Annotated in this window: 52 protein-coding genes (2 of these 52 only partly in view); 15 read left to right on the top strand and 37 right to left on the bottom strand. The window is 70.0% G+C overall.

Annotation, left to right across the window (positions count from 1 at the left end; genetic code table 11):
* The 3 genes in view from FNV62_RS29780 to FNV62_RS29770 are tightly spaced (at most 11 nt apart) and all read left to right on the top strand, a layout consistent with a single transcriptional unit that may run on beyond the window.
* On the top strand, positions 1–183 hold the 3' end of the coding sequence (locus tag FNV62_RS29780) for an ABC transporter permease (protein ID WP_143627703.1). The gene continues 675 nt to the left of window position 1, outside the view; only the last 183 of its 858 coding nucleotides appear in the window; its start codon lies beyond the left edge, outside the window; the stop codon is at positions 181–183.
* On the top strand, positions 167–973 hold the full coding sequence (locus tag FNV62_RS29775) for an ABC transporter ATP-binding protein (protein ID WP_143627701.1): 807 nt from the start codon (positions 167–169) through the stop codon (positions 971–973). The genes FNV62_RS29780 and FNV62_RS29775 overlap by 17 nt, the downstream gene beginning before the upstream one ends.
* Positions 974–984: 11 nt before the next feature.
* Positions 985–3744, top strand: a complete 2760-nt coding sequence (locus FNV62_RS29770) for a fumarate reductase/succinate dehydrogenase flavoprotein subunit (protein ID WP_143627699.1) — start codon at positions 985–987, stop codon at positions 3742–3744.
* A gap of 42 nt (positions 3745–3786) precedes the next feature.
* Here FNV62_RS29770 and recQ read toward each other — a convergent pair whose 3' ends face one another.
* The 15 genes from recQ to FNV62_RS29695 all read right to left on the bottom strand — a co-directional run bounded on the left by recQ (position 3787) and on the right by FNV62_RS29695 (position 21937).
* Positions 3787–5772, bottom strand: a complete 1986-nt coding sequence (recQ, locus tag FNV62_RS29765; RefSeq protein WP_097285791.1) for a DNA helicase RecQ — start codon at positions 5770–5772, stop codon at positions 3787–3789.
* 243 nt (positions 5773–6015) lie between these two features.
* On the bottom strand, positions 6016–7665 hold the full coding sequence (gene nuoN / locus FNV62_RS29760; protein ID WP_054232160.1) for an NADH-quinone oxidoreductase subunit NuoN: 1650 nt from the start codon (positions 7663–7665) through the stop codon (positions 6016–6018).
* Positions 7662–9233, bottom strand: coding sequence for an NADH-quinone oxidoreductase subunit M (locus FNV62_RS29755; RefSeq protein ID WP_060901534.1), 1572 nt, complete (start codon positions 9231–9233; stop codon positions 7662–7664). Before FNV62_RS29755 ends, nuoN begins: the two co-directional genes overlap by 4 nt.
* Positions 9234–9238: 5 nt before the next feature.
* Positions 9239–11152: an NADH-quinone oxidoreductase subunit L gene (gene nuoL, locus FNV62_RS29750; protein WP_097285790.1), complete on the bottom strand. Its 1914-nt coding sequence runs from the start codon at positions 11150–11152 to the stop codon at positions 9239–9241.
* A 14-nt stretch (positions 11153–11166) separates the two neighbouring features.
* On the bottom strand, positions 11167–11466 hold the full coding sequence (gene nuoK, locus FNV62_RS29745) for an NADH-quinone oxidoreductase subunit NuoK (protein ID WP_018568277.1): 300 nt from the start codon (positions 11464–11466) through the stop codon (positions 11167–11169).
* Positions 11463–12281: an NADH-quinone oxidoreductase subunit J gene (locus FNV62_RS29740; protein WP_097285789.1), complete on the bottom strand. Its 819-nt coding sequence runs from the start codon at positions 12279–12281 to the stop codon at positions 11463–11465. Before FNV62_RS29740 ends, nuoK begins: the two co-directional genes overlap by 4 nt.
* The gene (nuoI, locus tag FNV62_RS29735) at positions 12278–12880 is read right to left on the bottom strand and encodes an NADH-quinone oxidoreductase subunit NuoI (RefSeq protein ID WP_054232155.1); all 603 of its coding nucleotides are present in this window, start codon (positions 12878–12880) and stop codon (positions 12278–12280) included. Before nuoI ends, FNV62_RS29740 begins: the two co-directional genes overlap by 4 nt.
* Positions 12873–14249, bottom strand: coding sequence for an NADH-quinone oxidoreductase subunit NuoH (nuoH, locus tag FNV62_RS29730; RefSeq protein ID WP_097285788.1), 1377 nt, complete (start codon positions 14247–14249; stop codon positions 12873–12875). Before nuoH ends, nuoI begins: the two co-directional genes overlap by 8 nt.
* Positions 14246–16750 carry an NADH-quinone oxidoreductase subunit G gene (locus FNV62_RS29725; protein WP_143602560.1) on the bottom strand — a complete coding sequence of 835 codons (2505 nt, stop codon included), beginning with the start codon at positions 16748–16750 and terminating at the stop codon, positions 14246–14248. Before FNV62_RS29725 ends, nuoH begins: the two co-directional genes overlap by 4 nt.
* Positions 16747–18096 carry an NADH-quinone oxidoreductase subunit NuoF gene (gene nuoF / locus FNV62_RS29720; RefSeq protein ID WP_177324079.1) on the bottom strand — a complete coding sequence of 450 codons (1350 nt, stop codon included), beginning with the start codon at positions 18094–18096 and terminating at the stop codon, positions 16747–16749. The genes FNV62_RS29725 and nuoF overlap by 4 nt, the downstream gene beginning before the upstream one ends.
* Entirely contained in the window at positions 18093–18902 is an 810-nt protein-coding gene (gene nuoE, locus FNV62_RS29715; protein WP_143605552.1) for an NADH-quinone oxidoreductase subunit NuoE, read from the bottom strand. Before nuoE ends, nuoF begins: the two co-directional genes overlap by 4 nt.
* A gap of 29 nt (positions 18903–18931) precedes the next feature.
* Positions 18932–20275, bottom strand: coding sequence for an NADH-quinone oxidoreductase subunit D (locus FNV62_RS29710; RefSeq protein ID WP_054232151.1), 1344 nt, complete (start codon positions 20273–20275; stop codon positions 18932–18934).
* Positions 20272–21012 carry an NADH-quinone oxidoreductase subunit C gene (locus tag FNV62_RS29705; protein ID WP_143602559.1) on the bottom strand — a complete coding sequence of 247 codons (741 nt, stop codon included), beginning with the start codon at positions 21010–21012 and terminating at the stop codon, positions 20272–20274. Before FNV62_RS29705 ends, FNV62_RS29710 begins: the two co-directional genes overlap by 4 nt.
* The gene (locus FNV62_RS29700; RefSeq protein WP_003998928.1) at positions 21009–21563 is read right to left on the bottom strand and encodes a NuoB/complex I 20 kDa subunit family protein; all 555 of its coding nucleotides are present in this window, start codon (positions 21561–21563) and stop codon (positions 21009–21011) included. Before FNV62_RS29700 ends, FNV62_RS29705 begins: the two co-directional genes overlap by 4 nt.
* A 14-nt stretch (positions 21564–21577) precedes the next feature.
* On the bottom strand, positions 21578–21937 hold the full coding sequence (locus FNV62_RS29695; protein WP_007383963.1) for an NADH-quinone oxidoreductase subunit A: 360 nt from the start codon (positions 21935–21937) through the stop codon (positions 21578–21580).
* Between the two features lie 725 nt (positions 21938–22662).
* Here FNV62_RS29695 and FNV62_RS29690 point away from each other — a divergent pair.
* Positions 22663–23499 (top strand): C40 family peptidase, encoded by an 837-nt coding sequence (locus FNV62_RS29690; RefSeq protein WP_054232149.1) that lies wholly within the window; start codon positions 22663–22665, stop codon positions 23497–23499.
* A 140-nt stretch (positions 23500–23639) separates the two neighbouring features.
* On the opposite strand, the gene FNV62_RS29685 is transcribed toward FNV62_RS29690, so the two are convergent.
* A complete protein-coding gene (locus tag FNV62_RS29685; protein WP_054232148.1) occupies positions 23640–24935 on the bottom strand; it encodes a geranylgeranyl reductase family protein in 1296 nt (431 codons plus the stop codon).
* Positions 24936–25033: 98 nt separating this feature from the next.
* Between FNV62_RS29685 and FNV62_RS29680 the strand changes: the two genes are divergently transcribed.
* Together FNV62_RS29680 and FNV62_RS29675 are read left to right on the top strand one after the other, a co-directional pair.
* Positions 25034–25540 carry a GNAT family N-acetyltransferase gene (locus FNV62_RS29680; protein ID WP_060901543.1) on the top strand — a complete coding sequence of 169 codons (507 nt, stop codon included), beginning with the start codon at positions 25034–25036 and terminating at the stop codon, positions 25538–25540.
* 124 nt (positions 25541–25664) lie between these two features.
* Positions 25665–25997, top strand: a complete 333-nt coding sequence (locus FNV62_RS29675) for a PASTA domain-containing protein (RefSeq protein WP_054232190.1) — start codon at positions 25665–25667, stop codon at positions 25995–25997.
* Positions 25998–26117: 120 nt separating this feature from the next.
* On the opposite strand, the gene FNV62_RS29670 is transcribed toward FNV62_RS29675, so the two are convergent.
* From FNV62_RS29670 to FNV62_RS29655, 4 genes are all read right to left on the bottom strand, one after another.
* A complete protein-coding gene (locus tag FNV62_RS29670) occupies positions 26118–26813 on the bottom strand; it encodes a demethylmenaquinone methyltransferase (RefSeq protein WP_054232146.1) in 696 nt (231 codons plus the stop codon).
* A gap of 71 nt (positions 26814–26884) precedes the next feature.
* Positions 26885–28255, bottom strand: coding sequence for an acyltransferase family protein (locus FNV62_RS29665; RefSeq protein WP_143627697.1), 1371 nt, complete (start codon positions 28253–28255; stop codon positions 26885–26887).
* A gap of 1 nt (position 28256) precedes the next feature.
* Positions 28257–30662 (bottom strand): bifunctional polysaccharide deacetylase/glycosyltransferase family 2 protein, encoded by a 2406-nt coding sequence (locus FNV62_RS29660; RefSeq protein WP_143627695.1) that lies wholly within the window; start codon positions 30660–30662, stop codon positions 28257–28259.
* A gap of 19 nt (positions 30663–30681) precedes the next feature.
* Entirely contained in the window at positions 30682–31002 is a 321-nt protein-coding gene (locus FNV62_RS29655) for a hypothetical protein (RefSeq protein ID WP_308314074.1), read from the bottom strand.
* A gap of 391 nt (positions 31003–31393) precedes the next feature.
* Between FNV62_RS29655 and FNV62_RS29650 the strand changes: the two genes are divergently transcribed.
* Positions 31394–32446 (top strand): chitinase, encoded by a 1053-nt coding sequence (locus FNV62_RS29650; RefSeq protein ID WP_143627693.1) that lies wholly within the window; start codon positions 31394–31396, stop codon positions 32444–32446.
* An 84-nt stretch (positions 32447–32530) separates the two neighbouring features.
* Here FNV62_RS29650 and FNV62_RS29645 read toward each other — a convergent pair whose 3' ends face one another.
* The 5 genes from FNV62_RS29645 to FNV62_RS29625 form a co-directional block, all read right to left on the bottom strand.
* On the bottom strand, positions 32531–32977 hold the full coding sequence (locus tag FNV62_RS29645; RefSeq protein ID WP_143627691.1) for an imidazolonepropionase-like domain-containing protein: 447 nt from the start codon (positions 32975–32977) through the stop codon (positions 32531–32533).
* A 7-nt stretch (positions 32978–32984) separates the two neighbouring features.
* The gene (gene mqnC / locus FNV62_RS29640; protein ID WP_054232140.1) at positions 32985–34199 is read right to left on the bottom strand and encodes a cyclic dehypoxanthinyl futalosine synthase; all 1215 of its coding nucleotides are present in this window, start codon (positions 34197–34199) and stop codon (positions 32985–32987) included.
* Positions 34200–34271: 72 nt separating this feature from the next.
* On the bottom strand, positions 34272–35192 hold the full coding sequence (locus FNV62_RS29635; RefSeq protein WP_225900417.1) for a prepilin peptidase: 921 nt from the start codon (positions 35190–35192) through the stop codon (positions 34272–34274).
* 2 nt (positions 35193–35194) lie between these two features.
* The gene (locus FNV62_RS29630) at positions 35195–36958 is read right to left on the bottom strand and encodes a serine/threonine-protein kinase (protein ID WP_143627689.1); all 1764 of its coding nucleotides are present in this window, start codon (positions 36956–36958) and stop codon (positions 35195–35197) included.
* 108 nt (positions 36959–37066) lie between these two features.
* Positions 37067–37915: a menaquinone biosynthetic enzyme MqnA/MqnD family protein gene (locus FNV62_RS29625; RefSeq protein ID WP_054232137.1), complete on the bottom strand. Its 849-nt coding sequence runs from the start codon at positions 37913–37915 to the stop codon at positions 37067–37069.
* 343 nt (positions 37916–38258) lie between these two features.
* Between FNV62_RS29625 and FNV62_RS29620 the strand changes: the two genes are divergently transcribed.
* The gene (locus tag FNV62_RS29620; RefSeq protein WP_028805073.1) at positions 38259–38462 is read left to right on the top strand and encodes a cold-shock protein; all 204 of its coding nucleotides are present in this window, start codon (positions 38259–38261) and stop codon (positions 38460–38462) included.
* A 127-nt stretch (positions 38463–38589) separates the two neighbouring features.
* Here the strand turns inward: FNV62_RS29620 and FNV62_RS29615 are convergent, their stop codons facing one another.
* Together FNV62_RS29615 and FNV62_RS29610 are read right to left on the bottom strand one after the other, a co-directional pair.
* Complete coding sequence (locus tag FNV62_RS29615; protein ID WP_097285779.1) at positions 38590–40494, bottom strand: AMP-dependent synthetase/ligase; 1905 nt, start codon at positions 40492–40494, stop codon at positions 38590–38592.
* Between the two features lie 298 nt (positions 40495–40792).
* On the bottom strand, positions 40793–42106 hold the full coding sequence (locus FNV62_RS29610) for an acetyl-CoA C-acetyltransferase (protein ID WP_143652139.1): 1314 nt from the start codon (positions 42104–42106) through the stop codon (positions 40793–40795).
* Between the two features lie 86 nt (positions 42107–42192).
* On the opposite strand from FNV62_RS29610, the gene FNV62_RS29605 reads away from it, so the two are divergent.
* Both FNV62_RS29605 and FNV62_RS29600 read left to right on the top strand, forming a co-directional pair.
* A complete protein-coding gene (locus FNV62_RS29605) occupies positions 42193–43548 on the top strand; it encodes a 3-oxoacyl-ACP reductase (RefSeq protein ID WP_143627687.1) in 1356 nt (451 codons plus the stop codon).
* Between the two features lie 251 nt (positions 43549–43799).
* Complete coding sequence (locus FNV62_RS29600; RefSeq protein WP_143602554.1) at positions 43800–44657, top strand: MaoC family dehydratase; 858 nt, start codon at positions 43800–43802, stop codon at positions 44655–44657.
* 5 nt (positions 44658–44662) lie between these two features.
* On the opposite strand, the gene FNV62_RS29595 is transcribed toward FNV62_RS29600, so the two are convergent.
* The 8 genes from FNV62_RS29595 to FNV62_RS29560 all read right to left on the bottom strand — a co-directional run bounded on the left by FNV62_RS29595 (position 44663) and on the right by FNV62_RS29560 (position 51415).
* Positions 44663–45307 carry a TetR/AcrR family transcriptional regulator gene (locus FNV62_RS29595; RefSeq protein ID WP_054232133.1) on the bottom strand — a complete coding sequence of 215 codons (645 nt, stop codon included), beginning with the start codon at positions 45305–45307 and terminating at the stop codon, positions 44663–44665.
* A 42-nt stretch (positions 45308–45349) separates the two neighbouring features.
* Positions 45350–45655, bottom strand: a complete 306-nt coding sequence (locus FNV62_RS29590; RefSeq protein WP_054232132.1) for a DUF4229 domain-containing protein — start codon at positions 45653–45655, stop codon at positions 45350–45352.
* A gap of 94 nt (positions 45656–45749) precedes the next feature.
* The gene (locus FNV62_RS29585) at positions 45750–46289 is read right to left on the bottom strand and encodes a GNAT family N-acetyltransferase (RefSeq protein WP_143602553.1); all 540 of its coding nucleotides are present in this window, start codon (positions 46287–46289) and stop codon (positions 45750–45752) included.
* A gap of 182 nt (positions 46290–46471) precedes the next feature.
* Positions 46472–47635 (bottom strand): aminofutalosine synthase MqnE, encoded by a 1164-nt coding sequence (gene mqnE / locus FNV62_RS29580; protein ID WP_054232131.1) that lies wholly within the window; start codon positions 47633–47635, stop codon positions 46472–46474.
* Between the two features lie 85 nt (positions 47636–47720).
* The gene (locus FNV62_RS29575; protein WP_054232130.1) at positions 47721–48176 is read right to left on the bottom strand and encodes an Lrp/AsnC family transcriptional regulator; all 456 of its coding nucleotides are present in this window, start codon (positions 48174–48176) and stop codon (positions 47721–47723) included.
* Between the two features lie 123 nt (positions 48177–48299).
* Entirely contained in the window at positions 48300–48974 is a 675-nt protein-coding gene (locus FNV62_RS29570) for a UbiX family flavin prenyltransferase (protein ID WP_054232129.1), read from the bottom strand.
* Between the two features lie 31 nt (positions 48975–49005).
* Positions 49006–49911: a menaquinone biosynthesis prenyltransferase MqnP gene (gene mqnP, locus FNV62_RS29565; protein WP_054232128.1), complete on the bottom strand. Its 906-nt coding sequence runs from the start codon at positions 49909–49911 to the stop codon at positions 49006–49008.
* Between the two features lie 46 nt (positions 49912–49957).
* Positions 49958–51415, bottom strand: a complete 1458-nt coding sequence (locus tag FNV62_RS29560) for a menaquinone biosynthesis decarboxylase (protein WP_054232127.1) — start codon at positions 51413–51415, stop codon at positions 49958–49960.
* A 716-nt stretch (positions 51416–52131) separates the two neighbouring features.
* Here FNV62_RS29560 and FNV62_RS29555 point away from each other — a divergent pair.
* Positions 52132–52539 carry a PLD nuclease N-terminal domain-containing protein gene (locus FNV62_RS29555; RefSeq protein ID WP_143627684.1) on the top strand — a complete coding sequence of 136 codons (408 nt, stop codon included), beginning with the start codon at positions 52132–52134 and terminating at the stop codon, positions 52537–52539.
* A gap of 89 nt (positions 52540–52628) precedes the next feature.
* Positions 52629–54020: a purine-cytosine permease family protein gene (locus FNV62_RS29550; RefSeq protein WP_060896632.1), complete on the top strand. Its 1392-nt coding sequence runs from the start codon at positions 52629–52631 to the stop codon at positions 54018–54020.
* Between the two features lie 4 nt (positions 54021–54024).
* Here the strand turns inward: FNV62_RS29550 and FNV62_RS29545 are convergent, their stop codons facing one another.
* Both FNV62_RS29545 and FNV62_RS29540 read right to left on the bottom strand, forming a co-directional pair.
* Positions 54025–54627, bottom strand: coding sequence for a hypothetical protein (locus tag FNV62_RS29545; RefSeq protein ID WP_225900416.1), 603 nt, complete (start codon positions 54625–54627; stop codon positions 54025–54027).
* A 43-nt stretch (positions 54628–54670) separates the two neighbouring features.
* The gene (locus tag FNV62_RS29540; protein ID WP_143627680.1) at positions 54671–55006 is read right to left on the bottom strand and encodes an ArsR/SmtB family transcription factor; all 336 of its coding nucleotides are present in this window, start codon (positions 55004–55006) and stop codon (positions 54671–54673) included.
* A gap of 117 nt (positions 55007–55123) precedes the next feature.
* Here FNV62_RS29540 and FNV62_RS29535 point away from each other — a divergent pair, with 117 nt between their 5' ends.
* The 3 genes in view from FNV62_RS29535 to FNV62_RS29525 are tightly spaced (at most 49 nt apart) and all read left to right on the top strand, a layout consistent with a single transcriptional unit that may run on beyond the window.
* Entirely contained in the window at positions 55124–56137 is a 1014-nt protein-coding gene (locus FNV62_RS29535; RefSeq protein ID WP_143627678.1) for a quinone oxidoreductase family protein, read from the top strand.
* Positions 56138–56184: 47 nt separating this feature from the next.
* Entirely contained in the window at positions 56185–56850 is a 666-nt protein-coding gene (locus FNV62_RS29530; RefSeq protein ID WP_054232121.1) for a class I SAM-dependent DNA methyltransferase, read from the top strand.
* Between the two features lie 49 nt (positions 56851–56899).
* Positions 56900–56914: the beginning of a hypothetical protein gene (locus FNV62_RS29525; RefSeq protein ID WP_097285771.1), read on the top strand. 375 nt of this gene lie beyond the right edge of the window; 15 of the gene's 390 nt are visible here — the first part of the coding sequence; it begins with the start codon at positions 56900–56902; its stop codon lies off the right edge, out of view.

Here is a 56914-nt window from a genome sequence, read left to right as displayed (position 1 = left end):
ACGATCGGTGTGCTGGGCTGGGTCACCTCCACGGCCGTCGAGCGCGTGGGGCGATGGCTCACCCGGTGGCTGCCGCGCACCGAGTACGTCGCCGGGGCCCGCGTGCGCAGGGCCCCTGCCCCGGTCCCGTCCGTCCCGGAGCCCGTCCGCGAGGAGGGGGTGCGCGATGAACACCTCGTCTGAGACCGGGACGCCCGTCACCGTGCGCGGCACCCGGCTCTCCCTCACCCGTGCCTCGCTCGGCCGCCCCGGCGCCCCCGTCCTCGAAGGCGTCGTCCTGGACATCACCCCCGGCGAGATCCTCACCGTCGTCGGCCCCTCCGGCTGCGGCAAATCGACCCTCCTGCGCACCCTCGCCGGGCTGCTGCCCGCACTCGCCGGAACCGTCGCCCAGGACGGTCGCCCCCTGGTGGGCCCAGGTGCCGACCGGGCGCTCGTCTTCCAGGAGGATGCCCTTCTTCCCTGGCGCACCCTGCGTGCCAACGTCGAACTCCCGCTGGCCATCAAGGGCTCGTCCCGCACCGAGCGGCGTGCGCAGGCCTCGGCCTGGCTCGGCCGCGTCGGACTCGCCGACCGCGAACGGCAGTTGCCGCACCGCGTCTCCGGCGGCCAGCGCCAGCGCGCCCAGCTCGCCCGCGCCCTCGCCGGAGCACCCCGCGCCGTCCTCATGGACGAACCCTTCGGCGCCCTCGACGCCCAGACCCGCGCGGGCATGCAGGACCTCCTCGTCGAGGTACTCCACGGCACCGGAGCGACCGTCGTCTTCGTCACCCACGACGTGGACGAGGCGCTGTTCCTGGGCGACCGGGTCGCACTCCTCGGCTCCGGGCACCCGGCCGACGACGGCGGTCCCGGCGGCCCAGGCCGGCTTCTCGCCGTACGGGAAGTACCGCGCCCGCGTGATCGATCCGCACTCGACGACCCGGCGCGGCTCGCACTGCGCCGCGAGGTCCTCACGTCCCTCAGCACCTGAAAGGCACCCTCGTGGACACCCCCGTGGACACCCTCGTGGAGATCCCCGCGCTCGCGGACGCCGAAGAGCTGTCCTGCGACGTGCTCGTCATCGGCGGCGGCACGGCCGGCACCATGGCGGCACTCACCGCCGCCGAGCACGGGGCCGACGTCCTCCTCCTGGAGAAGGCGCACGTCCGCCACTCCGGCGCTCTCGCCATGGGCATGGACGGCGTCAACAACGCGGTCGTCCCCGGCCGCGCCGAACCCGACGACTACGTCGCCGAGATCACCCGCGCCAACGACGGCATCGTCGACCAGTCCACCGTCCGCCAGACCGCGACCCGCGGCTTCGCGATGGTGCGGCGCCTGGAGTCGTACGGCGTGAAGTTCGAGAAGGACGAGCACGGCGAGTACGCGGTCCGCCAGGTGCACCGCTCCGGCTCCTACGTGCTGCCGATGCCCGAGGGCAAGGACGTCAAGAAAGTCCTCTACCGGCAGCTGCGGCGCCGCGAGATGCGCGAGCGCATCCGCATCGAGAACCGGGTGATGCCGGTACGGGTCCTCACGGCGGAGGGGCGTGCGGTGGGCGCCGCGGGCTTCAACACCCGCACCGGGCGGTTCGTCTCCGTACGTGCCGGGGCGGTGATCCTCGCGACCGGCGCCTGCGGCCGCCTCGGCCTGCCCGCCTCCGGCTACCTCTACGGCACGTACGAGAACCCCACCAACGCCGGTGACGGCTACGCCATGGCCTATCACGCCGGCGCCGAACTCACCGGCATCGAGTGCTTTCAGATCAACCCGCTGATCAAGGACTACAACGGTCCCGCCTGCGCCTACGTCGCCAATCCCTTCGGGGGCTACCAGGTCAACCGGCACGGCGAACGCTTCGTCGACTCCGACTACTGGTCGGGCCAGATGATGGCCGAGTTCGCCGCCGAGGTCGCCTCGGACCGGGGGCCGGTGTACCTCAAGCTCAGCCACCTCCCCGAGGAGTCGATCAGCGCCCTCGAGTCCATTCTGCACACCACCGAACGCCCCACACGCGGTACCTTCCACGCCGGTCGCGGCCACGACTACCGCACCCATGACATCGAGATGCACATCTCCGAGATCGGCCTGTGCGGCGGCCACTCCGCTTCGGGCGTACGGGTCGACGACCACGCCCGTACGACCGTGCCCCGTCTGTACGCCGCCGGGGACCTGGCCTGTGTCCCCCACAACTACATGATCGGCGCGTTCGTCTTCGGCGACCTCGCGGGAGCGGACGCCGCCCAGTACAAGCCCTACGAGGGCGAGTTGCCGCAGGACCAGCTGCGCGACGCACACCAACTGGTCTACCGCCCGCTGCACCACCCGGACGGGCCCCCGCAGTCCCAGGTCGAGTACAAACTCCGCCGCTTCGTGAACGACTACGTGGCGCCGCCGAAGTCCGGCGCCCGGCTCTCCCTCGCCCTGGAGGCGTTCGAGCGGATGCGCGCGGACATCGCGGAGATGGGTGCCCGCACTCCGCACGAGCTGATGCGGTGCGCCGAGGTCACGTTCATCCGCGACTGCGCGGAGATGGCGGCCCGCGCCTCCCTGGCCCGCACGGAGTCCCGCTGGGGCCTGTACCACGACCGCACGGACCATCCCGCGCGTGATGACGACTCCTGGTTCCACCACCTCGACCTGCACAAGTCCCCCTCCGGCTCCATGGAGTTCACGGCCCGTCCCGTGGCCCCCTATCTCGTCCCGGTTCCCGACTTCACCCCGACGGGCGGCGCCTCCCGACACCTCGGCGAGGTCCACCCGGAGTCGGTCGCCACGGCGGGGGCGCGGGACGCCGCGCCGGTGGCCTCGGCGCCCCCTCCCGTCACGGTCCCCGTCGCCGATCCCGACCGCAGGGGACTCGACCACACCGGCGCGGGCACCTCGCCCCGCCTCCTCGAACTCCTCGCCCTCACGGAACAGGAGCCCGAACTCAGCGCGCTGCTGCCCTACTTGGACGACCCGTCCCCCGCTGTCCGGCGCTCGGCCGTCGGCGTCCTCACCGAGACCGTGCCGCCCGGCACCGGTCCCGCCCTCGCCGCCGCGCTCCGGGACCCGCACGGCGACGTCCGGGCCACCGCCGCGGCCTCGCTGCGCGAGCTGGTGGAGACCCTGCCGGCCGAGCCGGACCTGCGCGAGGGCCTCGCCGCCGCCCTCACCGAGGACGATCCCGTCGTACGCGCCGCCGCCCTGGACGTCCTGCGCGCGCTGCGCCTGGGCGACGCGGAACGGTTCGCGGACGCCCTCGCCGATCCCGAGACCGCCGTCCGCGTCGAGGCCGTGCGCGCCCTGGTCTCCGTCGACGCCGCGGAGCCCCTGAGCCGGGCCGCGGCCGACCCGTCCCGCGAGGTCCGCGTCACGGTGGCCAAGGCCCTCGCCAACGTGACCCCGGGAAAGCTCGTCGCGGGCACTCTCGACCGGCTCACGACCGACCCGGACGCCCTGGTACGGGCAGCGGCCTTCGCGACGCTGGCCGTCACCGGCTGCTCGTCTTCCCTGGCCGCGCGCGCCGTCGCCGCCCAGGCCGACCCCGCCTGGCAGGTCCGCTCCGGCGCCGCGACCGCGCTGTCCGCCGCGGAGGCCCGGCTCGCCGTCCCGGCGCTCGCCCGGGCCCTGGAAGACCCGAACGCCGACGTCCGCAAGGCGACGGTCCTGGCCCTCGTGCAGCACTCCGCGATCGACGAGGAAGCCCGCGCGGCCCTGGCCACGGCCACGGCGGACTCCGACGCGGACGTCAGGGCGTACGCGTCACGCGCCCTGTGACCACAGGGCCGAGCAGAGAACTGGGCAGAGGGCCGGGGCGCCCTACATCCAGTCCTCCGGCTCCGGTTCCGCGTCCATCTCGGGCCAGTCCGGGTCCGGTGCCTCACCGGCCGCGGCGGCCGGTGCTGCTCCGGGGGCGCCGCCGGCCAGGGAGGCGAGCACTCCGATCACGCCCTCTCCGTATGTCGCGCGCTTCTTCTCGCCCACCCCGCTGATGCCGCCGAGGCCTTCGACCGAGGTGGGCCACACCGTGGCGATCTCCCGGAGCGTGGCGTCGTGGAAGATGACGTACGCCGGGACGCCCTGTTCCTTGGCCTGTTCGGCGCGCCAGGAGCGCAGGGCCTCGAAGGCGGGGACGAGTTCTTGGGGCAGGTCGACCGCGGCGGCCTTGGCCTTGCGCTCGCCCCGCGAGGACGAGGAGGAACGGGAGACGGTGGGCTTCGGCGGCTCCTTGCGGAGCGGCACCTCGCGCTCGCGCCGCAGCACCGTCCCGCTCTCCTCGGTCAGCACCAGCGTCCCGTACTCGCCCTCGACCGCGAGCAGGCCTTGCGCCAGCAACTGCCGCACCACGCCGCGCCATTCGGACTCGGCGAGGTCCTCACCGATGCCGAACACGGACAGCTGGTCGTGATCGAACTGGATCACCTTGGCGGTGCGCCGCCCGAGCAGGATGTCGATGATCTGGCCGGCGCCGAACTTCTGTCCGCGCTCGCGCTGCAGCCGTACCACCGTGGACAGCAGCTTCTGTGCCACGACCGTGCCGTCCGAGGTCTCGGGCGGTGCGAGGCACGTGTCGCAGTTGCCGCATGCCGGGGTGTGCGGGTCCTGGCCGAAGTAGGCGAGGAGCTGGGAGCGCCGGCACTGGACCGTCTCGCACAGGGCCAGCATCGAGTCCAGGTGGGCGGCGGCCCGGCGGCGGAACGCCTCGTCGCCCTCCGAGCCCTGGATCATCTTGCGCTGCTGGACGACGTCCTGAAGCCCGTACGCCATCCATGCCGTGGACGGCAGTCCGTCACGGCCCGCGCGTCCCGTCTCCTGGTAGTAGCCCTCGACCGACTTGGGCAGGTCGAGGTGGGCGACGAACCGCACGTCCGGCTTGTCGATACCCATGCCGAAGGCGATGGTGGCGACGACGACCAGGCCCTCTTCGCGCAGGAAGCGTGACTGGTGGGTGGCGCGGGTGCCCGCGTCCAGACCCGCGTGGTACGGCACCGCCTCGACGCCGTTGCGGGAGAGGAACTCGGCCGTCTTCTCCACCGAGTTGCGCGAGAGGCAGTACACGATGCCCGCGTCGCCCGCGTGCTCGTCGCGCAGGAAGGACAGCAGCTGCTTCTTGGGGTCGGCCTTGGGGACGATCCGGTACTGGATGTTGGGACGGTCGAAGCTCGCCTCGAAGTGGCGGGCGGTCGGCATGGCCAGGCGCTGGGTGATCTCCTTGTGCGTCGCGCGGGTGGCCGTGGCCGTCAGCGCGATGCGCGGGACGTCCGGCCAGCGCTCGCCGAGCAGGGAGAGCGCCAGATAGTCGGGGCGGAAGTCGTGGCCCCACTGGGCCACGCAGTGCGCCTCGTCGATCGCGAAGACGGAGATCTTCCCGCGTGACAGCAGGTCCAGCGTGGTCTCCAGGCGCAGCCGCTCCGGGGCGAGGTAGATCACGTCGAGCTCCCCCGCCAGGAACTCGGCCTCCACCACGCGCCGCTCGTCGAAGTCCTGCGTGGAGTTCATGAACCCGGCGCGCACGCCCAGCGCGCGCAGCGCGTCCACCTGATCCTGCATCAGCGCGATGAGGGGGGAGACCACGACTCCCGTACCCGGTCTGACCAGGGCTGGAATCTGGTAGCAGAGCGACTTGCCGCCACCCGTCGGCATCAGGACGACGGCGTCACCGCCCGCCACCACGTGCTCGATGATCGCTTCCTGCTCGCCGCGGAAGGCGTCGTACCCGAAGACCCGGTGGAGCGTGGCCAGTGCCTCGCTCTCTCCCAGCGTCTCCGTCGCGTCCGCTTCGGTCATCACACCCGTCCCGCCCATCGTCCTGTCCCCCGTACGTCGCGCCTCGACCACTGCGTCCACGATAGGGGTCCGCGCCGACAGCCCGAGAGTTATCCACAGGCTGCGACCGATCGGCTTCCCTACGCACTCGGGTCCGGCCGGTCTCAAGCGACGACAGAGCCTCGATCTTCGGAGGACGGAAGTTCGACGGGCCGATGCGCTGATCACAGCTCGGGCCCCGCTGCCTCACGAGGAGGGAGCGGGGCCCGAGCCGTGCGTGGTTCAGCGGACGAAGACTCCCGCCTGGCTCGCCAGGTTCAGGAAGTACTGCGGCGCCACACCGAGCACCAGCGTGACCGCCACGCCGAACCCGATCGCCGTCATGGTCAGCGGCGAGGGCACGGCGACCGTCGGTCCCTCCGGCCGGGGCTCGCTGAAGAACATGAGCACGATCACGCGGATGTAGAAGAACGCCGCGATCGCCGACGAGATCACACCGACCACGACCAGCGGGCCCGCGCCGCCCTCCGCCGCCGCCTTGAAGACGGCGAACTTCCCGGCGAAGCCGGAGGTCAGCGGAATACCCGCGAACGCCAGCAGGAAGACCGCGAAGACGGCCGCCACCAGCGGTGACCTGCGTCCGAGGCCCGCCCACTTGGACAGGTGCGTGGCCTCGCCGCCCGCGTCGCGGACCAGGGTCACGACCGCGAAGGCCCCGATCGTCACGAACGAGTACGCGGCCAGGTAGAAGAGGACCGACGAGACGCCGTCCCGCGAGGTCGCGATGACGCCCGCGAGGATGAATCCGGCGTGCGCGATGGACGAGTACGCCAGGAGCCGCTTGATGTCGGTCTGGGTGATCGCGACGATCGCACCGCCCAGCATGGTGACGATCGCGACGGCCCACATGACCGGCCGCCAGTCCCAGCGCAGGCCCGGCAGGACGACGTACAGCAGCCGCAGCAGCGCCCCGAAGGCGGCCACCTTCGTCGCCGCGGCCATGAAGCCGGTGACCGGCGTCGGCGCGCCCTGGTAGACGTCGGGGGTCCACATGTGGAACGGCACCGCGCCGACCTTGAAGAGCAGGCCCATGACGACCATCGCGGCGCCGATGAGCAGCAGCACGTCGTTGCCCATGGTGCCGACGAGTGCCGGGTCGACGTTCGGGATCGTGCCGTCCACGACCTGCGCGATCGTCGCGTACGACACCGAGCCCGCGTAGCCGTAGAGCAGGGCGATGCCGAAGAGGGTGAACGCGGAGGCGAAGGCGCCGAGCAGGAAGTACTTGACCGCGGCCTCCTGCGACATGAGCCGCTTGCGGCGGGCCACGGCGCACAGCAGGTAGAGGGGCAGCGAGAAGACTTCCAGCGCGATGAACAGGGTCAGCAGGTCGTTGGCCGACGGGAAGACCAGCATGCCGCCGATCGCGAAGAGCAGCAGCGGGAACACCTCGGTGGTGGTGAACCCGGCCTTCACCGCGGCCTTCTCGCTGTCGCTGCCGGGCACGGAGGCGGCCTGCGCGGCGAACGAGTCGACGCGGTTGCCGTGCGCCTCCGGGTCGAGCCGTCGCTCGGCGAAGGTGAAGACACCGAGGATGCCCGCCAGCAGGATCGTGCCCTGCAGGAACAGGGACGGTCCGTCGACGGCGATCGCACCCATGGCCGCGATGTGCGCCTTCGTGGTGCCGTATCCGCCCGCCGCCAGTGCGATCACCGCGGCGAAGGCTGCGGCGAGCGCGACGACGGACAGGAAGACCTGCGCGTAGTACCGGGACTTGCGCGGCACGAAGGCCTCGACGAGCACCCCTACGAGCGCCGCCCCGATCACGATCAGGGTGGGCGACAATTGCCCGTATTCGATCTTCGGCGCGTCGATCTTGGAGATCGGTTCGGCCGCGGTTGTCCACAGGCTGTGGACAGCTGCTGTGCTCACTTGGCCGCCTCCACCTCGGGCTTGGGGTCCGTCTTATGGACGTCGGACATGGTCTGCTGGACCGCCGGGTTGACGATGTCGGTGACCGGCTTCGGATAGACGCCCAGGAAGATCAACAGGGCGATCAGCGGGGCGACCACCAGAAGCTCACGCACCCTGAGGTCGGGCATCTCGGCGACCTCCGCCTTCACCGGGCCCGTCATCGTCCGCTGATAGAGGACGAGGGTGTAGAGCGCGGCGAGGACGATGCCGAAGGTGGCGACGATGCCGACGGCCGGGTAGCGCTCGAACGCGCCCACCAGAACCAGGAATTCACTCACGAAGGGCGCGAGCCCGGGGAGCGAGAGGGTCGCGAGGCCGCCGATCAGGAAGGTGCCCGCGAGCACCGGGGCGACTTTCTGCACCCCTCCGTAGTCGGCGATCAGACGCGAGCCGCGCCGCGAGATCAGGAAGCCCGCCACCAGCATCAGGGCGGCGGTCGAGATCCCGTGGTTGACCATGTAGAGCGTCGCGCCCGACTGGCCCTGGCTGGTCATCGCGAAGATGCCCAGGATGATGAACCCGAAGTGCGAGATCGACGCGTACGCCACCAGCCGTTTGATGTCCCGCTGGCCGACCGCGAGCAGCGCCCCGTAGATGATGCTGATGAGGGCGAGGACGAGGATGACCGGCGTCGCCCACTTGCTCGCCTCCGGGAAGAGCTGGAGGCAGAAGCGGAGCATCGCGAAGGTACCGACCTTGTCGACGACCGCCGTGATCAATACCGCGACCGGGGCCGTGGCCTCGCCCATGGCGTTGGGCAGCCAGGTGTGCAGCGGCCACAGGGGCGCCTTCACCGCGAACGCGAAGAAGAAGCCGAGGAACAGCCACCGCTCCGTGTTGGTCGCCATGTGCAGCGAGCCGTTGGCGCGGGCCTGCACGATCTCCTGGAGCGAGAAGTTTCCGGCCACTACGTAGAGACCGATGACGGCGGCCAGCATGATCAGGCCGCCGACCAGGTTGTAGAGGAGGAACTTCACCGCGGCGTAGGAGCGTTGGGTCGCCGCCGCCTTGTCGCCGTGTTCGTGGGCGCGGTCTCCGAAGCCGCCGATGAGGAAGTACATCGGGATCAGCATGGCTTCGAAGAAGATGTAGAAGAGGAAGACGTCGGTGGCCTCGAAGGAGATGATCACCATCGCCTCGACGGCCAGGATCAGGCCGAAGAAGCCCTGAGTCGGACGCCAGCGCCTGCTTCCTGTCTCGTGCGGGTCGGCGTCGTGCCAGCCCGCCAGGATCACGAACGGGATCAGCAGCGCGGTCAGCGCGACGAGCGCCACCCCGATGCCGTCCACACCCAGCTCGTACCGCACCCCGAAGTCCTTGATCCAGGCGTGGGATTCGGTGAGCTGGTAGCGGTCGCCGCCCGGGTCGAAGCGTACGAGCACGATCGCGGCCAGGACGAGCGTGGCGAGCGAGACGAGCAGCGCCAGCCACTTGGCGGCGACGCGTTGCGCGGCCGGCACGGCGGCCGTGGCGATCGCCCCGACCGCCGGGAGCGCCGCCGTCGCTGTCAGCAGAGGAAAGGACATCGGTATCAGACCGCCCTCATCAGCAGGGTCGCGGCGACGAGGATGGCCGCACCGCCGAACATCGAGACCGCGTAACTGCGCGCATAGCCGTTCTGCAGCTTGCGCAGGCGCCCGGAGAGGCCGCCCATGGAGGCCGCGGTGCCGTTGACGACCCCGTCGACCAGGGTGTGGTCGACGTACACCAGGGAGCGGGTGAGGTGCTCCCCGCCGCGCACCAGCACGACGTGGTTGAAGTCGTCCTGGAGCAGGTCGCGCCGGGCGGCCCGGGTGAGCAGGGAACCACGCGGGGCGACGACCGGGACGGGGCTGCGCCCGTACTGGGCGTACGCGATTCCGGCGCCGACGACGAGCAGCACCATGGTGGCCAGCGTGACCGTGAGGGCGCTGACGGGCGAGTTGCCCTCCGAATGCCCGGTGACCGGCTCCAGCCAGTTGAGGAAGCGGTCGCCGATACTGAAGAAACCGCCCGCGAAGACCGATCCGAAGGCCAGCACGATCATGGGGATCGTCATGGACCTCGGGGACTCGTGCGGGTGCGGCTCATGGCCTTCGGCGTCCGGCTGCCAGCGCTTCTCCCCGAAGAACGTCATGATCATCACGCGGGTCATGTAGTACGCCGTGATGGCCGCGCCCAGCAGGGCCGCGCCGCCGAGGATCCAGCCCTCGGTGCCGCCCTTCGCGAAGGCCGCCTCGATGATCTTGTCCTTGGAGAAGAAGCCGGACAGGCCCGGGAAGCCGATGATGGCGAGGTAGCCGAGACCGAAGGTGACGAAGGTGATCGGCATGTACGTGCGCAGACCGCCGTACTTGCGCATGTCGACCTCGTCGTTCATGCCGTGCATGACCGAGCCGGCGCCGAGGAACAGCCCGGCCTTGAAGAACCCGTGCGTCACCAGGTGCATGATCGCGAAGACGTAGCCGATGGGGCCGAGGCCCGCGGCCAGCACCATGTAGCCGATCTGCGACATCGTCGATCCGGCGAGCGCCTTCTTGATGTCGTCCTTCGCGCAACCGACGATCGCACCGAACAGGAGCGTGACGGCGCCGACCACGGTGACGACGAGCTGGGCGTCGGGCGCGGCGTTGAAGATCGCGGCGGAGCGGACGATCAGGTAGACGCCCGCGGTCACCATGGTCGCGGCGTGGATGAGGGCCGAGACCGGAGTCGGGCCCTCCATCGCGTCCCCGAGCCAGGACTGCAGCGGCACCTGAGCGGACTTGCCGCACGCGGCGAGCAGCAGCATCAGGGCGACGGCGGTGAGCTTGCCCTCGGTCGCGCCACCGACGAGCCCCGGGTGCCCCTCGGTACCGAGCACCGGCCCGAAGGCGAAGGACCCGAAGGTGGTGAACATCAGCATGATGGCGATCGACAGGCCCATGTCGCCGACGCGGTTGACCAGGAAGGCCTTCTTCGCGGCGGTGGCGGCGCTGGGCTTGTGCTGCCAGAAGCCGATCAGCAGGTACGAGGCGAGGCCGACGCCCTCCCAGCCGACGTACAACAGCAGGTAGTTGTCGGCGAGGACGAGCAGCAGCATCGCCGCGAGGAACAGGTTCAGGTAGCCGAAGAAGCGGCGGCGCCGCTCGTCGTGCTCCATGTATCCGATCGAGTACAGGTGGATCAGTGAGCCGACGCCGGTGATCAGCAGGACGAACGTCATCGACAGCTGGTCGAGCTGGAAGGAGACGTTCGCCTGGAAGCCCTCGACGGGGATCCAGCTGAACAGGTACTGGCTCATGGCCCGGTGGTCCGCACTCTTGCCCAGCATGTCGGCGAAGAGGATCGCGCCGATCACGAAGGACGCGGCCGCGAGCGCCGTGCCGATCCAGTGGCCGACGGCATCGAGCCGCCTACCGCCGCACAGCAGTACGGCCGCTCCGAGCAGAGGCGCCGCTACCAGCAGCGCAATCAGGTTCTCCACGATTCAGCGACCCCTTACAGCTTCATCAGGCTGGCGTCGTCGACCGAGGCCGAGTGGCGGGAACGGAAGAGCGACACGATGATCGCGAGCCCGACCACGACCTCCGCGGCGGCGACGACCATCGTGAAGAAGGCGATGATCTGGCCGTCGAGATTGCCGTGCATGCGGGAGAAGACGACGAACGCGAGGTTGCAGGCGTTGAGCATGAGCTCGACGCACATGAACACCACGATCGCGTTGCGCCTGATCAGCACGCCGGTGGCGCCGATCGTGAACAACAGGGCAGCGAGATAGAGGTAGTTGACCGGGTTCACTTGGACGCCTCCTCCGTCTTCGTGCGCTCCAGGCGTTCTTCGGCCCGCTGCTCCAGCGCCTTCAGATCGCTCAGCGCCTCGGTGGACACGTCACGGATCTGGCCGCGGTCCCGCAGCGTCTTGCTGACGGTCAGCTCGGACGGGGTGCCGTCCGGGAGGAGGCCCGCGATGTCCACCGCGTTGTGCCGGGCGTAGACACCGGGGGCCGGCAGCGGCGGTACGTGCTTGCCTTCCCGTACGCGCTGCTCGGACAGCTCGCGCTGGGTCTTGGCGCGCTCGGTGCGCTCGCGGTGCGTGAGCACCATGGCGCCGACGGCGGCCGTGATGAGCAGGGCGCCGGTGATTTCGAAGGCGAACACGTACTTCGTGAAGATGAGGGCGGCGAGGCCCTCCACGTTCCCGTTGGCGTTGGCCTTGCTCAGGCCGTTGAAGTCCTTCAGGGACGCGTTGCCGATGCCCGCGACCAGCAGGACGCCGAAGCCGAGTCCGCACACCAGGGCCAGCCAGCGCTGGCCCTTGATGGTCTCCTTCAGGGAGTCCGCCGCGGTGACACCGACGAGCATGACCACGAAGAGGAACAGCATCATGATCGCGCCGGTGTAGACGACGATCTGCACGACGCCCAGGAAGTAGGCGCCGTTGGCGAGGTAGAACACCGCCAGGATGATCATGGTGCTGGCGAGACAGAGCGCGCTGTGCACGGCCTTCTTCATGAAGACGGTGCACAGGGCGCCGATCACGGCGACCGTGCCGAGGATCCAGAACTGGAAGGCCTCTCCGGTGGAGGTGGAGTAGGCGGCGAGCTGCGCGCTCATGCCCCCACCCCCTCTTCCGTGGGCTTCTCACCCTTGGAGACGGCTACTTGGCGCTCCGTGCCCGGCGCCGCCTCGGTCACCAGACCCCGGTAGTAGTCCTGCTCGTCCGTACCGGGGAAGATCGAGTGCGGTGTGTCGACCATGCCCTCGTCGAGCCCGGCGAGCAGCTGCTCCTTGGTGTAGATGAGGTTGGCGCGGCTGGAGTCGGCGAGCTCGAACTCGTTCGTCATCGTGAGCGCGCGGGTGGGGCACGCCTCGATGCACAGGCCGCACAGGATGCAGCGGGCGTAGTTGATCTGGTAGACGCGGCCGTACCGCTCGCCCGGCGAGTAGCGCTCCTCGTCGGTGTTGTCCGCGCCCTCCACATAGATGGCGTCCGCGGGGCAGGCCCAGGCGCACAGCTCGCAGCCGATGCACTTCTCCAGACCGTCCGGGTGACGGTTGAGCTGGTGCCGGCCGTGGAACCGCGGGGCGGTGGTCTTCTGCTGCTCCGGGTACTGCTCCGTCAGGCGCTTCTTGAACATGGCCTTGAAGGTCACGCCGAAGCCTGCGACGGGGTTCTGGAAACCGGGCTTGGTCTCCTTCGGCTCCTCAGCCATCGGACCCCTCCTTTCCGTCACGAGTTCCGCCATTCGATCCGTCACTCGCAGTATCGGACCCACCACTGACAATCAACTCGCGCTCGCGGCGCGGGCGACGCCGCGGCACGGGTGGCAGCTCCTGTCCCGGCAGTGGCGGCACCGGGAATCCACCGGCCATCGGGTCGAAGGCGGCGGGCTCGGCGGGCGCTTCCTGAGCACCCTGCTTGTCGCGGAAGATGTCCACGGCGAACGAAAGCAGCAGCAGGACGAGGACACCGCCGCCTACGTACAGGGCGATGTCGGCGAAGTCGTAGTTCTCGTTCCTGAGGGTCCGTACGGTCGCGACGAGCATCAGCCAGACCACGGAGACCGGGATGAGGACCTTCCAGCCGAGTTTCATCAGCTGGTCGTAGCGGACGCGTGGCAGCGTGCCGCGCAGCCAGATGAAAAAGAACAGCAGCAGCTGCACCTTCACCACGAACCAGAGCATCGGCCACCAGCCGTGGTTGGCGCCCTCCCAGAAGGTGCTGATGGGCCACGGGGCCCGCCAGCCGCCCAGGAAGAGCGTGGTCGACACGGCCGAGACCGTCACCATGTTCACGTACTCGGCGAGCATGAACAGCGCGAACTTGATGGACGAGTACTCGGTGTTGAAACCGCCGACGAGGTCGCCCTCGGACTCCGGCATGTCGAAGGGGGCGCGGTTGGTCTCGCCGACCATCGTGATGATGTAGATCAGGAACGAGACCGGCAGCAGGATGATGTACCAGCGGTCGTGCTGCTGCTCGACGATCGTCGAGGTCGACATCGACCCGGAGTAGAGGAACACCGAGGCGAAAGCGGCGCCCATGGCGATCTCGTACGAGATCATCTGCGCGCAGGACCGCAGACCGCCCAGCAGCGGGTACGTGGATCCGGAACTCCAACCCGCGAGCACGATCCCGTAGATGCCCACCGAGGCGACCGCGAGGATGTAGAGCATCGCGATCGGCAGGTCCGTGAGCTGCATCGTGGTGCGGTGGCCGAAGATCGAGATCTCGTTGTCGGCGGGCCCGAAGGGGATCACCGCGATCGCCATGAAGGCCGGGATGGCCGCGACGATCGGCGCGAGGACGTAGACCACCTTGTCCGCGCGTTTGACGATGACGTCTTCCTTGAGCATCAGCTTCACGCCGTCGGCGAGCGACTGGAGCATGCCCCAGGGGCCGTGCCGGTTGGGTCCGATGCGCAGCTGCATCCAGGCGACGACCTTGCGCTCCCACACGATCGAGAACAGCACGGTGATCATCAGGAAGGCGAAGCAGAAGACCGCCTTGACGACGACCAGCCACCAGGGGTCGCGGCCGAACATGGAGAGGTCTTCAGTGGCGAGGTACAGACTGCTCATGCCTCCACCTCCTTGGGGGCCTCGCCGACGAGCGTCGCCGGGCCGATGCGGACGAGTGCGCCGGGCAGCGCCCCCGTGTCGGAGGCGACGCCCCCTCCGGTGGAGTTCAGCGGGAGCCAGACCACGCGGTCGGGCATCTCGGTGATCTGCAGCGGCAGTTCGACGGTTCCGGCACTGCTGGTGACCGCGAGGAGGTCGCCTTCCTTGACGCCCGCCTCGGCGGCCGTGGCGGCCGACACACGCGCGCGTGCGGCATGCCGGGTCCCGGCGAGCGCGTCGTCGCCCTCCTGGAGGCGGCCCTGGTCGAGCAGCAGCCGGTGGCCCGCGAGCACGGCCTCCCCCGCGGCGGGACGCGGCAGCGATGCCGCGATCTCCACGGGCCCGGTGGCCCGCAGGCCGCCCCAGGGACCGAGCCGGTCCAGCTCCCCGCGCGTGGTGCGCAGATCCGGCAGACCCAGGTGTACGTCCATGGCGTCGGCGAGCATCTGCAGGACACGCGCGTCGGTGGGTGCCAGGCGACGGGTCATCTGGTCGGGCTTGAGCGCGGCCTCGAAGAAGCGCACCCTGCCCTCCCAGTTCAGGAAGGTGCCGGCCTTCTCGGCGACCGCGGCCACCGGGAGGACGACATCCGCGTGCTCGGTGACCTCACCGGGCCGCAGTTCGAGCGACACCAGGAAGCCGACTTCGGAAAGGGCCGCACGCGCGCGTGCCGGGTCGGGAAGGTCGGCGACCTCCACGCCCGCCACCACCAGGGCCCGCAGCTCACCGCCGACGGCGGCCTCTACGATCTGGCCGGTGTCGCGCCCGTAGCGGTGCGGGAGCGCGGAGACGCCCCAGGCGGCCGCGACCTCCTCCCGCGCGCGCGGGTCGGTGGCCGGACGCCCGCCCGGCAGCAGCGACGGCAGCGCGCCCGCCTCGATCGCGCCGCGCTCCCCGGCCCGGCGCGGGATCCACACCAGTGTGGCGCCGGTCGCGGCCGCGGCCCGTACGGCGGCGGTGAGGCCGCCCGCCACGCCCGCGAGCCGCTCGCCGACGACGATCACGGCGCCCTCGGTGCGCAGCGCCTCGGCGGCCCTGGCACCGTCGCCCTCCAGGCCGACGCCGCTCGCGAGGGCGTCCAGCCACTCGGTCTCGGTACCGGGCGCGGCGGGCAGCAGCGTGCCGCCCGCCTTGTCCAGGCCGCGTGTCGCGTACGTGGCGAGCGAGAACGTCTTCTGTCCGTGTCCGCGCCAGGCCTTGCGCAGCCGCAGGAAGACTCCGGGCGCCTCCTCCTCGGACTCGAAGCCGACGAGCAGGACGCCGGGCGCCTTCTCCAAAGAGGTGTACGTGAGGCCCGTACCGTCGAGGTCCCGTCCGTGTCCGGCGACCCGGGAGGCCAGGAAGTCGGCCTCCTCTGCGCTGTGCACGCGCGCGCGGAAGTCGATGTCGTTCGTGTCGAGGGCCACGCGCGCGAACTTGCTGTAGGCGTAGGCGTCCTCGACGGTGAGACGGCCACCGGTCAGGACGCCGGTCCGGCCGCGGGCCGCCGACAGGCCCCGGGCCGCCGCCTCCAGGGCCTCGGGCCAGGAAGCGGGCTCCAGTTCACCCGACTCGCCCCGTACGAGGGGCGTCTCGAGCCGGTCCCGCTGCTGCGCGTACCGGAACCCGAACCGCCCCTTGTCGCAGAGCCACTCCTCGTTGACCTCGGGGTCGGGGGAGGCCAGGCGCCGCAGGACCTTGCCGCGCCGGTGGTCGGTGCGGGTCGCGCAGCCGCCCGCGCAGTGCTCGCACACCGAGTGCGAGGAGACGAGGTCGAACGGGCGCGAGCGGAAGCGATACGCCGCCGAGGTCAGCGCGCCCACCGGGCAGATCTGGATGGTGTTCCCGGAGAAGTACGACTCGAACGGGTCGCCCTCGCCGGTGCCGACCTGCTGGAGCGCGCCCCGCTCGATCAGCTCGATCATCGGGTCGCCGGCGATCTGGTTGGAGAAGCGGGTGCAGCGGGCACACAGCACGCACCGCTCGCGGTCGAGCAGTACCTGCGTGGAGATCGGGACCGGCTTCTCGTAGGTCCGTTTCTTGCCCTCGAAGCGGGATTCGGCGTTGCCGTGCGACATCGCCTGGTTCTGCAGCGGGCACTCGCCGCCCTTGTCGCAGACCGGGCAGTCCAGCGGGTGGTTGATGAGCAGCAGCTCCATCACACCGTGCTGGGCCTTTTCGGCGGCGGGCGAGGTGAGGTGAGTCTTCACCACCATTCCGTCCGTACACGTGATCGTGCAGGACGCCATGGGCTTGCGCTGGCCCTCGACCTCGACGATGCACTGGCGGCAGGCGCCGGCCGGGTCGAGCAGCGGATGGTCGCAGAATCGGGGGATCTCGATGCCGAGCTGTTCGGCGGCCCGGATGACCAGGGTGCCCTTGGGCACGCTGATCTCGGCTCCGTCGATCGTCAGCGAGACGAGATCCTCCGGCGGAACCGCCGCCTCTCCCCCTCCCGAGGGAGCGCTGGTGGTCACCGTCATGCGTTCACCTCCGTGCGGTCGGCCCAAGCCGTGGACTTGGCCGGGTCAAAGGGGCAGCCGCGGCCCGTGATGTGCTCCTCGTACTCCTCGCGGAAGTACTTGAGCGAGGAGAAGATCGGCGAGGCGGCGCCGTCGCCGAGGGCGCAGAACGACTTGCCGTTGATGTTGTCGGCGATGTCGTTGAGCTTGTCGAGGTCCGACATGACGCCCTTGCCGGCCTCGATGTCGCGCAGCAACTGCACGAGCCAGTACGTCCCTTCGCGGCAGGGCGTGCACTTGCCGCAGGACTCGTGGGCGTAGAACTCGGTCCACCGGGTGACAGCCCGCACGACGCAGGTCGTCTCATCGAAGCACTGGAGTGCTTTTGTGCCGAGCATGGAACCCGCGGCACCCACTCCTTCGTAATCAAGAGGGACGTCGAGGTGCTCGTCGGTGAACATCGGGGTCGAGGAGCCGCCCGGCGTCCAGAACTTCAACCGGTGGCCGGGGCGCATCCCGCCGCTCATCTCGAGGAGTTGGCGGAGTGTGATGCCGAGCGGAGCCTCGTACTGGCCGGGGCTGGCGACGTGGCCGCTGAGCGAGTACAGCGTGAAGCCCGGGGACTTCTCGCTGCCCATCGACCTGAACCATTCCTTGCCTTTTCGGAGGATTGCGGGAACTGACGCGATCGACTCGACGTTATTCACCACAGTCGGGCACGCGTAGAGGCCCGCGACGGCTGGGAAGGGGGGACGGAGCCGCGGTTGACCACGGCGGCCTTCGAGCGAGTCGAGCAGTGCGGTCTCCTCACCGCAGATGTACGCGCCCGCGCCCGCGTGCACGGTGAGCTTGAGGTCGAGTCCGCTGCCGAGGATGTTCTCGCCCAGGTAGCCCGCCGCGTAGGCCTCTCGAACGGCCTCGTGCAACCGCCGCAACACGGGGACGACTTCACCGCGGAGATAGATGAACGCATGCGAAGACCTGATGGCATAACACGCGATCACAATGCCCTCGATGAGGCTGTGCGGGTTCGCGAAGAGGAGCGGGATGTCCTTGCAGGTTCCCGGCTCCGATTCGTCGGCGTTGACAACTAGATAGTGAGGTTTGCCATCGCCCTGAGGAATGAACTGCCACTTCATTCCGGTGGGGAATCCCGCGCCGCCCCGGCCGCGCAGACCGGAGTCCTTGACGTACGCGATCAGGTCGTCCGGCGACATGGCCAGCGCCTTGCGCAGCCCCTCGTACCCCTCGTGCCTCCGGTAGACGTCCAGAGACCAGGACTTCTCCTCGTCCCAGAAGGCCGACAGCACGGGTGCGAGCAGCTTCTCCGGGCTGGTCTCGTCGATCTCGGGTGCCAACGTCATCACTCCCCCTCCTCGGCTGCGGGACCCGCCGGGTGCGACGGATCGGAGGCCGATGTGTCCTGCGGCGCGTCGTGCGAGCTCAGGTGCTCGGCCGGCGGCTGGTCCTGCGGTGCCTGGCCGCCTCGCGGGTGGACCACGCGCGCCTGGACGCTCTCCCCCTTGGCCAGGCGGAGACCGATCAGTGAGGCGGGGCCCGCGCTGCCGCCCGCCTCCACGGCTCCCTCGCGCTCGTCGGGGAAGCCCGCCAGGATCCGCGCGGTGTCCTTGAAGGTGCACAAGGGGGCGCCGCGGGTGGGCGCGACCTGTGCTCCCGTGCGCAGGTCGTCCACGAGGCGCTTCGCGGAGGCCACGGTCTGGTTGTCGAAGAACTCCCAGTTGACCATCACGACCGGTGCGAAGTCGCAGGCCGCGTTGCACTCGATGTGCTCCAGCGTGACCTTGCCGTCGTCGGTGGTCTCGCCGTTGCCGACGCCCAGGTGGTCCTGCAGGGCCTCGAAGATCGCGTCGCCGCCCATGACCGCGCACAGGGTGTTGGTGCACACACCCACCTGGTAGTCACCGCTCGGCTTGCGCCGGTACATCGAGTAGAAGGTCGCGACGGCGGTGACCTCGGCCGTGGTCAGGTTCAGTACGTCCGCGCAGAACCGCTGCCCCGTGCGCGTGACATGGCCCTCCTCCGACTGCACGAGATGCAGCAACGGAAGGAGCGCCGAACGGGAGTCCGGGTAGCGGGCGACGATCTCGCGCGCGTCCGCCTCGAGCCGGGCTCGGACGTCGTCCGGATAGTCGGGCGCGGGCAGTTGGGGCATGCCCAGGCTGACGCCCTCGGGGGTGGTGGTCACCGGTCGACGCCTCCCATCACGGGGTCGATGGACGCGACGGCGACGATGACGTCGGCGACCTGGCCGCCCTCGCACATCGCCGCCATGGCCTGCAGATTGGTGAAGGACGGGTCGCGGAAATGGACCCGGTAGGGGCGGGTGCCTCCGTCGGACACGGCGTGCACCCCGAGCTCGCCCTTGGGCGACTCGACCGCCGCGTACGCCTGTCCCGGCGGGACGCGGAAGCCCTCGGTCACCAGCTTGAAGTGGTGGATCAGGGCCTCCATGGAGGTGCCCATGATCTTCTTGATGTGGTCGAGGGAGTTGCCGAGACCGTCGGGGCCCAGAGCGAGCTGGGCGGGCCAGGCGATCTTCTTGTCGGCGACCATGACCGGGCCGGGCTGCAGCCGGTCCAGGCACTGCTCGACGATGTGCAGCGACTGGCGCATTTCCTCCAGGCGGATCAGGAAGCGCCCGTAGGAGTCGCAGGTGTCGGCGGTCGGGATCTCGAAGTCGTACGTCTCGTAGCCGCAGTACGGCTGGGCCTTGCGCAGGTCGTGCGGCAGACCCGCGGAGCGCAGGATCGGGCCGGTGGCGCCGAGGGCCATGCAGCCGGCCAGGTCGAGGTAGCCGACGTCCTGCATACGTGCCTTGAAGATGGGGTTCCCGGTGGCGAGCTTGTCGTACTCGGGAAGGTTCTTGTGCATCTTCTTCACGAACTCGCGGATCTGGTCCACCGCGCCGGGCGGCAGGTCCTGGGCGAGTCCGCCGGGGCGGATGTACGCGTGGTTCATCCGCAGGCCGGTGATCAGCTCGTAGATGTCGAGAATGAGTTCACGATCACGGAACCCGTAGATCATGATCGTGGTGGCGCCGAGCTCCATGCCGCCGGTGGCGATGCACACCAGGTGGGAGGAGAGTCGGTTCAGCTCCATCAGGAGGACGCGGATGATCGTGGCGCGGTCGGGGATCTGGTCCTCGATGCCGAGGAGCTTCTCGACGGCGAGACAGTAGGCCGTCTCGTTGAAGAACGGCGTCAGATAGTCCATGCGCGTCACGAACGTGGTGCCCTGGGTCCACGTGCGGAACTCGAGGTTCTTCTCGATGCCGGTGTGGAGGTAGCCGATGCCGCAGCGGGCCTCGGTGACCGTCTCACCGTCGATCTCCAGGATGAGCCGGAGCACGCCGTGGGTGGACGGGTGCTGCGGGCCCATGTTGACGATGATGCGTTCGTCGTCGGACTTCGCCGCGGACTGGGCGATCTCGTCCCAGTCGCCACCGGTGACCGTATATACGGTGCCCTCGGTCGTCTCCCGCGCCGCCGCGGCGGACGCGCCGGAAGAAGGGGTCTGCGTGCTCATGAGTACGACCTCCGCTGGTCCGGAGCAGGGATCTGGGCGCCCTTGTACTCGATGGGGATGCCACCGAGGGGGTAGTCCTTGCGCTGCGGGTGGCCCTGCCAGTCGTCCGGCATCATGATCCGCGTCAGTGCCGGGTGGCCGTCGAAGATCAGGCCGAAGAAGTCGTACGTCTCGCGCTCGTGCCAGTCGTTCGTCGGGTAGACGGAGACGAGCGAGGGGACGTGCGGGTCGGCGTCGGGGGCGCTGACCTCGAGGCGGATCAGCCGGTTGTGGGTGATCGAGCGCAGGTGGTAGACGGCGTGCAGCTCCCGGCCCTTGTCGCTGGGGTAGTGCACTCCGCTCACGCCCGTGCACAGTTCGAAGCGCAGGGCCGGGTCGTCGCGGAGGGTCTGGGCGACCCGGACCAGGTACTCGCGTTCGATGTGGAAGGTGAGCTCGTCGCGGTCGACGATCGTCTTCTCGATGGCGTTGTCGGGGACGAGCCCCTGTTCCTCCAGGGCGCCTTCCAGCTCGTCGGCGACCTCGTCGAACCAGCCGCCGTAGGGGCGGGTGGCCGGGCCGGGCAGCCGGATGGAGCGGACCAGGCCTCCGTAGCCGGTGGTGTCGCCACCGTTGTTGGCGCCGAACATGCCGCGCTGGACGCGGATCTCCTCACCGCCCTCGCCGCGCTGGCCGGGGAGGTTCGAGGCGCCGAGGTCCTTCTCGGGGTTCACCCCGTTGCCGTTCGCGTCGCTCACCGCAGCAGGCCCTTCATCTCAATGGTGGGGAGCGCCTTGAGCGCCGCTTCCTCCGCCTCGCGGGCCGCCTCCTCGGCGTTCACGCCGAGCTTGGAGGTCTGGATCTTCTGGTGGAGCTTGAGGATCGCGTCCATCAGCATCTCGGGGCGCGGCGGACAGCCGGGCAAATAGATGTCGACCGGGACGATGTGGTCGACGCCCTGCACAATGGCGTAGTTGTTGAACATTCCGCCCGACGAGGCACATACCCCCATGGAGATCACCCACTTGGGGTTGGGCATCTGGTCATAGACCTGCCGGAGCACCGGCGCCATCTTCTGGCTCACGCGGCCGGCGACGATCATGAGGTCGGCCTGGCGCGGTGAGCCGCGGAAGACCTCCATGCCGAAGCGCGCGAGGTCGTAGCGGCCCGCGCCGGTCGTCATCATCTCGATGGCGCAGCACGCGAGTCCGAACGTGGCGGGGAAGACGGACGCCTTACGCACCCAGCCCGCGGCCTGCTCGACGGTGGTCAGCAGGAATCCGCTCGGCAGCTTTTCTTCGAGTCCCATGTCTTAAAGGCCCCTCAGTCCCATTCCAGGCCGCCGCGCCGCCATACGTACGCGTACGCGACGAAGACGGTGAGCACGAAGAGCAGCATCTCCACGAGCCCGAAAACACCCAGGGCGTCGAAGGTGACGGCCCAGGGGTAGAGGAAGACGATCTCGATGTCGAAGACGATGAAGAGCATCGCCGTCAGGTAGTACTTGATGGGGAAGCGCCCGCCGCCGGCCGGCGTGGGGGTCGGCTCGATACCGCACTCGTAGGCCTCGAGCTTGGCCCGGTTGTATCGCTTTGGACCGATAAGCGTGGCCATGACCACGGAGAAGATCGCAAAGCCTGCCCCGAGGGCTCCCAGTACGAGGATCGGCGCATACGCGTTCACGCTCCTCGCTCCTCTCAGTCGGCACTGACTGCTGGCGGTTGTGTCAGGCAAGCACTTCCGCCCCACCCGTCCCACGAACCCCGTGCGTCCCGACGAAGATCGCGTACATGTGAAGCAGGTCACAAGCCCAACTGCCTCGCATCTTATGCCCGCCGGTCTGTGATCTGCGACACGGGGTATTGCACAAGCTTTGTGATCTCCACCACCTGACGAACGATCATGAAGTCGGATGAGCGGTGATCTTCATACGCGAAGCGTCCGTGCGATCACCAGATGTGACATTTCCGCTCGTCACCACAGGTCCAGGGCGGCGTCTCAATATCAAGAGACTTCCGACGCATGCAAATTGGTGCTGGACGCGGGGGCTTGATAGAGGAGCGCGTTCACACATCAGGGGGAGGGGTGTGGACGGTGTGGACGAGCATCGGCGCGTGCATGCGTTCACGAGTACGGGGGGAGTCGCGAGGTGCGCGCGAGACGCCACTGGCCCGGTGACCGTTCCGTGACCTGTGTCACATCGACCTATGGGTCGGATAAGCCGGCCTTGGCCACAGGCTGCAACCAATGGTAGGCAGAGGGCAATTCGGACGTAATGCGGAAAGTGCATGATCACAGGCTTGATCATCTCTGTCCGGAATGCCCGTTACGGCGTCAATAAAGAGTGACGCGCCCCGGATTCGGCCGCGGATTGAACAACTGTGGCGCACCACACGTTTCTTGAAGGTATGAGGGAGTCCCTGATACCGGTTGTACCCATGTCCCACACCGCTCACATACGCAACCACCGGAAGCCCCGCCGCAACGCGTCGACGCTAGCGATGCGCGCCGGAGTTGCCGGTGGCGTTCTCAGCACCTTGGCCGTGGCCGGTGCGGCTGGTTCGGCGAACGCCGCCGAGCCCGTGACCCAGACCCTCGAACTGCCCACCCTGACGGCCGACCTGGCCACTCAGTTGGCGCAGTCCGCGGACGCCACGCAGCAGGCCGCTGCGAACTACGAGCTGCAGGCCGAGCGCGACGCGGCCGCCGCAAAGGCCGCGAAGCAGGCCAAGGCGGACCTCGCGGACGCCAAGAAGAAGGCCGAGGCCAAGAAGAAGGCCGAGGACGCGCGGAAGGCCGCGGCCGCCCAGGCCGCCTCCCGGTCGTCCACGCGGACCGTCCTGTCCAGCTCCGCGGGCTCCTCGAGTTCGACCGTCTCCGCCCCGGCCAGCGGCAGTGTCGCCACCGTCATCGCCTTCCTCAAGGCTCAGGTCGGCGACGCGTACGTGATGGGTGGTACGGGCCCCAACGCCTGGGACTGCTCCGGCCTCGTGCAGGCCGCGTTCCGGCAGGTCGGTGTCGACCTGCCGCGCGTCTCGCAGGACCAGTCGACGTCCGGTACGCCGGTTTCGCTGTCCAACATCCAGGTCGGCGACATCCTGTACTGGGGTTCGGCCGGTGCGGCGTACCACGTGGGTGTGTACATCGGTAACGGCCAGTACCTGGACGCGGCCAACCCCTCCAAGGGTGTGGTGATTCAGGACCTTTCGGGCTACCCGGCCACGGGCGCGGTGCGCGTTCTCTGAGTCGCGGGACCTTGTGAGTCATACGGCGTGAAGGCCGCCACCCGAGTGGGTGGCGGCCTCGCCGTGCTGTCCTGGGGGCCTGGACCGCCCCCCCGGAGGTCGCCGGGGTCGCCCGGGCCCAGGGCGACCCCGTGAGGGCGTCAGGCCTTCGGTGCCACCTTCGAGAGGCCGTTGATGATGCGGTCCATCGCGTCACCACCGGTCGGGTCCGTGAGGTTCGCGAGCATCTTGAGGGTGAACTTCATCAGGAGCGGGTGGGTCAGGCCGCGCTGGGTCGCGATCTTCATGACCTTCGGGTTGCCGATGAGCTTCACGAAGGCGCGGCCGAGGGTGTAGTAGCCGCCGTAGGTGTCCTTGAGGACACGGGGGTAGCGCTGGAGGGCCAGTTCTCGCTGGGTGGGCGTCGAGCGGGCGTGGGCCTGCACGATGACGTCCGCGGCGATCTGGCCGGACTCCATGGCGTAGGCGATGCCCTCGCCGTTGAAGGGGTTGACCAGACCACCGGCGTCGCCGACCAGCAGCAGACCCTTGGTGTAGTGCGGTTGGCGGTTGAAGGCCATGGGGAGGGCGGCACCGCGGATCGGACCGGTCATGTTCTCCGGCGTGTAGCCCCAGTCCTCCGGCATGGACGCGCACCAGGCCTTCAGGACCTCGCGCCAGTCCAGCTCCTTGAAGGAGTCGGAGGTGTTGAGCACGCCGAGGCCGACGTTCGAGGTGCCGTCGCCCATGCCGAAGATCCAGCCGTAGCCGGGCAGCAGGCGGTCCTCGGCGCCCCGTCGGTCCCACAGCTCCAGCCAGGACTCCAGGTAGTCGTCCTCGTGGCGCGGGGACGTGAAGTACGTACGGACCGCGACGCCCATCGGGCGGTCCTCGCGGCGGTGCAGGCCCATCGCCAGGGACAGGCGGGTGGAGTTGCCGTCGGCGGCGACGACCAGCGGAGCGTGGAAGGTGACCTCGCGCTTCTCCCCCGCGTCGCCCAGCTTCGCGTGCACGCCCGTGATGCGGCCGGTGCGGTCGTCGATGATGGGGGCGCCGACATTGCAGCGCTCGTACAGCCGCGCGCCCGCCTTCTGCGCCTGCCGGGCCAGCTGCTCGTCGAAGTCGTCGCGCTTGCGGACGAGTCCGTAGTCCGGGTAGGAGGCGAGATCCGGCCAGTCCAGCTGGAGGCGGACGCCGCCGCCGATGATGCGCAGGCCCTTGTTGCGCAGCCAGCCGGCCTCTTCGGAGATGTCGATCCCCATGGAGACGAGCTGCTTGGTGGCGCGCGGGGTCAGGCCGTCACCGCAGACCTTCTCCCTCGGGAACGCGGTCTTCTCCAGGAGCAGGACGTCGAGTCCGGCCTTCGCCAGGTAGTACGCGGTCGTGGAACCGGCTGGTCCAGCCCCGACGACGATCACATCTGCGGTGTTTTCGGAGAGGGGTTGGGGCTCGGTCACGGCGGGGTCTCCCCAAGACTCGAAATCTGCGTGCTGACGGGCACTGGACATGGGCAGTCTATGCAGCGGTACTGATCACCTGGCTGAAGGGTTGCCCCGTGAACCGAGCTCTCCCCGACGTACGGCTGCGTGTCCCCACCGACGAGGACGCGTTCGCCTGGCATCGGATCTTCGCCGACCCCGAGGTCATGGAGTTCCACGGTGGGAAGGCGGCCGAACTGTCGGTGTACGAGGAGCTCACCGCACGGCAGCGCAGGCACGACGCCGAACTCGGTTTCTGTCTGTGGACCCTGGTCGACGCCAAGGGTGAGGTGCTGGGCTTCACCGGGGCGCAGCCGTGGCCGCGCGAGTGGGGGCCGAAGGGCGAGATCGAGATCGGGTGGCGGCTCGGCAGGGCGCATTGGGGCAAGGGGTACGTCACCGCCGCCGCGCTCACCACCCTGGAGCGGGTGCGCGCGGCGGGCGTCTCGGATGTCGTCGCCGTGGTCAGACCCGGCAACGAGCGCTCCATCGCCGTGACCCGACGCGTCGGCATGGAACTGGCCGAGGCCTTCACCCATCCCGCGACGGCCGAGCCCGCGCACTGTTACCGCCTCGCTCTCTGACGGCTTCCGGAAGGCCGCCTCACGGTTTCTGGCAGCCACCCCGACGGTTTCCGGCAGCCACCCGACGGCTTCCGGAAGGGCCGGGCCCGGGCTTACCCTTCCGGTACCGCTGGGGGTGACGTCCGTGCGCCTGACACCCAAGACACCCGAAGTGCGCGTGCCGCGACTCATCGGCCTGATGGCCGTGGACGCACGCGAGACGGCCGACGCGCGAGGTGTGCTGCTCGCCGCGCCCGACCGGCCCGACTTCCATCTCACCGTCGTCGACTACGTCGTACGCCAATATCCGCCGCCCGGCTCCGAGGTGCCGCGCGGGGCCGTGGTCACCGTGTGGTTCGACCTCGGTGACGCGGAGGGCGGCGCGGGTGTGCGGGAGCCGCGACTGCCGGGTCCGCCGTCGGGCGGCATGCGCCGCGAGCTCGACGAGCCCGGGGACCCGTTCGAGGTGCTCAGGTGAGAGAGCCGCTCTCCGGAACCGGGAGCGGCAGCTCGCCCGGAGAGCGCGTCAGCCGACGCTCGCCCGGAAGAGGAGTCAGGCGGCGCCTGCCCGGGGGACGGCGCCTGCCCGGAGGACGCGTCAGGCGGCCTTGAAGCCCCGGTGCAGGGCCACCACGCCGCCCGTCAGGTTCCGCCAGGCCACCTTCGACCAGCCGGCCTTGCGCAGCTTCTCGGCGAGCTCGGGCTGGTTCGGCCAGGCGCGGATGGACTCGGCGAGATAGACGTACGCGTCGGGGTTGGAGGACACGGCACGGGCGACCGGCGGCAGCGCGCGCATCAGGTACTCGGTGTAGACCGTGCGGAACGGCGCCCAGGTGGGGTGCGAGAACTCGCAGATCACTACCCGGCCGCCGGGCTTGGTCACGCGGTACAGCTCGCTCAGCGCCGTGTCGGTCTCCTGGACGTTGCGCAGGCCGAAGGAGATCGTCACCGCGTCGAAGGTGTCGTCCTTGAAGGGCAGCTTCGTCGCGTCGCCCGCGGTCAGCGGCAGCCAGGGGTGGTTCTTCTTGCCGACCCGCAGCATGCCGAGGGAGAAGTCGCAGGGCACGACGTACGCGCCGGTGCGGGCGAAGGGGAGGGACGAGGTCGCCGTACCGGCCGCCAGGTCCAGGATCTTCTGCGCGGGGCGCGCGTCGACCGCCTTCGCGACCTCCCTGCGCCACACCCGGTCCTGGCCGAGCGACAGCACGTCGTTCGTCAGGTCGTACCGTTCCGCCACGTCGTCGAACATCGAGGCGACTTCGTGCGGCTGCTTGTCCAGGGATGCGCGGGTCACTCCCCCATTGTGGCAGCACGGACCGGGCGACTCTGCGGCGCCCGGCCCGTACGCCGGTCTCACACGCCCCTTCAGGGGAGCAGCTTCGGCTTCTTCTTGGCGGCCACGTCCTCGACCCAGCCGACCAGCGGGATGGCGACCCAGATCAGCACCCAGCCGATGCCGAACAGGAACCACTGGCTCTCCAGCGGCAGCCACTTCTCGAAGGCGGGCACGTTCCAGAACTGGTCGATCAGCGGGACCGCGAGCACGAGGGCGATCTCGTGCCAGAGATAGATCGTCACCGCGCGCCCGTTGAAGATCGTCACGGTCCGGTCGAGCCGCTTGAAGCGGGCGAGCCAGGCGAAGTCGACGTCGTAGTACGCCTTGAAGTACATCAGCAGCGTCACGAAGCCGGCCGACCAGAAGGTCTGCGCGACGGGGACCTCGTCCAGGTCGTACGTACCGAACTCCGCCTGGTGCGCGAAGGCGTACCAGCCGCCGTACGCCAGGAGGACGAGTGACGCCAGGATCACCAGGGCGGGCTTGAGCCGCTGGAGGACGCCCTCGCGGTGCGCGAAGCCGACCAGCCAGCAGAACAGGAAGGTGGCGAAGTCCGTCAGGCCGCTGCCGAAGCGGTTGTACGGAGGCTGCCAGGCGTACTGGAAGACCAGGATCGGGGCGAGGGAGAGGAGCAGGACGGGGAGGGGAGCCTTGCGGAAGACCTTCAGGAGCAGCGGGGACATCAGGACGAACCAGAGGTACGTCCGCAGGTACCAGAGGATCTCCCAGGCCTGGATGCCCCACTGGTTGCCCGGCGGGTCGCCGACCGGCACGATCCAGAAGACGATCTGCCAGCCCGGCATCCAGTCGTGGATCAGCATCGCCACCACGACGAAGAAGCCCCAGAACCAGAAGGGCGGCAGCAGCCGTCGCATCCGGCTCTTGACCACCTTGAGCGCGGGGCGTTCGAGGGACTTGGCCATGAGTGAGCCGGCGAGCGCGAACATCACGCCCATCGACGGGAAGACCAGGCCGGCCCAGGCCCAGCCGAAGGTGTGGTACGCCACGACACGGACCAGCGCGATGGCGCGCAGCGCGTCGAAGTAGCGGTCGCGTCCGCCGCCCTTCGGCCTGGGCCCGGCATCCGGTTCGGGTTCGGAACCGGGTTCGGAACCGGGTTCTGGTTCTGGTTCCGGCACCGACCCCGGTTCCGGTTCCGGTTCCGTCCGGGGCTCGGCCTGGACCGGGTCCATCTGGATGGTGTTCGAGGCCGCCGCTCGCGGTTCTTCGGCAACGTACTGCCAGGGCTGCTCGTACTGGACGGGCTGCGCGGGCGGCCCGTATCCCTGGTCGTACTGGGGGTATCCCTGTCCGTACGGCTGCGGCGGCACCTGCTGCCCGTACCCGTAGCCGTACCCCTGCTGCCCCTGCTGCCCCTGTTGTTCCGAGCCCCAGCTCATGTCAGCTCACTCCTGCCGGGGTCCCGACCTCACCCGTGCGCTTGAGCTTCTGCCAGCGGAGGCGGCCGCCGGTCAGGGCGGTCACGGAGGAGTGGATCAGGACGAGGTACATCATCTGGCGGTATGCGAGCTGCTGCAGCGGCAGCATCGCGAGGTAGCGGTACTTCTCGCGGTCGAGGCGGAACGCGTAGGCGGCGCAGACGAGTTGGACGACCAGCACCGCCAGCCAGGCCAGCAGTGAGGCCCAGAAGTCCACGAAGATCATCGAGTAGACGGTGAACACGTCGATGAGCGGAGCGAGGACCGGCGTGATGATCTGGAAGATCACGACGAGCGGCATGCCGATGCGGCCGAAGCGGCCCGACGGGCCCTTGTCCGTCAGGGACTTGCGGTGCTTCCACAGCGCCTGCATGGTGCCGTACGACCAGCGGTAGCGCTGCGACCACAGCTGCTTGAGCGAACTCGGCGCCTCCGTCCAGGCCCTGGCGTGCTCCTGGTAGACGACCCGCCAGCCCGCGCGGTGCATCGCGATGGTGATGTCGGTGTCCTCGGCGAGCGTGTCCTCGCTCATGCCGCCGACCTCGAGGACCGCGTCGCGGCGGAACGCGCCGATCGCGCCCGGGATGGTGGGCATGCAGCGCAGCAGGTCGTACATGCGGCGGTCGAGGTTGAAGCCCATCACGTACTCGATGTGCTGCCAGGCGCCGATGACGGTGTTGCGGTTGCCGACCTTGGCGTTGCCCGCGACCGCGCCGATGCCCGGGTCCGCGAAGGGCTGGACGAGCTGGTGCACGGCGTCCGGCTCGAAGACGGTGTCGCCGTCCATCATCACGACGATGTCGTAACTGGCGTTGCGGACACCGTTGTTGAGGGCGGCCGGTTTGCCCGCGTTCTCCTGGCGGATGACCCGGACATTGGGCAGGCCCAGCGACTCGGCGATCTCCTTGGTGCCGTCCGTGGAGCCGTCGTCGACGACGATGATCTCGATCGGATGGGTGCTCTGCGCCAGCGAGTGGAGCGTGTTGGCGATGCACTCCTTCTCGTTGTACGCGGGCACGATCACCGTCACCGGCCTGGTGACCGTCGGCCCCCAGCTGAACTTGCCGCCCTTGCCGCGTTTCCTGTTGCGCTGTCTGTAGTGGCGGCGGGCAAGGATCAGCATCATCCCGAAGCGCCCCATGACGGAGACGCCGACGACCAGCAGCAGCCAGGAGAGCAGCGGCAGGACCCATTCGGCGACCGCGACCGCGTAGACGAGGGCCTTGCCCTCGTAGAGGGTCGAGCCGGTGGCCTTCTGCTGGCCGGACTGCTCGACGTTCACCTTGTTGGAGGAGTTGCTGGAGGAGGAGTTGGTGGAGCCCGAACCGGGCGCGGACTGCGCGCCGCCCGGCTGCTCGCCCAGCGCGCCGGCACCGGCCCCCGCACTCGCCCCGGCACCCGCACCCGCACCGGTCTGTCCCACCCCGGCCTCGACGGCCTGTCCGGAACCGGTGGCGCCCGTGCGGCCCGCACCGTTCGGCGCCCCGTTCAGCTTCGCCATCGCGCCGCTGACGGTGGTGAAGGAGTACCCCTTCGCCTTCATCTTCTTGATGTACGTGTCGAGCGCCTTGACCGTCTCCGAGCGGTCGCCGCCCGCGTCGTGCATGAGGACGACGGCGCCCTCGTTGTCCTTCGGCGTGGCCCACTGGACGATCTTCGAGACGCCCGGCTTCTTCCAGTCGTCGCTGTCGGTGTCGACGAAGACGCTGGTGTAGCCGAGGTTGCCGATCTCCTTGTAGACGGGCCAGCTGTAGTTGTCGACGGCGTTGATCTCCGAGGAGTACGGGGCCCGGAACAGCGTCGTCGTGATCCCCGCCGCACCCGCGAGCGCGAGCTGGGTCTGCTTCAGCTCGCGCTGGAGCCGGCCCGTGCCCTGGTAGGAGAGGTCGACGTGGGTGAAGGTGTGGATGCCGACCTCGTTGCCCTGGTCCACGAGGTCCTTCACGACGCCCGGATAGCGGGAGACCATCGAGCCGACCATGAAGAAGGTGGCCTCGATGTCGTTGTCGTCGAGCACCTTGAGGATCTGGGGAGTCCAGGTCGGGGTCGGACCGTCGTCGAAGGTGAGCACGATGGTCTTCTTCGGAACGGACTGGGTCTTGGCCGTACCGCCCGTGAACGTCAGGAGCGGACCGCCGTCGAGGATCTTCTGCGGCACCTTGTCGTAGGCCGCGCCGTCGCGCACCCGCGCGTCGTTGCCGATCTCGGAACGCAGATAGCCGTCGAGCAGCATCACACTGGTGAGCCCCAGCAGGAGCAGCAGGGCGAGGATCACGCGCGGTTTCTGCAGCGCCGCGGCCTTGCCGGCCGCCCGCTCCATCTTGGTGGGGGCGCGCCGGCGGCCGCGTGAAGGCGTCGTCGAAGTCATGGAGGTGGGTCCGTTCCGGTCAGTTGGCGCCGGTGGAAGCGGACGCGGATGCGGCCGGGGAAGCGGCCGAGGAGGGGGCCGTGCCCGTGCGCAGGCCCGACGGCGGGGTGCCGGTCGGCCTGCCGGTGGGGGCCTCGCCGCCCTGCGGCCGAAGGTTGCCCCCGGGTGCGGAGCCGGCCTGGCCGCCGCTGAACGGGAAGAGCGAGGACGGGGTCAGCGAGGTGCCCCAGCCCATGAAGGCCATCCCGAGGACGACCGCGTAACCGAAGCAGACGGCGCCGACGAGCATGCCGAACCTGCGCAGCAGACGTGCTCTGCGCCCGGAGTTGTCAACGAACACGGGACCGTCTTCGGACGCGTTGCCGCGTTTGCGGCGGCGGCCGCGCCCTTGACTGTGGTTTTCGATGGCTGACTCGGATTGCATTCCCCGGATATTAGGGCTCCTTTATGTGGCCAATTCTCTGGTTCTCATGTGAGGCGCCCATGAAACTTGGCCCAAGCTGTCCATTCCCTGAGAGAATCCTTGAACATCCGCGCAGCTCAAGGTCGATACATATTCCCCTTGTGTACCGATTCGCGGCCCGGCTTGCCCGATTCGCGTACCGCTACTCATGGGTTTCCCATGCGCTTCCTGTATTCGGGAATCACTCTCGGATGTGCCACCTTGGAACTCCCGAATCGCACTTTGTTTCGGTCCTGAGACAGAAATCACGAGAGCGGGTGCATACGCAATGAGGGGTTATCTGAGGCCGACTGCCGGGCTCACCTGCCTGTTTGCTCTGGCGGCGGCGGGGTGCTCTTCCGGCGGTACGGGCACCACGGACGCGGCGCCCGCGCAGACCTCCCGGGCCCCGCGGACGAGTGCGGCGCCCTCCGAGAGCGCGTCCTCCTCCAGCACCTCGTCCAGCACTTCGTACGCGCCCTACGTGAGCGCCACGGAGGCCTCCGCGACGGACTCGACGGGGTCTCCGAGCACGTACAACCTGGCCTTCGTGATCTCCGACGGCACCACCTGCACGGCCAAGTGGAACGGCACGGACGCCATCGACAAGGCGGCCGTGAAGTCCCGGATCTCGGCGCTGAAGGAGTCCGGCGCGAGTGTGCGTGTCTCGTTCGGCGGAGCGTCCGGCAAGGAGCTGGCGGAGGTCTGCGGCAGCGCGAGCGCGCTCGCGGCGGCGTACGGGGCGGCGCTCGACGCCGCCGGCTCCACCCAGGCCGACTTCGACATCGAGGGGGACGCGCTGACCGACTCCGCGTCGGTGGCGCTGCGGTCCAAGGCGATCGCGCTGCTCCAGAAGGAGCGCGGTGACCTGAAGGTGTCCTTCACGCTGCCGGTCATGCCGTCCGGGCTGGATTCGGACAGTCTGGCGCTGCTGGAGTCCGCCAACGACAACTCCGTGAAGGTCTCCACGGTCAACATCATGACCATGAATTACGGGAGTTCGTACTCCGGGGACATGGGCGACTACGCCGAGACGTCCGCCAAGGCGACCCACGATCAAGTGCAGGATGTGTTCGGGCTGTCGAGTGCGGGGGCCTGGCAGGGGCTCGCGTTGACGTCGATGATCGGGGACAACGACGTGGCCAATGAGACGTTCAGCCTCTCGGACGCGGCGCAGGTCCGTGCGTTCGCCGAGTCGAAGAAGATCGCTTGGGTGTCGATGTGGTCGACGTTCCGGGATCAGCAGTGTTCGAGTGATGACGCTTCTTCGGACAATGCGGCCACCAATTGCAGTGGCGTTTCGCAGAGTTCGGGGGCGTTTGCACAGGCGTTCGCTGGGTGAGTTCTTTGGCTGCAGGTTCGATGTGGCTGGTCGCGCAGTTCCCCGCGCCCCTAAGGGGCGCTCCAGTGCACGCGGCTCCAGAACTCAGCGGCGTCTGTGTACCAGGCGGCCCGCGCACACCGTCGCGATGCATGCTCCGTCCACGTCGAAGACCGCCAAGTCGGCCCGACCGGTGTCGGTGATCTCGGTCTTTGTTGCACGCGGGAGTACGGCGACCTCGTTACGGGAGGCCGCCGCGCGGAGGTCGGGGGTGTCGGCGTATTGCTGCAGTACGGCGGTGGCGCCCGACTTCAGGACGGCGTGCAGCCGCTCCCTGGGGGACGGCGCCTCGGGCAGTGGGCCCTCGTGGACGAGCGCCGGCCCGAGGGCCCCGGGCCAGCTGCGGACCCGCGCCCCCGGAAAGCGCTCCAGCAGCACGTCCAGCGGGCCGGTGCCCGCGACCCGGTCGCCCTCCACGGCGACCGCGCCGTCCTTCAGCGGGTCCGCGTCCCAGCTGACGCGCAGCTCGTCGGCGGTGTGGATCGTCAGCACGGCGGGGCTAGTTGGAGGCGAGCAGCTTCAGCTCGGGGTGCGCCGTGCCGCCCTCGATCGCGGTGGACGAGATGTGGGACATGACGCGCTCGTCGACCGGGTCGTTCGCCGGGTCGTCGTGGACGACGATGTGCTCGTACGTCGTGGTCCGCTGGGCGGGCACGCGGCCGGCCTTGCGGATCAGGTCGATGATCTCCATGCGGTTGGAGCGGTGCTTGGCGCCGGCGGAGGAGACGACGTTCTCCTCCAGCATGATCGAGCCGAGGTCGTCCGCGCCGTAGTGCAGGGAGAGCTGGCCGACCTCCTTGCCGGTGGTGAGCCAGGAGCCCTGGATGTGGGCGATGTTGTCCATGAACAGCCGGGCGATCGCGATCATCCGCAGGTACTCGAAGAGCGTCGCCTGCGTGCGGCCCTTCAGGTGGTTGTTCTCGGGCTGGTAGGTGTACGGGATGAAGGCGCGGAAGCCGCCCGTGCGGTCCTGTACGTCACGGATCATCCGCAGGTGCTCGATGCGCTCGGCGTTGGTCTCGCCGGTGCCCATGAGCATGGTGGACGTCGACTCGACGCCCAGCCCGTGCGCGGTCTCCATGATCTCCAGCCAGCGCTCGCCGGACTCCTTGAGGGGGGCGATCGCCTTGCGGGGGCGGGCCGGGAGGAGTTCGGCACCGGCGCCCGCGAAGGAGTCGAGGCCGGCGGCGTGGATCCGCTGGATGGCCTCCTCCACACTCACCTTGGAGATGCGGGCCATGTGCTCGACCTCGGACGCGCCGAGGGAGTGGATGACCAGCTGCGGGTAGGCGGCCTTGATCGCGGCGAAGTGCTTCTCGTAGTACTCGACGCCGTAGTCCGGGTGGTGTCCGCCCTGGAACATGATCTGCGTACCGCCGAGTTCGACGGTCTCCGCGCAGCGGCGCAGGATGTCGTCGAGGTCGCGCGTCCACCCCTTGGCGGTGTCCTTGGGAGCCGCGTAGAAGGCACAGAACTTGCACGCCGTGACGCACACGTTCGTGTAGTTGATGTTGCGCTCGATGATGTACGTGGCGATGTGCTCGGTCCCCGCGTACCGGCGGCGGCGTACCGCGTCCGCGGCGGCGCCCAGGGCGTGCAGCGGGGCGTCGCGGTAGAGGACGAGCGCCTCTTCGGGGGTGATCCGCCCACCCGCGGCAGCACGGTCGAGGACGGCTGTGACATCAAAAGACGTGAGGTCGGCCTTCTCGGTCACCGGGAGCGTCCCTTTCGTAAGGGTTCTGGACGGACCCGGCCAGCCTACGCCAGCCCCGCCCGCGGCCCGACGTCAGGCCGCGTACGCCCCGATCAGCAGCCCGACGTACGCCCCCGCGATCAGGAACGGTCCGAAGGGGATGGACGTCTTGCGCCCCGCGCGTCGCATCAGCACCAGCCCCAGCCCGTACAGGCCGCCGAACAGGAACCCGGCGAAGGTGCCGAGCACCACGGTCCCCCATCCGTACCAGCCGAGCACGGCCCCGATTCCCAGCGCGAGCTTCACATCCCCGAAGCCCATGCCGTTCGGGTTGACGAGGAAGAGGAGGAAGTATGCGCCACCCAGCACGAGCGATCCGAACAGCGCGGTCGGCCACTCACCCGCGTGCTCCGGTACGAGGGCCATCACGCCCAGCAGTACGAGCGCCAGGCCCGCGAGCGGGAGGGTCAGGACGTCCGGCAGGCGCTGTACCCGGAAGTCCACGACCGCGAGCAGCACGCCGAGCGGCGCGAGCAGCAGCCAGACCGCCAGTTCGGGGCGGGCGCCGGTGGCGAGGGCGAGACCGGCGCAGGCCCCCGCGGTGGCGAGGGCGACCAGCGGGGTGCCGGGGCCGTAGCGGTACGCCGTCGGGGCGTCGCCCGGCATCCGCCCCGCACGGCCCGGCACCCGCCCCGCACCGCCCGGCGCCCGCCCGGCGTCTCCGGGCACGCGGCCCGCATCACCGGACACGCGCCCCGCGTCCCCGGGCGCCGACCTCGACGTACGAAAGTCACGAAGGTCCTGGGCGCAGTCGGGGCAGCGGGCGAGGCCGAGCCAGCCGCCCGCGGCGCCGGTGAGGACGTGTCCGTCGGGGCACCGGGTCCGCCACGCCTCGTCCGGCTCCACCGCGAACCGGTAGGCGGCCCGCGGCACCAGCAGTCCCGCCGCCGCGCCCCAGAGGGCGGCGAGGACGGTCAGCCACAGCGGCCGGACGGACCAGAGTTCGAGGTCCACGGCTACTCGGCCTTCGCCATGCGCGCCACCGGATCGCCCGCGTCCGCGTTGTCCGTCTCGTACTTGAGGTCGCCCCCGGCGGGGATCAGCCGCACCTCGTGGCTACCGGTCGTACAGGTGCCGGGGTTGGACGTCTTGGCGATGCTCGTCGCGGTGAGCTGGGTGTCCGTGACCTTCTTCAGGACGAGTACGTCGTCACAGTTGCCGCCGATCAGATCGGTCGACCGGAACGTGCCCAACTCCTTGCCCACGGCGGCCTGGTGGAGGGTGACCCGGAACGTGCCCGCGGGCAGCTTCCCGTTCAGCGCGTAGGCGTCGCCCGACCAGGTGCCGAGGTAGTGCGCGGGCACGGAGGCGAGCGTCGCGCCGGCCGAACCGGCGACGCTCGGTGTCGCCGCCGGAGGGCTGGCCGCGGAATCGGAGCCGCTGGAGGCCGAGTTGTCGTCACCGCCGCCCGGGAGCAGATGGAACATGAACACCGAGCCCACGGTCACCGCGGCCAGCGCTCCCGCCACGGCCAGCGCGAGCGTGCAACTCACCCTGCGGCCACGACCGTTCGCACCGGGGGCCGAGGTCGCGGCCATGCTGACGGAGAGCTTGCCCGGGTGATCCTCCCGGTGCTCTCGCCGGTCCTGGCGACCCTGATGATCCTTGCGGCCGGGGTCGGCCGCGGGCGTGCTCGGGTGGACCGTCGGCGCCGCGACCGCGTCCTGGACATCGCGCTGCCCCGGAACGTACGTCGGCATGGCGTACGGCGGCATGGTCGGCGGCGGACCGAACACCCCGCCGGGCGGCGGCGTCCCGGCCCCGGAGTCCGTGCCCACCGAAGGGCTGCTGAACCCCACCGGCCCGGACGGCGTCACCTCCGCCGCCTCCAGGTTCAGCAGCTGCACCGCGCTGCGGCTGACCTGCTCCACCAGGGGCCCCGGCAGCCACCCGGCGGTCACCAGCCGGGCCGCTCCCTCGGGGGCCAGGCGTCCGGCCACCTCACCCGGGGTCGGCCGCCCCGCCGGGTCCTTGGCGAGGCAGGCGGCCACGAGTTCTCGTAGCTCCCCGTCCAGGGAGCCGAGCCGGGGTTCCTCGTGCACCACCTTGTAGAGGAGGGCGGCCGAGGAGTCACCGGGGAACGGGGACTCGCCCGTCGCCGCGTACACCAGCACCGCGCCCAGGGAGAAGACGTCCGCCGCGCCCGTGACCCCCTTGCCGAGGATCTGCTCGGGGGACATGTAACCGGGGGAGCCGACGGAGACGCCCGTCGAGGTGAGTGAGGCGGTGCCGTCGGTGGCCCGGGCGATGCCGAAGTCGATGAGGAGGGGGCCGTCGAGGGTGAGCAGGACGTTGGAGGGCTTGACGTCACGGTGGACGAGGCCCAGTGCGTGGACCGCCGTGAGGGCCTCGGCCAGGCCCGCGCCCAGCACCCGTACCGAATGCGCCGGAAGCGGACCGCCCGCGTCCGCGACCGCCGCGGCGAGCGAGGGACCGGCCGCGTAGCCGGTCGCGACCCACGGCACGGACGCCTCCGGATCCGCGTCGAGGACCGGGGCCGTCCACGCGCCGCCCACCCGTCGCGCGGCCTCGACCTCACGGCGGAAGCGGGCGCGGAACTCCTCGTCGAGCGCGAAGTGCGGGTGCACGATCTTGACCGCGACCGTCCGCCCGCCCGCGCTGCGGCCCAGGTACACCCGCCCCATGCCGCCGGAGCCCAGCCGGCCGAGCAGCCGGTAGGGCCCCACGACCGTGGGTTCATCCACTCCGAGCGGCTGCATGGCGCTCCCACCTCCCCCGTACGCACGGACGCACTGCCCAGCAGGGTAGTTCCGTACGCCCCCGCGGGGTCCCGAACACCCCCGCGGGTTCACGACGTCCCGGCGGTCTCAGGGAGTCAGCAGTTCGACCTTCACGTCGGTCGGGAAGCCGGTGGTCGAGCCGACCCGCCGGGCGAACTCCTGTACGGCCGCGAGCTGCGGGCCGCCGAAGCGGAAGTCGAGCGTGGTGAAGTACTGCTCCAGGGTCCGCTCGTCGAAGGCCTCCCAGCGGGCCGCCTGCTCGGCGACCTTGGAGACCTCGTCCAGCGAGAGGTCCCGGGAGGCGAGGAAGGCCTCGTGCACCTTGCGGGTGACGACGGGCTCGCGCTCCAGGTAGTCGCGGCGGGCCGCCCACACGGCGAAGACGAACGGCAGGCCCGTCCACTGCTTCCACAGCGTGCCGAGGTCGTGCACCTCCAGACCGAACTTCGGCCCGTCGAGGAGGTTGGCCCGCAGCGCCGCGTCACCGATGAGGACGGCGGCGTCGGCCTCCTGCATCATCAGGCTGAGGTCGGGCGGGCACGTGTAGTAGGACGGCTGGACGCCCACGCTCTCGGCCAGCAGCAGCTGCGCAAGCCGAACGGATGTACGAGAGGTGGAGCCGAGGGCGACCCGGGCGCCGTCCAGCTGGTCCAGCGGGACCTGCGAGACGATCACACAGGACATCACCGGACCGTCGCAGCCGACCGCGATGTCCGGGAAGGCGACCAGCTCGTCGGCGTGCTTGAGGAACTCGACGAGCGTGATGGGCCCGATGTCGAGGTCGCCCTGCACCAGCTTCTCGCTGAGCTTCTCCGGGGTGTCCTTGGTGAGCTCGAAGTCGAGGAGCGTGCCCGTTCTCGCGAGCCCCCAGTAGAGGGGCAGGCAGTTCAGGAACTGGATGTGGCCGACGCGCGGCCGGGTGCGGTAATTGTCCACATCGCGAGGCTAGACCCCATGGAGTACCGTGCAGTCTCCAGGGTCCCCGCGCGTTTCAGAAACCCTTCCGCCCCCTTGTGTCAACCCTTGCGACAGCGAGTCGACACCACCCTCGTCAACCCATCCGCCATGCGGGTCAAACATCCGGGTGACGTGATCTTGCCCCCTATTGCTTTCGGCTGCCTGCGTGCTAGGCTCGCCGCAAGTTGCAGTTTGGTTTCCCTTGCAGTACAGAGCCTGCGGAGCATGTGACCGCGGGCTCTCGTCGTTTTCAGACGTATGCAGTTGTTTACACAATCGCAGGTTCTGGAGCAGGGCAACCCTTTGGGCCCAAGGAGGGCTTATGGCTACCGGAACCGTGAAGTGGTTCAACGCCGAAAAGGGCTTTGGTTTCATCGCCCAGGAAGGCGGCGGCCCGGACGTCTTCGTCCACTACTCCGCGATCAACGCGAGCGGATTCCGCTCTCTCGAAGAGAACCAGTCGGTTTCCTTCGACGTCACGCAGGGTCCGAAGGGCCCGCAGGCGGAGAACGTCACCCCGATCTGAGTCTGCGGGCTTCATGAGCCCAATGCTTTGATCCGGAACGGATCGCAGTACCCAAGGAGCCCCGCGCCAGCCGGTCGCGGGGCTCCTGCCTTGTCCTCCCCTGTCCTCTCCTGTCGGCGGTGCGTTCCTACCGCACGTACAGCTCCTCGATCTCCTTGCTGAAGTCACGTTCGATCGCCGCCCGCCTCAGCTTCATGGTGGGGGTCACGTGACCCGCCAGTTCCGTGAAGTCTCCCGGGAGGACGGCGAAGCGGCGGATGGACTCGGGGCGGGAGACGAGTTTGTTGGCCTCGTCGATCGCGCGCTGGAGGATGACGTTCAGCTCCGGGTCGTCCATGAGGAGCTCCGGCGGGACGGGATGCTTGCCGATCATCTGGCGCCAGTGGGTGACGCCGTCCTGGTCCAGGGTGATGAGGGCCGTGACGTAGGGGCGGCGGTCGCCGAGGACGATGCACTGGGCGATCAGCGGGTGCGAGCGGAGCCAGTTCTCCAGGGGCGCGGGGGCCACGCTCTTGCCGCCCGCGGTGATCAGGATCTCCTTCTTGCGGCCCGTGATGGTGAGGTAGCCCCCGTCGTCCAGTTCGCCGATGTCACCGGTCGCGAACCAGCCGTCCGGCGCCGCGTCGACGACGCCGCCCGCGTTCGGGTCCCAGTAGCCGCGGAAGATCTGTTCGCCGCCCAGCAGGATCTCGCCGTCCCCGGCTATCCGTACCCGGGTGCCCGGCAGCGGCCAGCCCACCGTGCCCAGTCGGGGTTTGAGCGGGGGCGTGACGGTCGCGGCGGCGGTGGCCTCCGTCAGGCCGTACCCCTCGAAGATCTCGATGCCGGCACCCGCGTAGAACGCGGCGAGACGGCGGCCCAGCGGGGAGCCGCCGCAGATCGCGTAGCGGACCTTGCCGCCCAGCGCGTTGCGGATACGGCGGTAGACCAGGGGGTCGTAGAGGGCGCGGGCGGCGCGCAGGGAGCGCGAGGGACCCGGCCCGGTGCCGTGCTGCTTGGCCTCGATCGCCTCGCCGTAGCTGCACGCGATGCGCGCGGCGCGGTCGAAGGAGGACCCGCGGCCCATCTTCTCGGCCGTGGCCCGGCCGGTGTTGAACACCTTCTCCAGGACATAGGGGATGGCCAGCAGGAAGGTGGGGCGGAAGCTCGCCAGGTCCGCGAGCAGGTCCTCGGTACTCAGGCTCGGCGCATGGCCCAGGCGCACCCGGGCGCGCAGACAGGCGACCGCGACCATCCGCCCGAAGACATGGGAGAGGGGGAGGAAGAGCAGCATCGACGCGGCGTCCGAGGTCTTCGCCTTGAAGATCGGGTAGAGCAGTTCGATCGCGTTGTCGATCTCGGCGAAGAAGTTGCCGTGGGTGAGTGCGCAGCCCTTGGGGCGGCCGGTGGTGCCCGAGGTGTAGATGAGGGTGGCGAGCGTGTCGGGGCCGAGCACCCCACGGCGCACGGCGACCTCCTGGTCCGGGATGTCCTGGCCCAGCTCGGCCAGCCGCTCCAGGTGTCCCTTCTCGAAGACCCACATGTGCCGCAGGTCGGGGATCCGGTCGCGTTCCGGGCCGAGCGAGGACGCCTGCGCCACCGTCTCCGTGGCGAGGGCGACGGCTCCGGAGTCCTGGAGGATCCAGCGGACCTGGAAGACGGAGGAGGTGGGGTAGACGGGGACGGTGACCAGGCCCGCAGCCCAGGCCGCGAAGTCCAGGAGCGTCCACTCGTACGTCGTCCGCGCCATGATCGCGATACGGTCGCCGGGCGCCAGGCCCTCGGCGATCAGGCCCTTCGCCACCGCCAGCACCTGCGCGGCGAACTCGGTGGCGGTCACGTCCTCCCAGGCACCCTCGGCGTTCTTCCTGCTGAGGACCGCCGCGTTCGGGGCCACGGCCGCGTTGTCGAACGGGATGTCCGCGAGCGAGCCGTGGGTCACCTGACCGACGAGGCGTGGCACGGACACCTCGCGCACCACTCCGTCCAGCCGCCTGATCTCGGGCTCCACGAGGGAGGGTGGGGAGTCGTACGGGCTGGGCTGGGTGGACATGGAGCGGCTCCTTGGCTACCAGGACCCGGTCGGTATGAGGCGGGTTGGGGGCGCAAAGCCTCATACGTGCCTGGGGCGTGGGGGGTTCATGCGAGTTTCAACAAGGCAGGGGTGACCGGGATCGTACGGGGCTGGGGTGTGGGGTTTGTGGGTGTCTGGGGCGGGCGGGGTGCGAGTTACCTCCGGTACGGGGTTTCGGGTGTAGGTGGTTTTTCGAGTGCGGGCCGGTGGGGGCTTGTCGCGCAGTTCCCCGCGCCCCTAAAAGCGCCGGGGCGGGCGGCATTGGAGGGCGCCGTCGTCAGTGGCGTTCCAGGATGGCCGTGACTCCCTGGCCGCCTGCCGCGCAGAGGGAGATGAGGCCTCGGCCGGGGGTGTCGCGTTCCGCGAGGAGTGTGGCCAGGGTGGCCACGATGCGGGCGCCGGTGGCGGCGAAGGGGTGGCCGGTGGCGAGGGAGGAGCCCGCGACGTTGAGGCGGGAGCGGTCGACCGTGCCCAGGCCGCGCTTCTCCCAGGCGGCCAGGGTGGCGAGGACCTGGGAGGCGAATGCCTCGTGGACCTCGATGAAGTCGAAGTCCCCCAGGGAGAGTCCGGCGCGTTCCAGGAGGCGGGGGACGGCGTACGCGGGGGCCATCAGCAGGCCGTCCTCGCCGCCGACGACGTCACCCTCGACGAAGTCGACCGCGGCGGTCTCGTAGGCGGTCAGGTGGGCGAGCGGAGCCAGACCCCGCGCCTCGGCCCAGTCGTCGCTCGCCAGGAGCACCGTGGCCGCGCCGTCCGTCAGCGGGGTCGAATTGCCCGCGGTCATGGTGGGGTGGGGCTGTTCGGTGCCGAACACCGGCTTGAGCGCGGCCAGTTCGGCGGGCGTCGAGTCCGGGCGGAGGTTCTGGTCGCGGGTCAGGCCGCGGAACGGGACGACGAGGTCGTCGAACAGGCCCCGTTCGTACGCCGCCGCCAGCCGCTGATGGCTGGCGGCCGCCAGTTCGTCCTGCGCCTCGCGGGTCACCCCCCACGCGCGGGCCGTCACGGCGGCGTGCTCCCCCATGGACAGAACCGTGCGCGGCTCGGCGTTGCGGGGAATGTCGGGGACCAGGTGGGAGGGGCGGACGCGGGCCAGGGCCCGGAGGCGGGCGCCGGGCGACTTGGCGCGGCGGACCTCCAGGAGGATGCGGCGCAGCTCGTCGTTGACCCCGAGCGGGGCGTCGCTGGCGGTGTCGGCGCCGCCCACGATCGCGGACTCGGTCTGGCCCAGCGTGATCTTGTTCGCGGCGGCGACGACGGCCTGCAGGCCGGTTCCGCAGGCCTGCTGGATGTCGTACGCCGGGGTGCGCGCGTCGAGTTTCGAGCCGAGGACGGTCTCGCGGGCGAGGTTGTAGTCGCGGCTGTGCTTGAGGACGGCCCCGGCGACCAACTCGCCCACCGCCCCCGGCCCTTCGAGCCCGTACCGCTCGACCAGGCCGTCGACCGTCGCGGTCAGCATCTCCTGGTTGGAGGCGGTGGCGTACGGGCCGTCGGAGCGGGCGAAGGGGGTGCGGGCGCCGCCGACGACCGCGACGGGGCGCGTCCCGGACAGCGTTCCGGCGGTGCTTGCTCTCGGTGGATTGCGGGGGCTCATCTCGACCTGCTCCTGATCCTTCACGTAGCCTTACCCTGGGTAACCTTACTCTGGAGTAAATTTACGTCCGAGCTGGGAGTTGGACAATGGCGGACCGCTATCTGAGCTTCACCGGCACCGCACCCGGTCGCTTTCTGACCCGCCGGCTCGGGCTGCCCCAGCCGGCCGCGCTGCACCGCTGGTCGCCCGAACGGCCCACCCTGGAGGGGGCGTTGCTGCTCCTGACGGCCGGGAAGTCGACGCTGGACGACATGGCCGCCGTGCTGGCCCGGACGGGGCTCGAGGTGCGGACGGAGGCGACGGCACAGCGGCCCGCCGGGGTCGTACTCGACGCGACCGGAGTCGCCGACGTGGAGGCGCTCGCCGAGGTGCACGCGGCGCTTCATCCCGTGGTGCGGTCGGTCGCCGACGGTGGGCGGGTGGTGGTGCTCGGCGCCGCCCTCGACCCCGCCGATCACCATCAGGCGGCGGCGCAGCAGGCGTTGGAGGGGTTCGTGCGGTCTCTGGGGAAGGAGATCGGGCGGGGGCGGACGGTGACGTCGGTACGGATCGTGGGGGCGGCGGCGGGTTCCGTGGCCGGTGCCGAGTCCACGTTCCGGTTTCTGCTGTCGCCCAGGTCCGCGTATGTCAGTGGGCAGGTGATCGAGGTCCGTGTCGCCGGTGGTGACGGTGGCGCCGGTGAGATGTCCGTGCCGGAGGACTGGGCGCGGCCCCTCGCCGGGCGGACCGCCCTCGTCACCGGGGCCGCGCGGGGGATCGGACGGGCGGTGGCCGAGACCCTGGCGCGGGACGGGGCGCGGGTGGTGTGTCTGGACGTGCCCGGCGCGGCGGCCGAGCTCGACGTGGTCGCCGCACGGCTGGACGGCGGTCGGGCGTTGGCGCTCGACATCACCTCCGCGGACGCGGGGGCACGGATCGGGGAGGCGTTGCCCGACGGGCTGGACGTTCTCGTCCACAACGCCGGGATCACACGGGACCGGAAGCTGGCCAACATGCCCGCGGAGCGGTGGGGGTCGGTGCTCGACGTGAATCTCGCGAGTGTGCTGCGGACGACGGATGTGCTGTTGGGTGACGGGGTGGTGCGGCGTGGGGGGCGGATCGTGGCCACCGCGTCGATCGCCGGGATCGCCGGGAACGTCGGGCAGACCAACTACGCGGCCAGTAAGGCGGGGGTCGTGGGGTTCGTACGGGCGCTCGCTCCGCGGGGGTGGGGCGAGCACGGGGTGACGGTGAACGCCGTCGCGCCCGGGTTCATCGAGACGAAGATGACGGCGGCCGTGCCGTTGTTCGTTCGGGAGGCGGGGCGACGGATGAACTCCCTCGGGCAAGGGGGGTTGCCGGTCGATGTCGCCGAGACGATCGCGTGGCTCGCGGGGCCGGGGTCCTGGGGCGTGAACGGGCAGGTGGTTCGGGTGTGTGGCCAGAGTCTGCTGGGGGCGTAGGGGGTTCGTTCGCCCCCGCCGCCCCTACCCGTCCCATCCCTCTGGGGCTCCGCCCCAGACCCCGTGGGGCGGCCTTTTGGCTGCGGGTGGGTGGGGGCTGGTCGCGCAGTTCCCCGCGCCCCTGAGCGGGGGGCTTCGCCCCCGCCGGCGCCGCTCGCCCAGCGTTTTTGGGGGCGCCGGGAACTGCGCGCTCAGCCCCCTCCGGCCCGCAGTCGACGAACCACCCCACCACAGCCTCCCGGGAGGAACCCATGACCACTCTCACCCTCACCGCTCCCCCGGCCCTCACCCCTCTCCTGGCCCGAGGTGCCCTGTTCTCCCCCCTGAAGCGGCGGCCGCGCCCGGACGCCCACGTCCCGCCGACCCGTCTCGTTCTCCCTGACGTCCGTATCGATCTCGCCCGGCTCACCACCTACGAGCGGGTCTGCGGGTTCGCCACGGGGGCGGACGCGCTGCCGGTGACGTATCCGCACGTCCTCGGGTTTCCGCTCGCCATGCGGATCATGGCGAGCCGCTCGTTCCCGCTGCCGCTGCTCGGGCTCGTCCACACCTCGATCGAGATCACCCAGCGGCAGCCACTGGCGGCCTCGGAGACGTACGAACTCGGCGTGCGCGTAGCGGGGCTGGAACCCCACCACCGTGGGACGCAGGCCTGCGTCGTGACCGAGGCGAGGGTCGACGGCACGTTGGTGTGGGAGTCGAGGAGTGCCTATCTCGCCCGGCACCGGACGGCCGGGGAGCCGACGTCCACGCCCCCACGGGAGCCGGGCGACGGCACGCCCCTCCCCGTCCGTGCCGAGTGGCGGCTCGGTGGTGACGTGGGGCGGCGATACGGCGCCGCCTCGGGGGACCGCAACCCCATTCACCTGCACCCCCTCACCGCCCGCCTGTTCGGCTTCCCCCGCGCCATCGCGCACGGCATGTGGACGGTGGCCCGTTGCCTCGCGGAACAGGGCCCCCAGGACGCGGTACGTCTGCATGCCGACTTCAAGGCCCCCGTCCTCCTCCCGGGCACGGTCACCTACGCCGCCGACGGCCCCGCGTTCGAGCTCCGCGGCACGGACTCCGGACGCCTGCATCTGACGGGCGACCTACAGCCCATACGGTGAAGAGGTCAGTCCTGCGGGGGCGTCCACGGGCGGTTCTCCATCAGGTCGCCCAGGCCCGCCCAGGCGAAGTTCATCAGGGTCGCCGCGGCCTGCTTCGCGGAGACGCCCGGCGTGGCGTTGGCCCAGGCGGCGAGGGACTCGGCGGCGCCGACGAGGGCCTCGGCGAGCCCGGCGACCTCCCGTTCGGCCAGGGACGGGTCACGATGGGCCTCGCGCGCGGCGACCACGATCAGCTGGGTGACGAACGCGACGAGTTCCTCGCGCATCGCCGCGACCTCGGCCGCGAACGGCTCGCCGTGCGTACGCGCCTGACGGTGCAGGACCGCCCAGCCGTCCGGGTTCTCGGCGGTGTGCGTGAAGAACGCCCGCAGGCCCGCCCAGAGTTGGCGGTCGGCGGGCAGGCCGGGCTGGACGCCCGCGCGTACCGCCGTGGTCAGTGCGGCCGCCTCACGGCGGATGCAGGCGGTGAAGAGGTCTTCCTTGGAGTTCAGGTACAGATACACCAACGGCTTGGACACGCCCGCCAGATCGGCGATCTCGTCCATCGAAGCGGATCGGTAGCCCCGCTGCCCGAAGGTCCGCACGGCGGCGTCCAGCATCTGCTGTTCACGTACCGCGCGCGGCATCCGCTTGTTCTTCACAGCACCCATACGGGCAAGCGTACGATCGGCCGCCGTCGGCCAGGCACAGCGTTACGAGGTCTGGCCCTGCACGCCGCCGCGGGTGGCGTCGTCCACGCCGTCCTCCTGGCTGCGGTTCTGCTCCAGGTTGGTCTTCATGCGATCCACGCGCGCGACGACCTGGGCGGAGGCGCGGTCGCGCTCCTTGCGCAGCACGACGAAACTGATGGGCGCGGAGATCACCAGCGCGAGCAGGACGATCCACATGTAGTTGGAGTCACCCAGGCCGCGCGGAGCGATGCCCAGGTAGACGAGGCCCCAGACGACCACGAGGCAGCCGGCGAAGACGCCGAGGCGCATCAGTGTGTAGCGGCCCATGTCAATCCACTCTTCCGTTCCGAACCGTTTCGAACGTTCCCAAAGGGCACCGTCCAGTGAAGCACGCCCGGCCCGATCCTCGTGCAGGGGGGCCTCAGTCGCCAGGCGGGAGAGGCAGCAGCATCGTGATCTCGTCACGGTCGTCGCCCGGCGCGACACGCAGCGCGTCGGGCGCCCGGCCGATCTCCTTGTAGCCGCAGGAGGCGTAGAAGCGTTCCAGCCCCTCCCCGCCCCGGCAGGTGAGGCGGAGTCCCTCCAGGCCGAGCGCGCGGGCCCGGTCCTCGGCCTCGCGGAGCAGGTCGGCGCCGTAGCCGCGACCCTGGAGGGCCGGGTCGACCATGACGGTGTACAGCCAGGCCCAGTGGCGCATGAGGGGGTGGTCGTTGAGGGCGAGGAACGCGGTGGCGGCGAGCCGGCCGTCGGCGGTGAATCCGGCGAGCAGCCGGGTGCGGCCCTCGGCTATCGCGGTGAGGTGGGCCTCGGCGCGGGGGCGTATGTCGACGGCGGTCACCGGCGGCACGAAGCCGACCGCACCGCCCGCGTTGGTGACATCCGTCCAGAGGGTGAGCAGCTGGTCGGGCAGGGGCTGGGTCGGCTGCGCGTCACGGGTGAACAGGGTGAAGGTCAGTGGCACGGCCACCGAGCGTAGAACACCGAGGTCGGAGTGGACCAACTGCGGATGTCACCCGTCCACGCCGGGTTGAACTTCCGGAACACCGAGGACGGAGTCGTCGGACGAAGCGCAATGCCGGCCCCCTCCGCGAGGAGGGAACCGGCACCGGGGCCGTCATCGGCGTACGACCGGACCGCGGAGCGTCAGACGCGCATCGGCTGCGGCGACTCGCGGCGCGCCGGGTCCGGGCCGTCGTACTCGCGGATGATCTCGTAGCGGGTGTTGCGCTCGACCGGCTGGAAGCCCGCGTCGCGGATCAGGTCGAGCAGGTCCTCGCGGGTCAGCTTGTTCGGCGTGCCGTAGTTGTCCGCGTCGTGCGTGATCTTGTACTCGACGACCGAGCCGTCCATGTCGTCGGCACCGTGCTGGAGGGCGAGCTGCGCGGTCTGCACGCCGTGCATCACCCAGAAGACCTTGACGTGCGGCACGTTGTCGAAGAGGAGGCGGGAGACGGCGAAGGTCTTCAGGGCCTCGGCGCCGGTCGCCATCTGGGTGCGCGCCTGGAGCCGGTTGCGGACCTTGCCGTCCTTCATGTCCACGAAGTCGTGCTGGTAGCGCAGCGGGATGAAGACCTGGAAGCCGCCGGTCTCGTCCTGGAGCTCACGGAGCCTGAGGACGTGGTCGACGCGGTGGCGGGGCTCCTCGATGTGCCCGTACAGCATCGTGCACGGGGTCTTCAGACCCTTCTCGTGCGCGAGCCGGTGGATGCGCGACCAGTCCTCCCAGTGCGTGCGGTGGTCCACGATGTGCTGGCGGACCTCCCAGTCGAAGATCTCCGCGCCGCCGCCGGTGAGGGACTCGAGGCCCGCCTCGATCAGCTCGTCGAGGATCTCCGACGCCGACAGCCCGGAGATGGTCTCGAAGTGGTGGATCTCCGTCGCCGTGAAGGCCTTCAGGGAGACGTTCGGGAGGGCCTTCTTCAGCTCGCTCAGCGACCGCGGGTAGTAGCGCCACGGCAGGTTCGGGTGCAGGCCGTTGACGATGTGCAGCTCGGTGAGGTTGTCGTTCTCCATCGCCTTGGCGAGGCGGACGGCCTCCTCGATGCGCATCGTGTACGCGTCCTTCTCGCCCGGCTTGCGCTGGAACGAGCAGTACGCGCAGGACGCGGTGCACACGTTCGTCATGTTGAGGTGGCGGTTGACGTTGAAGTGGACGACGTCGCCGTTCTTGCGCGTGCGCACCTCGTGGGCGAGCCCGCCCAGCCAGGCCAGGTCGTCCGACTCGTACAGCGCGATGCCGTCTTCGCGGGTCAGCCGCTCACCGGCTCGAACCTTCTGCTCCAGCTCGCGCTTGAGCCCGACGTCCATGCCTCTACCTCTTCCTCAGACAGCCTTCGTAAACCGTACTCCCCCACCCTCCGGGCGGGAGGGCCCCCATCAGGCACGTCGTGCCCTAACCCTCTTCGGGCAGCTCTCCGACCCGGTTCTCCCACTTCGTGGAGAGCACGATCGTCGTACGGGTCCGGGAGACACCCTTCGTCCCCGAGAGCCGTCGGATGGTCTTCTCCAGCCCGTCGACGTCACTCGCCCGCACCTTGAGCATGAACGAGTCGTCGCCCGCGATGAACCAGCAGTCCTCGATCTCGCCGAGGTCCCGCATCCGCCGGGCCACGTCCTCGTGGTCGGCGGCGTCGGAGAGCGAGATGCCGATCAGGGCGGTGACGCCGAGACCGAGCGAGGCGGAGTCGACGGTGGCGCGGTAACCGGTGATGACCCCGGCCGCCTCCAGCCGGTTGATGCGGTCGGTGACGCTGGGTCCCGACAGACCGACGAGGCGCCCCAGCTCCGCGTAGGAGGCCCGGCCGTTCTCTCTCAGGGCCTGGATGAGCTGCCTGTCCACCGCGTCCATGCGATCGCTAGCCTTCCGCTGAAGTGTGTGAGTCGTGAGTGGTGCGATGTTGCTCAGTGGTGCTCGGGTCGTGCGTGCTCGGGTCGTGCGTGCTTCGCTTCACAGGTGCTGGGCCGTGGCCGCTCAGGTCGCTCGGGAACCGCCGCCGAGTTCGCCCTCCCACCGGCGGTACAGCCCGTGTTCGACGCCCGCCGCGTCCAACACCCGCCCGGCGACGAAGTCCACCAGGTCCTGGATGTGGGTGGCCCCCGCGTAGAACGCCGGCGAGGCGGGCAGCACGGTGGCGCCCGCGTCGTCCAGGGAGACCAGATGACGCAGCGTCTGCCCGTTCAACGGGGTCTCGCGGACGGCGACGACGAGCTTGCGCCCCTCCTTGAGCGTCACACTCGCCGCGCGCTGCAGCAGATCCTTCGACAGCCCCAGGGCGACTCCGGCCACGCAGGCCGTCGAGGCCGGCACGATCAGCATGCCCTTGGAGGGGTACGAGCCCGAGGACGGCCCCGCCGCCAGGTCACCGGCGCTCCAGTGCCGTACGTCCTCGATGCGCACGTCGAAGGTGCCGGGCTTGCCGTCCGCGCCACGCGCCAGCCATTCCCGCAGGTCGTCCTGCCAGTGGGCGTCCCGGAAGGGAAGGCCGGTCTCGTCGAGCAGCGTGAGCCGGGAGGCGCGCGAGACCACCAGGTCGACGCTCTCCCCCGCCGCCAGGAGCGCCCGCAGCACGGAGGCGGCGTACGGCGTACCGGAGGCACCCGACACCCCCACGATCCAAGGCCGGCGCTGCGTCTGTCCTGGCTTCATGATGTCGAGGGTATCCGGCGGCTGTCGGGATTCAGACCGTGAGCCCGCGGACCAGCAGATCGAGCAGGGCACACACGAACAGGGCGATGCCGATGAATCCGTTGACTTGGAAGAACGCGCGGTTCAGACGGGACAGGTCGTGCGGCTTCACGATGGAGTGCTCGTAGAGGAACGCGCCCGCGACGATCAGCAGGCCCAGCCAGAAGAACGCGCCCGCGTCGGTGGCGACGGCGTACCAGGCGAACAGGGCGGTGGTGACGGCGTGGCAGCCGCGCGCCCCCCAGATCGCGGCGGGGATACCGAAGCGCGCCGGCACCGACATGACCCCGATCTCGCGGTCCGTGTCGACGTCCTGGCAGGCGTAGATCAGGTCGAAGCCGCCGATCCAGATCCCGACCGCGAGCCCCAGGATGACGGCGTCCCACGACCACTCGCCGGAGATCGCCAGCCAGCCGCCGATCGGGCCCATCGCCTGGGCCAGGCCCAGGATGGCCTGCGGGAAGTTCGTGAACCGTTTGCCGTACGGGTACACCACCATCGGGATCACCGCGATGGGGGCGAGGGCCAGGCACAGGGGGTTCAGGAGGGCCGCGGCACCCAGGAAGAAGACCAGCGCGACCAGCGCGCCCGTCCACGCGTGCTTCACGCTCATCGCGCCGGTGACGAGCTCGCGGTGGGCCGTGCGCGGGTTGCGGGCGTCGATCTCGCGGTCGATGATCCGGTTCGCCGCCATCGCGAACGTGCGCAGCCCGACCATCGCGATCGTGACGAGCAGCAGCCTGCCCCAGTGGATGTTCCTGTCCCACGCGAACATCGCGGTCAGCGCGGCGATGTAGGCGAAGGGCAGCGCGAAGACGGAGTGCTCGATCATGACGAGCCGGAGGAAGGCCTTGGTGCGCCCCGGCTGCTGCGGGAGCGCGGCGGATGCGCTGGTCACCGGCCGGCCGCCCGTCCGCTGTCGATCCGTCCGCTGTCGATGGACCTCACAGGCCGTACTCCTTCCAGCGGCGGTCGACCGTCGCCGCCGTCTCCGGGTCGGAGAGAACCATTTCCGGCCATCCCCCGTCCCGGGTGTAGCCCTCCTCGGGCCACTTCCTCGTCGCGTCGATGCCCGCCTTGCCGCCCCAGAACTGCTGGTAGGACGCGTGGTCGAGATGGTCGACGGGGCCTTCGACGACGGTGAGGTCGCGGGCGTAGTCGGTGTTGCCGAGGGCCCGCCACGCGACCTCGTGCAGATCGTGGACGTCGCAGTCCGAGTCCACGACCACGATGAGCTTCGTGAGGGACATCATGTGCGCCCCCCAGACGGCGTGCATCACCTTTTGGGCGTGCTTGGGATATTTCTTGTCGATCGCGATGATCGCGCAGTTGTGGAAGCCGCCGGCCTCGGGGAGGTGGTAGTCCACGATGTCCGGCACGATGATCTTCAGCAGGGGGAGGAAGAAGCGCTCGGTCGCCCGCCCGAGGGGGCCGTCCTCCGTCGGGGGCCGCCCCACGACGATCGACTGGAGCAGCGGCCGCTTGCGCATGGTGACGCAGTCGATGGTCAGCGCCGGGAAGGGCTCCTGGGGCGTGTAGAACCCGGTGTGGTCGCCGAAGGGTCCCTCCGGGAGCATCTCCCCCGGCTCCAGCCACCCTTCGAGCACGACCTCCGCGTTCGCGGGCACCTGCAGCGGGACGGTCTTGCAGTCCACCATCTCGATCCGCTTGCCCTGGATGAACCCGGCGAAGAGGTACTCGTCGATGTCACCGGGCAGCGGGGCGGTGGAGGCGTACGTCACGGCGGGCGGGCACCCGAAGGCGATCGCGACCGGCAGTCGCTCTCCCCTTCTCGCCGCCACCTGGTAGTGGTTGCGGCTGTCCTTGTGGATCTGCCAGTGCATCCCGATGGTGCGCTTGTCGTGGCGCTGGAGGCGGTAGAGCCCGAGGTTGCGGATTCCGCTCTCCGGGTCCTTGGTGTGGGTGAGCCCGAGGTTGAAGAAGGAGCCGCCGTCCTGGGGCCAGGTGAAGAGCGCGGGGAGGGCGTCCAGGTCGACGTCCTCACCGTGCAGCACGACTTCCTGCACGGGCGCGTTGTCGGACTTCACCTTCTTCGGCGGTACGTGGGTCATCGCGCCGAGCTTGCCGAAGGCCTCGCGTACGCCGACGAAGCCGTGGGGCAGCTCGGGCCTGAGGAGGCCGCCGATCTTCTCGCTGATCTCGCCGTACGACTTCAGGCCGAGGGCCTTCAGCAGCCGCCGGTCGGTGCCGAAGACATTCATGGCGAGCGGCATGGCGGACCCGCGCACGTTCTCGAAGAGCAGCGCCGGTCCACCCGCCTTCTGCACCCGGTCGACGATCTCCCCGACCTCCAGATACGGGTCCACCTCGGCCTTGATGCGCTTGAGGTCGCCCTCGCGCTCCAGCGCCCTCAGCAGGGATCGAAGATCGTCGTAAGCCATGCGTCCAAGTATCGCTGAGGCCCACCCGACACCGACGTGCGCCCCACCGCCGTGGGCGTGACCACCCCTCTCGCCCCCGCCGCCCCTACCCGTCCCATCCCAGGGGCTCCGCCCCTTCCACCCCGCTGGGGGCTGCGCCCCCAGACCCCCGCATCGGCCTGAACGGCCTCGTCCTCAAACGCCGGACGGGCTGAAGGGTGCGGACGTGGATGGGTAGGTGGGGTGGGTGGGGCATCGGCCTCCCACCTCGCCCTCAAACGCCGGACGGACTGAAGGGTGCGGACGTGGATGGGTGGGTGGGGCATCGGTCTCCCGCCTCGTCCTCAGACGCCGGACGGGCTGAAAGATGCGGGCCGGGGTGGGTGGGGTGCGTGCGGCCTCCGGCTTCGCCTGCGAACGCCGGGTGGGCCGAGGCTTTCAGGGGCGCGGGGAACTGCGCGATCAACCCCCACCGGCCCGCGGCCGAGGAACCGCCCCGAGGGGCAGCGCCCCTTCAGGGGCGCGGGGAACTGCGCGACCAGCCCCCGCCCACCCGCAGCCGACGAACCACCAGGCGCACGGGGAGTCGGGGCGAAGCCCCTCCAGGGCCGGGTGGAGCCCCTGGGGTGGTGGGGGCGGGGAAAGTGTCATCCCCCCGTTGAAGTCAGCCGCTACCCTGTGCGCGTCACCGGGGCCCCGAACCGCCCCGCCACCGTCCACTGGGGGACCGTTCCGCCATGCTCAGGTATCTGCCGTTCCTGCTGGTCCTGGCGCTGTGGATCTACTCGTTCATCGACTGCCTGAACACGCCGGAGGAAGAGGTCCGCGGCCTGCCCAAGGTGGTGTGGGTGATCGTCATCCTGCTCTTCGGAGAAGTCCTCGTCGGCCCGATCGCCTGGCTCGTCGCCGGCAAGGTCGGCCGGGGCCCGACCCGAGGCGTCACGCCCTCGGAGTGGCACCGCGAGCAGCGCCCGCAGTACGTCGCCCCCGACGACAACCCCGAGTTCCTGAACTCGCTCAACACGGAGCCCGCTCCCTCCAAGAACGTCAAGGACGAGGCACTCCTGAAGGACTGGGAGGCGGACCTGCGGCGCCGCGAGGAGGAGCTGCGTCGGCGCGAGGCCGGCGAGGAGTCCGAGAGCTGACGCCCGTACAAGGTGTACGCCGACGAGCCTCCCGGAACGGACAGTGCGCCTCTGGCCGGGGGTGACGGCGCCCCGGACACTTACGGTGCATGACGACCGCTCCCGCCGGCACCACCGCACCGATCACGCCCGAGTACGGCGACCGAGTCATCGCCGTCGAGACGGCGGGCTCGGAACCGATCCCCGACGCCGAACGCCACGGCAGCCCGCTCCAGTTGCTGTGGACCTGGGCCTCCCCGAACATCGAGTTCGCGACCGTGTACATCGGCGTGATCTCGGTCCTCTTCTTCGGGCTGAACTTCTGGCAGGCGGCCGCGGCACTGCTGCTGGGCACGGCGCTGGGCGCGCTGACGCAAGGCGTCCTGTCCCTCGACGGACCCCGGTTCGGCGTCCCGCAGATGGTGATCGGCCGCCTCTCCTTCGGCTACCGGGGCAATCTGCTGCCGGCCGGAGTGAACGCCCTGGTGGCGGGCGTGGGCTGGTTCGCCGTGAACAGCGTGAGCGCCGCGTTCGCGCTGAACACGCTGACAGGTCTGCGCCCCCTGCCCTCGCTGCTGCTCGTGGTGGCGGTCGAGATCGTGATCGGCTTCATCGGCCACAACTTCGTGCACGCCTTCGAGAAGTACGCGTTCCCGGCGCTGGCGGTGGTGTTCCTGGTGGCGGGCGTGTGGACGTTCGACCACGCGGACCTCGGCGCCTCGGGCGGGGGCGGCGGCATCGGCGGCTTCCTGCTGGCGTTCAGCACGGCGTGGGGGTACGCGGCGGGCTGGAACCCGTACGCCACGGACTACTCGCGCTACCTCCCCCGTACGGCGAACAGGTTCAGGACCGCTCTCTACCCGGCCGTCGGACTCTTCCTCTCCGTCGCGGTCGTCTCCCTCGTCGGCGCGGCGTCGGCGACGATCGCGGCCCCCGCCGGCGCGACCCCGACGGCCGCCTTCACCGGTCATCTCCCGTCCTGGCTCGGCGACCTGGTGCTGCTCTCCATCATCCTGGGCGGCATCTCGGCGAACGCGCTGAACGTCTACTCCTCCGCCATGTCCATCACCTCGCTCGGCCTGCGGCTGCCGGCCTGGCTGGGGCGCGGCGCGCTGGTGGTGATCTCGGGCGTGGCGGGGACGGCGGCGGCGTGGGCGTCGCTGTCCGACGCCGGGCATGCCTACGAGGCGTTCCTGCTGGTCATCGCGTACTGGATCGGACCATGGCTGGGAGTGGTGCTGGTGGAGCGGTGGCTGCGGACCCGTACGCCGGACGACGAGCCGGCCCGGCGCCTGGGCGACCGCGCGTTCACCAACTGGCCGGGGATCACCGCCCTGTTGGTCGGCGTGGCGGTCTCGGTCCCGCTCTTCTCCAACCAGGAGAAGTACGTCGGCTGGGTGCCGAAGCACTGGGCGTCCTTCGGCGACATCACCTGCCTGGTGGGGTTCGCGCTGAGCGCGGCGCTGTACGCGCTGCTGCGGCGGGCGCCCCGCACGGGCTGAGCGGTCAGCCGGTGGTGCTCAGCAGCGAGGCCTGTTCGGCGTACCCCACCTCGATGTGCCGTGCGCCGAACGCCTTCTTGAGGAGGGGCGCGGCGGTGGTGGGGTCGTCGACGCCCACGAACACGAACCCGGCCTCGTCCACGCCGACTTCGCGCAGGTCGAAGGTGCCGTTCCAGCGGTTCATGTCCGCGGCGATCCGGTCGGCGAGGGCCTCCAGGTCGGTCCGGTTGGCATCGGTGTCGTGCAGCCGCACCGTGACGCCCTTCTCGGCGGCGCCACAGAGGTCGGCGTCGAAGGAGGCGGACGGCATGCGGTACACGTCCGTGGCCCGGTCCTCCTCGTCGACCGACAGGCCCGTGTACACGGCGGCGTAGCGGGCGGACTCGCCCATCCTCTCGACGTGGGCCAGAGTCCGGTCCAGCGGGGTGAAGTCCTCGGCGCCGCGGTCGGAAAGGCTCCCGGCCGGCCGCGTGCCGACGCAGGTGGCGGTGACGGGCGCGGAATGCGCGGGCTCGGCCTGCGCGACGGCGCTCGATCCTTGGAGCAGCGCCCCCAGCAGCACGACGGCACCGGTCACGGTGGCACCGGTGGCCGTCCGACCCCTCACACGCTTCTTCATGCCCCTTCGACGCGGGAGGCGGCGAATCGGTTCAGTGCGCCCGGTCCTCACGCAGAACCAGGTCGAGGAGTCCGGGGAAGCGGGCCTCGAACTCCTCGCGTCGCAGGCGGTTGACGCGCTTGGGGCCTTCGTCGCGCTGCTCCACCAGGCCCGCCCCGCGCAGCACCGCGAAGTGGTGGCTGAGGGCCGCCTTGCCGACGGGCACGTCGAAGCTGCCGCAACTCCGCGCCCACTCCGCCGAGTCGGCCAACTCCCGCACGAGGGTGACGCGTACGGGGTCGGCGAGGGCGGCGAGGGCGGTCTGGACCGGAACGTCGTCGGGATGGACGTGTTCCGGGGCGGCCCGGTGACTCGCTCGTTCCGTCACGCCCGACTCCCCTCAGATCTCTCACACCTTGCCGAGTGTTCGATAGAAACCATACACTCCCGAGTGTTCGGTTTTCATTGAACAGTCGAGCGGACGAGTTCTCGTGAGAGGTGTGCCATGCGCGCGGTCGAGATCCAGGAGTACGGCGGTCCCGAGGTGCTGAGGGTCGTCGAGGCGGAGGTGCCCACGCCGGGTCCGGGGCAGGTGAGCATCGACGTGGCGTACACCGGTGTGAACTTCGCCGACCTCAAGGCACGGGCCGACGGCTACCGGGTGCCCGCCCTGCCCTTCGTCCCCGGTCTGGAGGCCTCGGGCCGCGTCCGGGCCCTCGGCGCAGGGGTCACCGGCCTCGCCGTGGGGCAGCAGGTGGCGGCCCTGACGCAGGGCGGCGCGTACGCGGACGTCGTCGTCGCCGACGCGGTGACCGTCTTCCCGCTGCCGCCCGGCGTGGACCTGCGCACCGGCGCGACCCTCCCCACCGTGCTGCCCACCGCGTACGCCCTGATCCACACCGTGGGCCGGCTCCAGCCCGGCGAGACGGTGCTCGTGCAGGGCGCGGCGGGCGGGGTGGGCACGGTACTGGGGCAGTTGGCGAGCGCGGCGGGGGCCGGGGCGGTCCTCGGGGTGGTGTCGAGCGAGGCGAAGGCCGAGTACGCGCGGGAGCACGGTTACGACGAGGTCTTCGTCACCTCCTCCACCACCCCCTCCTTCGCCAAGGAGGCGCGCGAGGCGACGGGCGGTCGCGGGGTCGACCTGGCACTCGACCCGGTCGGCGGCGAAACCCTCCGGGCCTCCCTCGACTCCCTCGCCCCCTTCGGCCGCCTGGTCTCCTTCGGCAACGCGAGCGGGGCGCAGCCCTGGCAGGTGGGCCAGCCCGACCTCTACCCCCTGGCCCTCTCGGTCTCCGGCTTCTCCATCCTCACCCTGGCCCAGACGTCCCCGACCGAACTGCGCGCCCTCACCGAACGCGCCTTCCGGACGGTGGTGGACGGGGTGGTGTCCCTGCCGGTGACGGCGGAGTTCGCCCTGCCGGACGCGGCGGAGGCACACCGGCTGATGGGAACACGGACGAGCACGGGAAAGCTGTTGCTGCGCGCCCACGGCACGGACGGGGACGCCGACCTCGCGTGACGACCACGCACCAGGCTTGTCAGTCCCCCCGACTAGTCTTCCGCGCCATGACCTCTCACCCCATGACCTCCCGCCCGGACGCCACCAGGGCGTCGTACGACACCGTCGCCGTCGACTACAGCGAGCTCCTCAAGGCCGAGTTGGAGCACAAGCCCTTCGACCGGGCCATGCTCGCCGCCTTCGCGGAGAAGGTGCGGGACGGCGGAGGCGGACAGGTCGCGGACCTCGGGTGCGGGCCGGGACGGGTGACGATCCACCTGGAGAGCCTCGGGCTGGACGCGTACGGGATCGATCTGTCGCCGCGGATGGTCGCCGTGGCCCGGCGCAGCCATCCGCACCTCCGCTTCGAGGTGGGCTCGATGACGGACCTCGACATCGAGGACGCGTCACTCGCCGGGGCCCTCGCCTGGTACTCCACCGTGCACACGCCGCTGGACGAACTCCCGCTGTTCTTCCGTGAGTTCCACCGGATCCTGGCACCGGGCGGTCATCTGCTGCTCGCCTTCAAGGTGGGCGACGAGCGCGTGCACCTCGATCACGCGTACGGCCATGACCTGGACCTCGACGTCTACCGCTTCCCGCCCGAGCGCGTCGCCGAGCTGCTGCGCGAGGCGGGGCTGGTGGAGGTCGCCCGCCTCGTCCGCGAGGCCGACGCCCGCGAGAAGACCCCGCAGGCGTTCGTCCTGGCCCGCAGGCCGGAACCCTCGGTGTGACGTCGACGTTTTCCTCCGAGGGACGGGATGAGGAGGGGAGCGGAGACGCATGAGAACACGGTTC

It is taken from the genome of Streptomyces sp. RLB3-17 (genome assembly GCF_007113425.2).
Classification (GTDB): Bacteria; Actinomycetota; Actinomycetes; order Streptomycetales; family Streptomycetaceae; genus Streptomyces; species Streptomyces mirabilis_D.
Note: the sequence above shows the minus strand (reverse complement) of the source record. Positions and strands in the feature narration are given on the sequence as shown.

Excerpts from the sequence above, each read along its gene's own strand:
- FNV62_RS29775 (WP_143627701.1), top strand. The coding sequence starts at position 167 with ATGAACACCTCGTCTGAGACCGGGACGCCCGTCACCGTGCGCGGCACC.
- recQ (WP_097285791.1), bottom strand. The coding sequence starts at position 5,772 with ATGGGCGGGACGGGTGTGATGACCGAAGCGGACGCGACGGAGACGCTG.
- FNV62_RS29755 (WP_060901534.1), bottom strand. The coding sequence starts at position 9,233 with ATGTCCTTTCCTCTGCTGACAGCGACGGCGGCGCTCCCGGCGGTCGGG.
- FNV62_RS29740 (WP_097285789.1), bottom strand. The coding sequence starts at position 12,281 with ATGAGCGCGCAGCTCGCCGCCTACTCCACCTCCACCGGAGAGGCCTTC.
- nuoI (WP_054232155.1), bottom strand. The coding sequence starts at position 12,880 with ATGGCTGAGGAGCCGAAGGAGACCAAGCCCGGTTTCCAGAACCCCGTC.
- nuoH (WP_097285788.1), bottom strand. The coding sequence starts at position 14,249 with ATGAGCAGTCTGTACCTCGCCACTGAAGACCTCTCCATGTTCGGCCGC.
- FNV62_RS29725 (WP_143602560.1), bottom strand. The coding sequence starts at position 16,750 with ATGACGGTGACCACCAGCGCTCCCTCGGGAGGGGGAGAGGCGGCGGTT.
- nuoE (WP_143605552.1), bottom strand. The coding sequence starts at position 18,902 with ATGCCCCAACTGCCCGCGCCCGACTATCCGGACGACGTCCGAGCCCGG.
- FNV62_RS29710 (WP_054232151.1), bottom strand. The coding sequence starts at position 20,275 with ATGAGCACGCAGACCCCTTCTTCCGGCGCGTCCGCCGCGGCGGCGCGG.
- FNV62_RS29700 (WP_003998928.1), bottom strand. The coding sequence starts at position 21,563 with ATGGGACTCGAAGAAAAGCTGCCGAGCGGATTCCTGCTGACCACCGTC.
- FNV62_RS29690 (WP_054232149.1), top strand. The coding sequence starts at position 22,663 with ATGAGGGAGTCCCTGATACCGGTTGTACCCATGTCCCACACCGCTCAC.
- FNV62_RS29665 (WP_143627697.1), bottom strand. The coding sequence starts at position 28,255 with ATGAGCTGGGGCTCGGAACAACAGGGGCAGCAGGGGCAGCAGGGGTAC.
- FNV62_RS29660 (WP_143627695.1), bottom strand. The coding sequence starts at position 30,662 with ATGACTTCGACGACGCCTTCACGCGGCCGCCGGCGCGCCCCCACCAAG.
- FNV62_RS29650 (WP_143627693.1), top strand. The coding sequence starts at position 31,394 with ATGAGGGGTTATCTGAGGCCGACTGCCGGGCTCACCTGCCTGTTTGCT.
- FNV62_RS29630 (WP_143627689.1), bottom strand. The coding sequence starts at position 36,958 with ATGCAGCCGCTCGGAGTGGATGAACCCACGGTCGTGGGGCCCTACCGG.
- FNV62_RS29620 (WP_028805073.1), top strand. The coding sequence starts at position 38,259 with ATGGCTACCGGAACCGTGAAGTGGTTCAACGCCGAAAAGGGCTTTGGT.
- FNV62_RS29615 (WP_097285779.1), bottom strand. The coding sequence starts at position 40,494 with ATGTCCACCCAGCCCAGCCCGTACGACTCCCCACCCTCCCTCGTGGAG.
- FNV62_RS29610 (WP_143652139.1), bottom strand. The coding sequence starts at position 42,106 with ATGAGCCCCCGCAATCCACCGAGAGCAAGCACCGCCGGAACGCTGTCC.
- FNV62_RS29605 (WP_143627687.1), top strand. The coding sequence starts at position 42,193 with ATGGCGGACCGCTATCTGAGCTTCACCGGCACCGCACCCGGTCGCTTT.
- FNV62_RS29600 (WP_143602554.1), top strand. The coding sequence starts at position 43,800 with ATGACCACTCTCACCCTCACCGCTCCCCCGGCCCTCACCCCTCTCCTG.
- FNV62_RS29595 (WP_054232133.1), bottom strand. The coding sequence starts at position 45,307 with ATGGGTGCTGTGAAGAACAAGCGGATGCCGCGCGCGGTACGTGAACAG.
- FNV62_RS29590 (WP_054232132.1), bottom strand. The coding sequence starts at position 45,655 with ATGGGCCGCTACACACTGATGCGCCTCGGCGTCTTCGCCGGCTGCCTC.
- mqnE (WP_054232131.1), bottom strand. The coding sequence starts at position 47,635 with ATGGACGTCGGGCTCAAGCGCGAGCTGGAGCAGAAGGTTCGAGCCGGT.
- FNV62_RS29575 (WP_054232130.1), bottom strand. The coding sequence starts at position 48,176 with ATGGACGCGGTGGACAGGCAGCTCATCCAGGCCCTGAGAGAGAACGGC.
- FNV62_RS29570 (WP_054232129.1), bottom strand. The coding sequence starts at position 48,974 with ATGAAGCCAGGACAGACGCAGCGCCGGCCTTGGATCGTGGGGGTGTCG.
- FNV62_RS29560 (WP_054232127.1), bottom strand. The coding sequence starts at position 51,415 with ATGGCTTACGACGATCTTCGATCCCTGCTGAGGGCGCTGGAGCGCGAG.
- FNV62_RS29555 (WP_143627684.1), top strand. The coding sequence starts at position 52,132 with ATGCTCAGGTATCTGCCGTTCCTGCTGGTCCTGGCGCTGTGGATCTAC.
- FNV62_RS29550 (WP_060896632.1), top strand. The coding sequence starts at position 52,629 with ATGACGACCGCTCCCGCCGGCACCACCGCACCGATCACGCCCGAGTAC.
- FNV62_RS29535 (WP_143627678.1), top strand. The coding sequence starts at position 55,124 with ATGCGCGCGGTCGAGATCCAGGAGTACGGCGGTCCCGAGGTGCTGAGG.
- FNV62_RS29530 (WP_054232121.1), top strand. The coding sequence starts at position 56,185 with ATGACCTCTCACCCCATGACCTCCCGCCCGGACGCCACCAGGGCGTCG.